52 protein-coding genes, 1 tRNA gene and 1 pseudogene (2 of these 54 running past the window's edge) are annotated in these 57,671 nt (G+C 37.4%); 31 read left to right on the top strand and 23 right to left on the bottom strand.

From position 1 onward, the window contains the following. Positions 1-169: the 5' portion of an ATP-dependent helicase gene (locus ACMAYL_RS03515; RefSeq protein WP_412470747.1), read on the bottom strand. It extends 1,877 nt beyond the left edge of the window; only the first 169 of its 2,046 coding nucleotides appear in the window; the start codon lies at positions 167-169; its stop codon lies off the left edge, out of view. Between the two features lie 202 nt (positions 170-371). Between ACMAYL_RS03515 and ACMAYL_RS03510 the strand changes: the two genes are divergently transcribed. The 6 genes and pseudogenes from ACMAYL_RS03510 (at position 372) to ACMAYL_RS03485 (ending at position 9,056) form a co-directional block, all read left to right on the top strand. After that, positions 372-1,394, top strand: a complete 1,023-nt coding sequence (locus tag ACMAYL_RS03510; protein WP_412470746.1) for a C1 family peptidase — start codon at positions 372-374, stop codon at positions 1,392-1,394. A 337-nt stretch (positions 1,395-1,731) separates the two neighbouring features. After that, positions 1,732-3,161: pseudogene (locus ACMAYL_RS03505) on the top strand (FumA C-terminus/TtdB family hydratase beta subunit). A gap of 31 nt (positions 3,162-3,192) precedes the next feature. Beyond that, positions 3,193-5,124, top strand: coding sequence for an acetoacetate--CoA ligase (locus tag ACMAYL_RS03500; protein ID WP_412470745.1), 1,932 nt, complete (start codon positions 3,193-3,195; stop codon positions 5,122-5,124). Positions 5,125-5,223: 99 nt separating this feature from the next. Further along, a complete protein-coding gene (locus tag ACMAYL_RS03495) occupies positions 5,224-5,946 on the top strand; it encodes a hypothetical protein (protein WP_103216911.1) in 723 nt (240 codons plus the stop codon). Between the two features lie 249 nt (positions 5,947-6,195). Beyond that, on the top strand, positions 6,196-6,909 hold the full coding sequence (locus ACMAYL_RS03490; protein ID WP_412470744.1) for a hypothetical protein: 714 nt from the start codon (positions 6,196-6,198) through the stop codon (positions 6,907-6,909). An 8-nt stretch (positions 6,910-6,917) separates the two neighbouring features. Beyond that, positions 6,918-9,056, top strand: coding sequence for a hypothetical protein (locus ACMAYL_RS03485; protein ID WP_412470743.1), 2,139 nt, complete (start codon positions 6,918-6,920; stop codon positions 9,054-9,056). Positions 9,057-9,119: 63 nt separating this feature from the next. Here the strand turns inward: ACMAYL_RS03485 and ACMAYL_RS03480 are convergent, their stop codons facing one another. The 3 genes from ACMAYL_RS03480 to ACMAYL_RS03470 all read right to left on the bottom strand — a co-directional run bounded on the left by ACMAYL_RS03480 (position 9,120) and on the right by ACMAYL_RS03470 (position 11,292). After that, positions 9,120-9,701, bottom strand: a complete 582-nt coding sequence (locus ACMAYL_RS03480; RefSeq protein WP_103216915.1) for a hypothetical protein — start codon at positions 9,699-9,701, stop codon at positions 9,120-9,122. Between the two features lie 103 nt (positions 9,702-9,804). Next, a complete protein-coding gene (locus ACMAYL_RS03475) occupies positions 9,805-10,932 on the bottom strand; it encodes a hypothetical protein (RefSeq protein ID WP_103216916.1) in 1,128 nt (375 codons plus the stop codon). Next, on the bottom strand, positions 10,933-11,292 hold the full coding sequence (locus ACMAYL_RS03470; RefSeq protein ID WP_103216917.1) for a response regulator: 360 nt from the start codon (positions 11,290-11,292) through the stop codon (positions 10,933-10,935). 180 nt (positions 11,293-11,472) lie between these two features. On the opposite strand from ACMAYL_RS03470, the gene ACMAYL_RS03465 reads away from it, so the two are divergent. Genes ACMAYL_RS03465 through ACMAYL_RS03455 form a run of 3 tightly spaced genes read left to right on the top strand, consistent with a single transcriptional unit; the run spans position 11,473 to position 16,876 of the window. Next, positions 11,473-15,579, top strand: a complete 4,107-nt coding sequence (locus tag ACMAYL_RS03465; RefSeq protein WP_412470742.1) for a proline dehydrogenase family protein — start codon at positions 11,473-11,475, stop codon at positions 15,577-15,579. Continuing rightward, positions 15,579-16,385, top strand: a complete 807-nt coding sequence (locus ACMAYL_RS03460) for a pyrroline-5-carboxylate reductase family protein (RefSeq protein WP_103216919.1) — start codon at positions 15,579-15,581, stop codon at positions 16,383-16,385. The genes ACMAYL_RS03465 and ACMAYL_RS03460 overlap by 1 nt, the downstream gene beginning before the upstream one ends. Then, positions 16,385-16,876: a PaaI family thioesterase gene (locus ACMAYL_RS03455; protein WP_103216920.1), complete on the top strand. Its 492-nt coding sequence runs from the start codon at positions 16,385-16,387 to the stop codon at positions 16,874-16,876. Before ACMAYL_RS03460 ends, ACMAYL_RS03455 begins: the two co-directional genes overlap by 1 nt. Positions 16,877-16,997: 121 nt before the next feature. Here ACMAYL_RS03455 and ACMAYL_RS03450 read toward each other — a convergent pair whose 3' ends face one another. The 3 genes from ACMAYL_RS03450 to ACMAYL_RS03440 all read right to left on the bottom strand — a co-directional run bounded on the left by ACMAYL_RS03450 (position 16,998) and on the right by ACMAYL_RS03440 (position 21,318). Further along, positions 16,998-17,765, bottom strand: coding sequence for a Nif3-like dinuclear metal center hexameric protein (locus ACMAYL_RS03450; protein WP_412470741.1), 768 nt, complete (start codon positions 17,763-17,765; stop codon positions 16,998-17,000). A 24-nt stretch (positions 17,766-17,789) separates the two neighbouring features. Then, on the bottom strand, positions 17,790-18,989 hold the full coding sequence (locus tag ACMAYL_RS03445; RefSeq protein ID WP_158246787.1) for a tetratricopeptide repeat protein: 1,200 nt from the start codon (positions 18,987-18,989) through the stop codon (positions 17,790-17,792). Positions 18,990-19,230: 241 nt separating this feature from the next. Next, entirely contained in the window at positions 19,231-21,318 is a 2,088-nt protein-coding gene (locus ACMAYL_RS03440; protein WP_103216923.1) for a hypothetical protein, read from the bottom strand. A gap of 238 nt (positions 21,319-21,556) precedes the next feature. Here ACMAYL_RS03440 and ACMAYL_RS03435 point away from each other — a divergent pair, with 238 nt between their 5' ends. After that, positions 21,557-22,009: an acyl-CoA thioesterase gene (locus ACMAYL_RS03435; protein WP_103216924.1), complete on the top strand. Its 453-nt coding sequence runs from the start codon at positions 21,557-21,559 to the stop codon at positions 22,007-22,009. Here the strand turns inward: ACMAYL_RS03435 and ACMAYL_RS03430 are convergent. Further along, positions 21,993-22,688, bottom strand: a complete 696-nt coding sequence (locus tag ACMAYL_RS03430) for a M15 family metallopeptidase (protein ID WP_412469681.1) — start codon at positions 22,686-22,688, stop codon at positions 21,993-21,995. The genes ACMAYL_RS03435 and ACMAYL_RS03430 overlap by 17 nt on opposite strands. A 14-nt stretch (positions 22,689-22,702) precedes the next feature. Then, a complete protein-coding gene (locus ACMAYL_RS03425) occupies positions 22,703-24,646 on the bottom strand; it encodes a hypothetical protein (protein WP_412469680.1) in 1,944 nt (647 codons plus the stop codon). Positions 24,647-24,776: 130 nt separating this feature from the next. On the opposite strand from ACMAYL_RS03425, the gene ACMAYL_RS03420 reads away from it, so the two are divergent. Beyond that, positions 24,777-25,382, top strand: a complete 606-nt coding sequence (locus ACMAYL_RS03420) for a YiiX/YebB-like N1pC/P60 family cysteine hydrolase (RefSeq protein ID WP_158246788.1) — start codon at positions 24,777-24,779, stop codon at positions 25,380-25,382. A gap of 3 nt (positions 25,383-25,385) precedes the next feature. Next, positions 25,386-26,009 (top strand): class I SAM-dependent methyltransferase, encoded by a 624-nt coding sequence (locus tag ACMAYL_RS03415; RefSeq protein ID WP_158246789.1) that lies wholly within the window; start codon positions 25,386-25,388, stop codon positions 26,007-26,009. A gap of 25 nt (positions 26,010-26,034) precedes the next feature. Here ACMAYL_RS03415 and ACMAYL_RS03410 read toward each other — a convergent pair whose 3' ends face one another. The 4 genes from ACMAYL_RS03410 to ACMAYL_RS03395 all read right to left on the bottom strand — a co-directional run bounded on the left by ACMAYL_RS03410 (position 26,035) and on the right by ACMAYL_RS03395 (position 28,288). Continuing rightward, the gene (locus ACMAYL_RS03410) at positions 26,035-26,394 is read right to left on the bottom strand and encodes a hypothetical protein (protein WP_146037773.1); all 360 of its coding nucleotides are present in this window, start codon (positions 26,392-26,394) and stop codon (positions 26,035-26,037) included. Between the two features lie 237 nt (positions 26,395-26,631). Continuing rightward, positions 26,632-26,844: a (Na+)-NQR maturation NqrM gene (gene nqrM, locus ACMAYL_RS03405; RefSeq protein ID WP_103216930.1), complete on the bottom strand. Its 213-nt coding sequence runs from the start codon at positions 26,842-26,844 to the stop codon at positions 26,632-26,634. A 32-nt stretch (positions 26,845-26,876) separates the two neighbouring features. Then, entirely contained in the window at positions 26,877-27,896 is a 1,020-nt protein-coding gene (locus tag ACMAYL_RS03400) for an FAD:protein FMN transferase (RefSeq protein WP_103216931.1), read from the bottom strand. Further along, on the bottom strand, positions 27,896-28,288 hold the full coding sequence (locus ACMAYL_RS03395) for a nucleoside triphosphate pyrophosphohydrolase family protein (RefSeq protein WP_103216932.1): 393 nt from the start codon (positions 28,286-28,288) through the stop codon (positions 27,896-27,898). Before ACMAYL_RS03395 ends, ACMAYL_RS03400 begins: the two co-directional genes overlap by 1 nt. A gap of 163 nt (positions 28,289-28,451) precedes the next feature. Between ACMAYL_RS03395 and ACMAYL_RS03390 the strand changes: the two genes are divergently transcribed. Genes ACMAYL_RS03390 through lpdA form a run of 3 tightly spaced genes read left to right on the top strand, consistent with a single transcriptional unit; the run spans position 28,452 to position 33,878 of the window. Then, positions 28,452-31,196 (top strand): 2-oxoglutarate dehydrogenase E1 component, encoded by a 2,745-nt coding sequence (locus ACMAYL_RS03390; protein ID WP_412470740.1) that lies wholly within the window; start codon positions 28,452-28,454, stop codon positions 31,194-31,196. A gap of 14 nt (positions 31,197-31,210) precedes the next feature. Beyond that, on the top strand, positions 31,211-32,443 hold the full coding sequence (gene odhB / locus ACMAYL_RS03385; RefSeq protein WP_412470739.1) for a 2-oxoglutarate dehydrogenase complex dihydrolipoyllysine-residue succinyltransferase: 1,233 nt from the start codon (positions 31,211-31,213) through the stop codon (positions 32,441-32,443). Between the two features lie 31 nt (positions 32,444-32,474). Further along, a complete protein-coding gene (lpdA, locus tag ACMAYL_RS03380) occupies positions 32,475-33,878 on the top strand; it encodes a dihydrolipoyl dehydrogenase (protein ID WP_103216934.1) in 1,404 nt (467 codons plus the stop codon). A 20-nt stretch (positions 33,879-33,898) separates the two neighbouring features. Here lpdA and ACMAYL_RS03375 read toward each other — a convergent pair whose 3' ends face one another. Further along, positions 33,899-34,813 carry a hypothetical protein gene (locus tag ACMAYL_RS03375; protein WP_412469677.1) on the bottom strand — a complete coding sequence of 305 codons (915 nt, stop codon included), beginning with the start codon at positions 34,811-34,813 and terminating at the stop codon, positions 33,899-33,901. A gap of 166 nt (positions 34,814-34,979) precedes the next feature. Here ACMAYL_RS03375 and ACMAYL_RS03370 point away from each other — a divergent pair, with 166 nt between their 5' ends. Beyond that, the gene (locus tag ACMAYL_RS03370; protein ID WP_412469676.1) at positions 34,980-36,563 is read left to right on the top strand and encodes a PilZ domain-containing protein; all 1,584 of its coding nucleotides are present in this window, start codon (positions 34,980-34,982) and stop codon (positions 36,561-36,563) included. 94 nt (positions 36,564-36,657) lie between these two features. Here ACMAYL_RS03370 and ACMAYL_RS03365 read toward each other — a convergent pair. After that, positions 36,658-36,744: transfer RNA gene (locus ACMAYL_RS03365), tRNA-Leu, on the bottom strand. Positions 36,745-36,776: 32 nt separating this feature from the next. On the opposite strand from ACMAYL_RS03365, the gene ACMAYL_RS03360 reads away from it, so the two are divergent. Continuing rightward, positions 36,777-38,126, top strand: a complete 1,350-nt coding sequence (locus tag ACMAYL_RS03360) for a hypothetical protein (RefSeq protein ID WP_103217555.1) — start codon at positions 36,777-36,779, stop codon at positions 38,124-38,126. 16 nt (positions 38,127-38,142) lie between these two features. After that, entirely contained in the window at positions 38,143-39,675 is a 1,533-nt protein-coding gene (locus ACMAYL_RS03355; RefSeq protein ID WP_412470738.1) for a hypothetical protein, read from the top strand. A 74-nt stretch (positions 39,676-39,749) separates the two neighbouring features. On the opposite strand, the gene aat is transcribed toward ACMAYL_RS03355, so the two are convergent. From aat to ACMAYL_RS03335, 4 genes are read right to left on the bottom strand one after another with little or no spacing between them, the layout of a single operon-like run. Beyond that, complete coding sequence (gene aat / locus ACMAYL_RS03350) at positions 39,750-40,448, bottom strand: leucyl/phenylalanyl-tRNA--protein transferase (RefSeq protein WP_412470737.1); 699 nt, start codon at positions 40,446-40,448, stop codon at positions 39,750-39,752. Beyond that, entirely contained in the window at positions 40,435-41,538 is a 1,104-nt protein-coding gene (locus ACMAYL_RS03345) for an arginase family protein (RefSeq protein WP_392991567.1), read from the bottom strand. The genes aat and ACMAYL_RS03345 overlap by 14 nt, the downstream gene beginning before the upstream one ends. 16 nt (positions 41,539-41,554) lie before the next feature. Further along, complete coding sequence (locus ACMAYL_RS03340) at positions 41,555-42,508, bottom strand: NAD(P)-dependent oxidoreductase (RefSeq protein ID WP_412462732.1); 954 nt, start codon at positions 42,506-42,508, stop codon at positions 41,555-41,557. A gap of 32 nt (positions 42,509-42,540) precedes the next feature. Further along, positions 42,541-44,169, bottom strand: coding sequence for a YiiX/YebB-like N1pC/P60 family cysteine hydrolase (locus ACMAYL_RS03335; RefSeq protein ID WP_412470736.1), 1,629 nt, complete (start codon positions 44,167-44,169; stop codon positions 42,541-42,543). 162 nt (positions 44,170-44,331) lie between these two features. Here ACMAYL_RS03335 and map point away from each other — a divergent pair, with 162 nt between their 5' ends. Continuing rightward, the gene (gene map / locus ACMAYL_RS03330; protein WP_103217549.1) at positions 44,332-45,099 is read left to right on the top strand and encodes a type I methionyl aminopeptidase; all 768 of its coding nucleotides are present in this window, start codon (positions 44,332-44,334) and stop codon (positions 45,097-45,099) included. 2 nt (positions 45,100-45,101) lie between these two features. After that, positions 45,102-45,800 (top strand): (2Fe-2S)-binding protein, encoded by a 699-nt coding sequence (locus tag ACMAYL_RS03325; RefSeq protein ID WP_412470735.1) that lies wholly within the window; start codon positions 45,102-45,104, stop codon positions 45,798-45,800. Here ACMAYL_RS03325 and ACMAYL_RS03320 read toward each other — a convergent pair. After that, positions 45,793-46,392 (bottom strand): hypothetical protein, encoded by a 600-nt coding sequence (locus ACMAYL_RS03320; protein WP_412462731.1) that lies wholly within the window; start codon positions 46,390-46,392, stop codon positions 45,793-45,795. The two genes, ACMAYL_RS03325 and ACMAYL_RS03320, sit on opposite strands and share 8 nt — an antisense overlap. Before the next feature lie 82 nt (positions 46,393-46,474). On the opposite strand from ACMAYL_RS03320, the gene tatC reads away from it, so the two are divergent. The 5 genes from tatC (at position 46,475) to ACMAYL_RS03295 (ending at position 49,879) form a co-directional block, all read left to right on the top strand. After that, a complete protein-coding gene (gene tatC, locus ACMAYL_RS03315) occupies positions 46,475-47,206 on the top strand; it encodes a twin-arginine translocase subunit TatC (RefSeq protein WP_233189707.1) in 732 nt (243 codons plus the stop codon). A gap of 16 nt (positions 47,207-47,222) precedes the next feature. After that, positions 47,223-47,735 carry a DUF4149 domain-containing protein gene (locus tag ACMAYL_RS03310; protein WP_392991576.1) on the top strand — a complete coding sequence of 171 codons (513 nt, stop codon included), beginning with the start codon at positions 47,223-47,225 and terminating at the stop codon, positions 47,733-47,735. Next, positions 47,732-48,718 carry an ADP-glyceromanno-heptose 6-epimerase gene (rfaD, locus tag ACMAYL_RS03305; RefSeq protein ID WP_103217544.1) on the top strand — a complete coding sequence of 329 codons (987 nt, stop codon included), beginning with the start codon at positions 47,732-47,734 and terminating at the stop codon, positions 48,716-48,718. The genes ACMAYL_RS03310 and rfaD overlap by 4 nt, the downstream gene beginning before the upstream one ends. Then, the gene (locus tag ACMAYL_RS03300) at positions 48,702-49,130 is read left to right on the top strand and encodes a FliG C-terminal domain-containing protein (protein ID WP_412462730.1); all 429 of its coding nucleotides are present in this window, start codon (positions 48,702-48,704) and stop codon (positions 49,128-49,130) included. The genes rfaD and ACMAYL_RS03300 overlap by 17 nt, the downstream gene beginning before the upstream one ends. A gap of 245 nt (positions 49,131-49,375) precedes the next feature. Continuing rightward, the gene (locus ACMAYL_RS03295) at positions 49,376-49,879 is read left to right on the top strand and encodes a TraR/DksA family transcriptional regulator (protein ID WP_103217542.1); all 504 of its coding nucleotides are present in this window, start codon (positions 49,376-49,378) and stop codon (positions 49,877-49,879) included. 70 nt (positions 49,880-49,949) lie between these two features. On the opposite strand, the gene ACMAYL_RS03290 is transcribed toward ACMAYL_RS03295, so the two are convergent. From ACMAYL_RS03290 to htpG, 3 genes are all read right to left on the bottom strand, one after another. After that, entirely contained in the window at positions 49,950-50,342 is a 393-nt protein-coding gene (locus ACMAYL_RS03290) for a hypothetical protein (protein ID WP_103217541.1), read from the bottom strand. A 13-nt stretch (positions 50,343-50,355) separates the two neighbouring features. Further along, positions 50,356-50,784, bottom strand: coding sequence for a hypothetical protein (locus ACMAYL_RS03285; protein WP_103217540.1), 429 nt, complete (start codon positions 50,782-50,784; stop codon positions 50,356-50,358). A gap of 152 nt (positions 50,785-50,936) precedes the next feature. Further along, positions 50,937-52,832 carry a molecular chaperone HtpG gene (gene htpG, locus ACMAYL_RS03280; protein ID WP_103217539.1) on the bottom strand — a complete coding sequence of 632 codons (1,896 nt, stop codon included), beginning with the start codon at positions 52,830-52,832 and terminating at the stop codon, positions 50,937-50,939. Positions 52,833-52,999: 167 nt separating this feature from the next. On the opposite strand from htpG, the gene ACMAYL_RS03275 reads away from it, so the two are divergent. From ACMAYL_RS03275 to ACMAYL_RS03250, 6 genes are all read left to right on the top strand, one after another. Beyond that, positions 53,000-53,533, top strand: coding sequence for an asparaginase domain-containing protein (locus ACMAYL_RS03275; protein WP_392991584.1), 534 nt, complete (start codon positions 53,000-53,002; stop codon positions 53,531-53,533). A gap of 18 nt (positions 53,534-53,551) precedes the next feature. Further along, positions 53,552-54,220, top strand: coding sequence for a hypothetical protein (locus tag ACMAYL_RS03270; protein WP_103217537.1), 669 nt, complete (start codon positions 53,552-53,554; stop codon positions 54,218-54,220). Positions 54,221-54,409: 189 nt separating this feature from the next. Further along, positions 54,410-56,290 carry a hypothetical protein gene (locus ACMAYL_RS03265; protein WP_103217536.1) on the top strand — a complete coding sequence of 627 codons (1,881 nt, stop codon included), beginning with the start codon at positions 54,410-54,412 and terminating at the stop codon, positions 56,288-56,290. A gap of 87 nt (positions 56,291-56,377) precedes the next feature. Beyond that, positions 56,378-56,788 carry a methylmalonyl-CoA epimerase gene (mce, locus tag ACMAYL_RS03260; RefSeq protein WP_103217535.1) on the top strand — a complete coding sequence of 137 codons (411 nt, stop codon included), beginning with the start codon at positions 56,378-56,380 and terminating at the stop codon, positions 56,786-56,788. A 9-nt stretch (positions 56,789-56,797) separates the two neighbouring features. Continuing rightward, the gene (locus ACMAYL_RS03255; RefSeq protein ID WP_103217534.1) at positions 56,798-57,541 is read left to right on the top strand and encodes a rhomboid family intramembrane serine protease; all 744 of its coding nucleotides are present in this window, start codon (positions 56,798-56,800) and stop codon (positions 57,539-57,541) included. Between the two features lie 110 nt (positions 57,542-57,651). Continuing rightward, positions 57,652-57,671 carry the beginning of a hypothetical protein gene (locus tag ACMAYL_RS03250; RefSeq protein WP_158246841.1) on the top strand. It continues 157 nt past the right edge of the window, so 20 of the gene's 177 nt are visible here — the first part of the coding sequence; its start codon is at positions 57,652-57,654; its stop codon lies off the right edge, out of view.

The raw sequence follows: 57,671 nt of genomic DNA, 5'->3' as shown, positions 1-57,671 counted from the left end.
CGGCCAGAATCTGTTTTCCAGGAATATGCAGGTTATCAACCATATGCGCAATTCGGTAGGTGATTGTACGTGTTTTACCACTTCCAGCACCTGCTAAAATCAGTACTGGGCCTTCGATGGTCTCAGCCGCCGCGCGTTGTTTGTCGTTTAATCCTGCCAATGAAATCATGCGTATAATGTGCCTTTAGAAAGGCGATTAGGCAATCTGTTTGTTGGTATGGGTTCCTGGATACTTTTCGGGATGCTTAGCATAATTACTTCATGCCACGCATCCCGAAAAGTATCCAGGAACCTTGCATTGCATCTTGATAAAGCCGAGCTAAAGAGTCAGAATTTCATACATGAACACAACACACCTTAGATCGATTTTATTGAATTTAATAATTCTACTTGGTGCACTATACACCCAAGCATCTGAGCTTCCATCGCGAAGTGATATCCATGCATTAATTGGCCAACAGACTTCCGTTAAGTCTCAAGGCTCCCGTGGTACATGCACTATGTTTAGTGCAATTGGAATTGTTGAGCACTTACTAATTCGTAAGCATGGGGTTCTACCGGTTGAGCTCGATTTGTCTGAGCAGTGGATGGAATATCTCATAATGAAGGATAAGAGTTGGGAAGGTTCAACAACATCTAAAAATATGCGTGCCATTCTTGATTGGGGAGTTGTTTACGAAAAAACTTGGCCTTACTCTCGCAAGAAATGGCCATCTCTTGAAGATGACTATCCTGAAATCACTATGGCCAAACAAACTTGTGGCCATTTAGTAGAGCTTCCAAAGTATCTACAGTCTTGTTTACTTGGGCAGCGTGATCCTCGTTTATTTGAAATGACTGATTATGATATTGCTCAAATTGATCCTGATTTTATTCCAATTAGAAAAGAGGCAATTTATTTAAGAGACACTTTAGTGAATGATCTTTATTCAAGAAAGAAGTCTTACATGTCGAAAGACTTATCCAAAATTAAGAAATGGTTAAGTCAAGGAAAGTCAGTTATTCTAGGAACTAAGTTGTACTATGGATCTTGGAATGCAAAAAAGACTCAGACTCTTGAGATTCAAGAACGTGATAAGAGCAAATGGTATGCAGGCATTGTTGGCTATCCTGAAGTTGGAACACGTGATCGTCGAATTTCGGGAGAAAAAGGCGGGGGCCATTCGATGATTCTTGTTGGTTATGACGATGATGTTGTTGTGAAGACTAGAATGCAGATGGAAGATGGCTCTTGGCAGGAATTCGAATATAAGGGTGTTTATTACTTTAAGAATTCTTGGGGAGTTAAAGGCTTTGGGAAGAAGTTTAAGTTAGATGAAGTAAACTATCCAGGTTATGGAATGATTACTCAAAAATATGCACATGATTTTGGAAATTTTTTCTATATAGATTAAGGAGATGGCCATGGCCAAGAAGAAAGTAGCAAAGAAGAAAGTTGCTAAAAAAGCAACTAAGAAAGTAGCAAAGAAAAAAGCAACTAAGAAAGTAGCAAAGAAAGCAACTAAGAAAGTCGCAAAGAAAAAAGCAACTAAGAAAGTAGCAAAGAAAGCAACTAAGAAAGTAGCAAAGAAAGCAACTAAGAAAGTAGCAAAGAAAGCGACTAAGAAAGTAGCAAAGAAAGCGACTAAGAAAGTAGCAAAGAAAGCGACTAAGAAAGTAGCAAAGAAGGCAACTAAGAAAGTAGCAAAAAAAGCAAACCCAACTAAGGACCTTTTTAACTCACTACTTGAACTGATTAGAGTTACTTCAACTGTTCTTCCTGACGACATTCAACGTGTTGTTCTTGATGCTCTTCATAGAGAAGAAAAGAATACTACGGCCGAATATGCAATGAATATCATTCAAGCAAATATTAAAATGGCAGAGCAAAAATCTCAGCCACTATGCCAAGATACTGGAACAATTGTATTCAAAGTTTATCATCCAAGAGACTTTGATCAGGATGCATTCAGAAAGGTATGTGAAAAAGCCGTTCTTGAAGCAACTAAGATTGGATACCTAAGACAAAACTCTGTTGATTCACTAACTGGTAAGAACGATTGTATGAATGTTGGTGGTGGACACCCAGTAATTAAGTTTGAGCAACACAAGTCAAAGAATCTTGACGTTAAGCTTATGCTTAAAGGTGGGGGTTGTGAGAACGTTGGTGCACAATACTCACTTCCAAATACTGAATTAAATGCAGGCCGTGACCTTGATGGTGTAAGAAAAGCAATCCTTGATTGTGTTCAAAAAGCACAAGGTAAGGGATGTGGACCAGGTGTTCTAGGTGTATGTATCGGTGGAGATAGAGGAACTGGACATGTGGCCGCTAAGGATCAATTCCTAAGAAAGCTAGATGATAAAAACTCTAAGCCTGAGCTTGCTGCACTTGAAGCAGACATCGTTGAAACAGCAAATAAACTTGGTATTGGGCCAATGGGATTTGGTGGAAAAACAACTCTTCTAGGATGTAAAGTAACAGACCTTAACCGTCTTCCTGCTTCATTCTTTGTTTCAGTTTCTTATATGTGCTGGGCATTTAGAAGACAGGGCGTTTCGCTTAAAGCAAATAATACAATCAATAAATGGTTATACTAGGAAGAGGTTAGAACATGAAACGTTTAGACTATCCATTTACAAAAGAACAAATTAGAGAACTTAAAGTAGGAGATATGGTTTTAATCTCAGGAAAGATGTTTACTGGACGCGATGCTGTTCACAAACGTCTTCACGAAGGAACAAAGCCACCAGTAGATTTAAATAACCAAATTATCTATCACTGTGGTCCAGTTGTACTAGAAAACAAAGATGGTACATATGAAGTTAAGGCCGCAGGACCAACGACTTCAATCCGTGAGGAACCATACCAGTGGGAAGTAATGCGTGACCACGGAATCCTTGGTGTTATTGGTAAAGGTGGAATGGGGCAGAAGACTCTTGACGGTTGTCGCGAGTACGGATGTGTATACTTCCATGGTATTGGTGGAGCAGCACAGGTTTTAGCTGAAAAAATCAAATCAGTAGACAATGTTTACTGGCGTGACCTTGGTTCTCCTGAAGCGATTTGGGAATTAACAGTAGAAGAGTTTCCTGTTGTTGTAACAATGGATGCTCACGGTAATTCTCTACACGCAAAAGTTGAAGCAGAGAGTGCTGAAATCCTTAAGGGACTAGTTTAGTTTATTTAAAAACTTTTTGAGGTTTTAAGAAGTGAATAAGATTTTATATACGCCAAGTAGTGAACGTATCCAATCATCAAATATGATGGAGTTTATTAGACAAATTAATAAGTCCCAAGGCTTGGACTGTAAGTCTTATTACTCACTTCACAAATATTCTGTCGAAAACCCAAAGAGTTTTTGGAAAGAACTCGTTAAGTTTTTTGATATCGACTATACGGGAGATCTCGAACCAGTATGTACTGATTTGAGTTTCGAAAGTTACGGTTGGTTTCCAAAAGTTAAACTTAACTTCGCTAAAAATCTTTTAAAAAATGGCCGTGATATTTCAATTGCTTTAAGTAGCGTGAGAGAAAGCGGCCAAACTCAAAAAACTTCTTATAAAGATTTAAAAAATACAGTGGCGGGTTTGCAAGATGTGATTAAACCACATATTGCAAAAGGTGATGTCTTGGCCTGCTATATGCCAAATATTGCCGAAACTGTTGTTTCAATGCTTGCGACGACTTCACTGGGTGGTGTTTTTACATCGACTTCATGTGACTTTGGTGTTGAAGGTGTGATTGACCGCTTCGGACAATCAAAACCAAAAGTTCTTGTTACTGTTAATGGTTACGAATATGGTGGAAAGTATTTTGACTTAACAGATAAGATTAATGCTGTTGTTAAAGCTGTCGACTCAATTGAAAAAGTAATCGTTGTCGACTTCAAGGGGAAAGGCCTTGATGCAAGTTCAATACACAAAGGCGTTAGCTGGTCTGATGTGGTTAGACCAATTGAAGAAGAGATAGAGTATACTGAGTGTGACTTTTCCGACCCTCTCTATATTATGTACTCTTCTGGGACTACAGGTAAGCCGAAGTGTATCGTTCATAGTGTCGGTGGAACTCTCGTTAATCATATTAAGGAGCTTGGCCTTCACTCGGATCTTAAGGAAGACAAATCAATTTTCTTCTTCACCACTTGTGGTTGGATGATGTGGAACTGGCTTGTTTCTTCTCTTTACTTTGGATCTACTGTTGTTCTTTATGAAGGCTCGCCGGGATATCCAACTTTTGGTGATTTTATTTCAATTATTGAAAAAGAGCAGCTAAATATTTTTGGAACAAGCCCAAAATTCTTAAAGGCCCTTGAAGATACTGGAATTGATCTTTCACAATATGATATGTCATCTCTTGAAACGATTCTTTCTACAGGTGCACCACTTCTTCCTGAACAATTCGATTATGTTTATACGAAGTTTAAAAAAGACATTCAACTTTCAAGTATTTCTGGTGGTACAGATATTATAGGTTGTTTCTTCTTAGGAAACCCAATCCTTCCTGTCTTTAGAGGGGAGCTACAATGTGCTGGTCTAGGAATGGATGTTACTTGTTTTGATAGTCGCGGAAAGGAAGTCCCTGCTGGTGAAGAAGGTGAGTTAGTTTGTCTACAAAGTTTTCCTTCACGCCCAATCTACTTCCTAAACGATGATGATGGTCAGCGTATCAACAAAGCATACTTCTCGGAGTTTAAGGGAGTGTGGCATCACGGTGACTTTATTAAGATCACTGAGGGTGGTGGTGCGATGGTTCTTGGCCGCTCTGATGCGACTCTTAATCCAGGAGGTGTCCGCATTGGTACTGCTGAGATTTACCGTCAAACGGAGACGATTGACTTTATTGAAGATTCAGTTTGTGTTGGAAAGAATGTCGACGGCGATGTTGAGGTATGGCTCTTTGTCGTAACGAAAGATGGACATGAACTTACTAAGGAAGATTGTAAATTTATTAAAACTCGCATACGAGAAAATACAACACCGAGGCATATGCCAAGACGTGTAATCCAAGTAAAGGGAATTCCATATACTCGCTCTGGAAAGAAGATGGAGATGGCCGTAAGTCGTCTTATCAATGGCCGTGCTCTTGATAATGTTCAGGCCGTGGCAAATCCTGAGACTTTGGATTTTTTCACAAATCTCTAAGCTTTCTAGGCAATTGATTTTATTTGATTCTGTAAATTTCCTCTTTGGCCATTGGCGTAACACCCGATGAGCATAGATAGTACAAAGAGGGGACATATCATGCGAAATTTTATCTATCTATTTCTTGCGCTTAATTGCGCAATCATTCAAGCTGAAAGTCCAAATTCAATTGAATGCTTAGGTGGAAGTTTCGAAACACTTGATGCTCTAAATGTTAAGAATGTACGAAAGCTTGCCTCATCAAATTCTCAATCGATTGGGCCTATTATCAATTATGATTATAACTATCCAAAGCTACCTAAAAATATAAAAGAGATTTTAAGTCCTGACTTAAGAACTGTTTGCGATTTCTATGCTAAGGCCAATCCTACGGATCCATTTTTTCAAGACATTCGTGACAATATTACAAAGAAATATAAAGATGGTGATGATACTGATTTCTTCTTTAAGTATCTTTTAGTTCTACCTTGCTGGCACTATTCTAAAAATATGTTTGATTACTTTACGTCTGGTAATGAAGCTAATACTAGGGCAGGTATCGGACTCTTGTTTGGTGATATGATGCATCCATTATTTGGTGGAGCTGATCCAAATACTTTTATACGTATCTGGCGTGAGGGGAAGATGTTTGAAGGGCCAATGTATATTGTCTATGATCATCTTCTAAAAAATTATTCAAAATCTGAGCGCTTTAAAATTGAATATCTGCCAATTGTGAAACGACTTAAACATCCTAGGTATATTGCAAAGTTTCCGAAAAAATCTCTAGAGCAAATTAAAAAGGAAGAACCTGATATGCCAATAACATTACCAATGCCGTAGAAGCTAATCGAGTTGCCAAATTTTATTGGGGCCCAATTTATGAGCAATCAAGTGCTTAGGCCCTCTCTTTGTTCTTAATTTCTAGTTCATTTATAATAATAGCTGAGGCGTTATCTCTAGTAATGACGTGTTTTCAATTACTTAGTGAATAGGTTCACTCAAGTAAGTTATTGAAATTATGCAAGATTTTGTGAACTAAACCCTAAAGTCAAATATTTTGCTTCCGATTAGTTCACAAAGGATTAGTTTATGAGGAAGTTGATTTTATTTTCTATTTTAGCACTTTCAACGCAGTTAAGTATATTTGCTGCAAGTGGAAAGGACTCTGCAAATGAGGCAACACCTGATTGTTTAGAGAATGCTATTCCAAATACTCTTGATTCTAAAAATACGAATAATATTGAACAAATTGTCGAATTACAAAATGTAAGAAGTCATGGAGCAAATCCTAATTATCCTATATTCCCTGATAATATCGATGAAATTTTAAAGCCTGATAAACGAACGGTTTGCGATGCCTATGCAGTTCCGAACGAAATCGATCCATCGTATCGTTCAGTTATGAAACATATTGATAAGACTTATAAAGATGGTGATCATAAAGATTTCTTTTTTAGATACGTTTTATCTATGAACTGTTGGCCATTTCGTGAGAACTTCTTCGCCTATATGATTAAAGGTGGAAATGTTGGTCATGCGATGGGAAATATTATGAAGTCTCCATATGGTGGGCTTGATCCAAATGCATTTATTCGAATTGAAAGAGAAGGTCGAGTTTTTGAGGGGCCAATGTATCATGTTTATGAATATTTAGAGAAGAATTATAAAAATAAATCTGAGTCTTCGAATGAATATATAGCTGCAATGAAAAGACTAAAGTCTTCTCGCTATCAATTATATCCAGTTAAATCACTTAATCAGATAAAGAAAGAAGAACCAAATATGCCGATATCAATAAGGTGATTTAGACATTGAAAATATTTAGAATTCTTTTAATATTCTTATTTACTCTTAATGCTCACAGTGAGTGTAGAAGTGGAATTGTCGCAATTTTTAAATCAAGCACTATTGAGGAAATTTCACAAAGCATTGGCGGAGTGAAGGCAAAGGTAGGTGAGTCTTGTAAGAGCTCAATTGGATTAGAATTAAACTCTGATTCGTATTGTGAATGTATTTCAAAAAATAAAGACACTGACTTTGATGTTAGTCGTAAGATGTTTCGCCAAAAAAATGGGAAAGCTTTAAAAAGTATTATTTTTGATCTTGCTGAAACTATCGCGGTAAATGATAATCCAGATCTTACTCTTAATTGTAAACTTCATGACACCTTAGTCAATAATTGTGATGCGCAAATGATTAGTGAAATGTTTCCTGAATATGAGGGAACAAATTTTTCACAAGAAATGTTTGCAGATTATTTAGAAATCTTTAATACAAACTCAGGTGGTGGAAAGAAAACAATTGATCACTTCCGCTCAAATTCATGTTCGTCTACTTTTGTTCGAAAGAGCTCAATTGAAGGTAATACAGCAAGTGTTCAGGCCGAACTAGATAAATCGTGTGAACAGTTTACGAGCCAAGTTATTGGCCTATGTCAAAATGAATCATTAACTGGTGTTGAATATGATAATTTTGATTTCGATTTACCAACATTAGAAAATGTCGATTCTTTTAATTACTTTTGTAAAATAAAAGATCGTCCAATAAAAGATATCAATACCGATAATAATACATTATCAAATCTATTCTTAGCATATGAGAAGAAAGACGAAGAAGTGTCTCCTTTATGTAAAGAAGTCTGTATTGATGAAGCACCATACTCTGTTAGAGGCTGTCAAGTTGATACTCAAAAAGCGATTGTGGCCCTTAAAAGATTGATCGCTAGTGAAAATGTTAATAATGAGGAAATAACTTTTTTAAAAGAAATTATTGGAAACCAAGTTTCCAATGATGTTATTGAAGGTAAAATCAATGACGATGATCTAGCGTATTTTAAGAAAAATCTTGATGACGATGATTACAATAATATCGTTCAAATTGTAAAAACGGGAAGAAATCAGGCATCTGTGAATCAACAAGACTCACTAGTTTCTCAATTCTTTGCAACTGAAAAATCCGAAGCTGTGTCAACAAGTCTTGCCTCTAATGACAAGTCAAAACCAGCTCCTGCTCAACCTACAGCTGCTCCACAAGAGCAGTCAGTGCAGCAAATTCAACAACAAATGATGGATGCCGTACCTGAACAACAGGCGGCCATGAATAGCTCAACTCAGCCCATAGGGCCGAGTCAAAATCGTGCTCTAACTTTTGGACGTCGTGGAAAGTCTAATAATGCTTCAAAGGCAACAAAAGATATCGTTGCTTCAGTTAAGGCGTTAAGAGAAGCGGGGAGCTCTCTTGCAAGTGCTCTAGAAGCACAAAAGAAAAGACTAAAAAGAGAGAGAGAAAAGATAGCGCGTGAAAATCAAGATAAGTACCAACGTTATGATGCTGAAACTCTAGAGCCAATTGAAAGAAGTAGAAGAGGAAGAGGTACAAACGGAGCAGCTAATTATCCGATCGCAAATGTTGCAAGTGCCGGATCTGGTGGTGGATCAAACTTTGCCACAGGTGGCGCAGGAACTTCTTCAACAGGTAGTTCTACTTTTACACAACCTGAAGCAAAAGCAACAGTTGTTGATATCACTGGACGTTCAGCGCCTAATATTGATTTAAATAATCTTCAAAGTTCTGGAGCAACTCTGCCGGCTTCGATTACAAATCACCCAGATGCATCTGAGATTTCAAAAATGTTCAATGGCCTTGCCTATGAGAAAGATGAAAAGGGTAGAAGTATTGCAAGTGAAAAAGGAGAGGTTAAAAAGATCAAGGTTTCTTGGGGTGCTGAGAGTATCGATCTCGGATCACTTCTTATCAATGCCAAGGACCTAAAGCCTGGTGAAGAATTTATTGTCTACAAAGGTGATATGGATAAGTTTGTAAGGCTTACTCCAGCTTATCGCTTTCAAGCTGGAAAGCGTGTCTTTATCGGCTACCGAGTTGAAAATCGAAATCGTAATAATGCAGACTTGGCCGCAAGTCTCTATGCCAAGAAATTTTTAATTCTATAATTCTATTTAAATTTATATTATGAAATTTTGCGCCCTTGAAAATGACTTCAAGGGCCTTTTGATTTATTGAACTTCTTCAGAAGGAAGATCGTCTGATGAACCATCATTTGGTTCAGAAGGCTCTGTCGGCCCTGGCTTAACTGGTGCCTCTGTAAGTCTCTTGTAGATAACAATTAGGCGATCTTTTTCGGCATTAAAAAATAACACTAAGTAAAAGTCGTCAGATTGTTCTTCTCTAAAAGATTCTAGATTTCCAGACTGCTTTAATGAGTCAGCTTTTGTCGAAGAATAGAAATCTTCGATCTTCTTTGTGTCTTCATATGAGAAACGAGTTGAACCAACATGATCTGTGGCAAGTGTGTCCATGATGATATTGATTTTTTCGTCTTTTAAAAGAAGTTGAAGTCTAGTTTCACTATCACCAACAATAGCACTTTGTAGCTTCTCTTTTAGCTCTTTTGAGAAGTCTGCATATGAACATTTATTAGAGATAAACACTAGTTCATTTCCTGGCTTACTCTCTAGCCCAATAAGCTTTTCTTGAGTTAACTCAAGGCATGGCTGAGGAGCAGGTTGTTGGTCTTGCTCACCAGTATTTGCAAATATCGGCAATGCAAGTAGTAGTGCTAGTATTGTTTTTTTCATTTCCCTAATTCCCTAATATTATTTGTTGATATGGGCATCCTCCCATAATTGGCCTTATCAGGCAAGTCTTTGTGCGGCGAGTTGTAGAATGTACTGGATATAACTACTTGATTTTCTTCGCACCAGAGTATTGAAGTCGGACTTCATCGCTTAGCCACTGGCCTGCAACGTCCTCATTCATGAAGTCATCACAGTATCTAGCAGGATTTCCACGAGGAAATTTCTTTTTACCGTCGTAAAAACTGAGGCAGATCTGAGCATAGTTTTCAATGTATTCTGGAAAATTCTTTGCGAATCTCTTGATGATAACTTTCGTTTTGGTGCTGGCCTTCCCATTTCTGCGATGAAAAATTTCACCTCTTAGGGGGTGGTATTTTAGAAGATCTGTTAAAACCTTCTTTCTGCTGTCGTAATTGGCCGATAGCTCTTCCATTTTGTTCCAGGCCATATTCATCACCGGGCCAGGAATTGGATTTGTTAGAAGATAGTTTGTTAGAAAAACAGATTTTAGCTGCTCATCAATTTTGTCGAATGCATTGAATGTAAGAAATATGATTTCACTATTGTAGTCACTAGGTTTAAGTAGAGATTCTAAATCACTCTTTGCGAATCCATTCAAGCAGTCCGGATTAAAGATATCCTTTGCCTTCTCAATAATTGAAGCCTTTGTATCTGTTCGTGAAATCTCTTTAACAATAATTTGTAAGAATGCCTTTTGACCTTGCTCCTCTCGACAGTAATAAATTGAATCGTTACTTTTTAAGGGTGCCTTAACGAGGTTATCGTATTTACTCTGTAAAGAGTTTGAGAGTGTTTTATAGATATCAAAATCAATATCAGGATAACGTGCAGAGTGAGATATATATGTATCTAAATCCTTTTGGCAGTCATTACACTTTTGAAAATAAAGTCTGGCATACTTTGAATAGGCCAGAGTGAAAAAGGCATAGGCCTTTAAGTTTTTATTCTCGATATATTTAGTAATAATTTTGAACTGAGTACTATTAACTTCATTCTTTGTTATTAAGTCTTCAACGTAAGAAGTTGCCATTTCACGGGTCATCTTCTTCCACTCAAAATCTCTTTGAGACGGCCTTACGTCTAAGAAGTGCTTCATGTATTCACGGTGAGACTTGTCTTTATAAAGCACACGTAGGTCATCCATCGTATAAGTGACGGCAGATACCTTTACAGAAAGAAGTGTGATTAATAAACAAATCAAATTGCGCATTTAAATAATGTCCTCGATTACTGAGAATAGAGTTTCTTTTTTAAAGGGCTTTTTTATGAAGTGAACCTTACCTTGAAGCTCGTCATTATCCAGTTCTTCATCACCAGAGATGATAATATACTTTAAAGTACCGGCCTTCGGACTGCTTTCAAAACGACGCACAACTTCTGCACCGTTAATTACTGGCATATTCTTGTCTGCAATGACGATTTTAAGATTGTCGCTAATATTTTCAAAGTAGTGCTCTACGTCAACTTCGCCGCTAAGTGCTAAAGTTTCATGGCCACCTTGGCTTAGGGTAAGAGCAAAGAGCTCAGCAATATTCTCATCGTCATCGATAAATAAGATCTCTTCATTCATATATTTATTTTCCCAAATTTAAGGTCATTTCAAAAGTAATTTTTAGTAATTTATTGCTATGGGTTAAATGTGTGAATTTTGTTTTTTAAACCTTTACTTTAGTTTATTATACCCGCTGATAATTAAATGACAAAAGAAATCAACTTTTCGTTAAGAAACACACTTTAATTTGGAGTTAATGTGAAGCTACCTGTGGTTAAAAGCACACAATTAAATGATACATTTCGCTTAGACTATTATGATCATTTTGGGCCTCTTATACTGGATGGCCAACAAATCAAAGAATCGATTAAGAAAGATTTACTATTTTGGACAGAGTTTGATTCTTCATTCAAGTTTCAAATTGGTCTTGAAGGAGTTCAATTCTTATTGGGAATTGATAAGGACGAAAAAGTACTTCGTCTATGTAATATTAAATTAGCAAATGAGATATTTTTACTCGATAACTTTGTTGGTGAAGAGAGTGAGGAGTATAAAAAGTTTAAAGAACACGTTACAAAAGTGATGAGTGTTAAAATTGCTGATTTTCCAGGTGTAAGTAATATTATAACTCACCGTTATGGACTAACTAAACTAAGTGAAATTGAAGATAAGCCTGTTTCTGAAATGTCAGATACGATCACTAAGAAGCTTCTTTCTTTTCTTAATGATTACAAACCCGTTTTCTTTGAAAAGATCTCTGACTTCGCTCTTGGTCTTACTGCAAATTATGCACTTCTTAGAATTCACCTGCTTAAGTTCTTAGCAATTCTTCCTTCTCTAGATCATGATAAAGAAGGAAAAGAGGTAAAGCGAATTCTAAGAGAGTCTCTGAGAAGACTTATTCTTGATTCTAAGAAAGCAAAAAGATTAGACTTGAAGGGGGATCGCCAACCTCTTCCTCCACAGTTAGTGGTTCTATTTTATTTTGTTCTTCTGGCCGTTCGCATTTTTCCGGCCAAGGCGCTGGCCAATATTGTACGTTTCAAAGTTCGCTTTATGGCAAAGAGATTTATTGCTGGTGAGACAATTGAAAGCGCACAAAAGAATTTTGCAGCAATCTTTAATACGGGAAGAGATGTAACTCTAGACCAACTCGGAGAGTTAGTTGTTTCTGAATCAGAAGCTGATAACTATATGAATGAGGTTTTAAATCTTGTTAATGGTTTTAGCATGCACATTACTCCAGGTAGTCGCAATAAAGCAGGTATCCTAAGAGCACACGTTTCAATTAAGGTTTCTGCCCTTTGCTCAGACTTCAAACCTGAAGCTTTTGATTACACTTATAACTTAGTTGCCCCAAGGCTTATTAAAATTTTAAAGACGGCTAAAGAGCAACAGGTATTTATTAATATCGATGCTGAACATTATCACTATCGTGATATCGTTTTTGAAATTTATAAGAAAGCTCTTCTTGAGACTGAAAAGCTTAAAGATTATGCAGATACAGGGATTGTTGTTCAAGCGTATCTTCGTGATTGTTATGACCATCTTCAAGACGTTGTTGAGCTTGCAAAAGAGCGTGGCATGATTATGCCAATCCGCCTTGTTAAGGGTGCATACTGGGATGCTGAAACTGTAGAGGCCGAGGCCCATGGACATAATGCTCCAGAGTTCTTAAACAAAGAAGAAACAGATATTAATTTTAGACAGATGATTTATGAGATTTACAAAGCTTTCCCACATATCAAGCTTTGTATTGCTTCTCACAACTTTGCGGATCACTCATACGCTGAAGCTTTAAGAGAAATTAAGTTTAAAGAAATTGATGAAATTGAGCACCAATGTCTTCACATGACTTATGAAGCACTTTCGACAGCTATGGCAAAGATGGGATGGGCCGTAAGAAATTATGTTCCAATTGGTTCACTTATCGTAGGGATGGCCTACCTTGTTCGTCGTATTATGGAAAACTCTTCACAAGTAGGAGTTTTAACAATCATGAGAAGTCATAAGAAGAATGCAAAGCTTATGGCGCCAAATGATATCTTTAAAAAGCACCAGAATGAAGGTCTTCTAAACTTAGACTCAACTCTAACTCAGGTTCATGGGCAATTTAGTAACTGTCCACCTCTAAAAACTTACCTTGAAAAAGAACTGAAGTATTTTAGAAGTGAATTTGAAAAGTTTGAACTAGGTAAAGACTATGCAACAGACTTTGCTCTAAGTGGAGAGTCTGAATCTGTTCTTTCTCCATCTGATGGAAAGAGTGTCGTTGGTAAAATTACTTTTGCCAATTTAGACGATACTGAAAGAGCAATCGATACAATTGATAATTCTTTCTACGAAGGTGAGTGGTCAAAGGCCTCTTGGCAAGAAAGAGCGGCCGTCATGGCAAGAGCTGCAGAGATGATGTATCTGCGTCGCAATTACTATTCTGCACTAATTATGTACGAATCAGGCAAGGCCATCGGTGAAGCATTAGCTGACGTTGATGAAGCAATCGACTTCTTAAACTTCTATATTAGAAGGCTAGCTGAAGTAGGAGATAATGAAGAGTTTAAGGCCCGTGGCCCATTTGCCATTATTGCTCCATGGAACTTCCCTCTAGCAATTCCGTGTGGGATGACAGCTTCGGCCTTGCTTACTGGATCAACTGTTATCCTAAAACCAGCAGAGCAAACTCCTCTTATCACTTGTGAGCTTGTGGCGCTATTTCATGAAGCGGGTGTTCCTAAAGATGCCCTAATTCATCTTCCTGGAGTTGGTGAGACTGTTGGTCAGAAACTAATTGAGGATAAGCGTATTGCAGGTGTTATCTTTACTGGTTCAAAACCTGTCGGTGTTCATATTGCAAAGACTTGTGCAAAAAGACTTTATGAGAATCGCAACACAGGTAAGAGCTATCCAGTTCGTGTTATCACTGAAATGGGTGGTAAGAACGCTGTTATTGTAACAAATAATGCTGAACTCGATGAGACAGTATCGGGTATTCTTTATTCTGCCTTTGCGCACGCTGGTCAGAAATGTTCTGCAGCTTCACGTGTTCTTGTTCATAAAGAAGTAAAAGACAAATTAGTTGCTCGCCTTAAGCAAGCTGCTAACGATATTTACGTTGGGCCAGCAACGGACTTTGCAAGTTTCATTAATCCACTAGTGAGCCAAGAAGAAAAAGATCGTCTCATTGCTCAAGTCAAAGAAGCAAGTGAAGAGGCAAATAAATACGGTGGAGTTGTCCACGTTAACCGCTCAGAAGAAAATCTTCCAGGTTACTGTGTAGGCCCAACAATTATCGAACTTCCAAAGTCACGTGCTTTAGAAAAAGATAGTTTTGCTTCTCGTGAGTTATTTGCTCCAGTTATCCATGTCGTTGCATACGATGATTACGAAGACGCGTTGAATATCTTTAATAGTGTTGAGTATGGCCTAACAGGTGGTGTTTTCTCTCAATCACAAGATGATATTGATTTCCTAACAAAGCGAATGCTTATCGGAAATAACTATATTAATAGACCTATTACAGGTGCTCGCGTTGCTATTGAGCCTTTTGGTGGTTTCAAGATGTCGGGGACAGGGCCAAAGGCCGGTGGTGTTGATTACCTAAGAAGTCTTTTTGTAAGAAGTAACTCTGAAGAACTTAAGACTTCTACTTTTGATAACGGAAGTGATTACGAACCAGTTGTATCTCGTAGCTCTTCTTCTGACCACTTTGTTAGACGTGAAAAAATGCTTTCAGCACTAGACGAAATCATTAGTAATTTTGGTCCATTATTTCCTGGGACGTTTGGAGAACAGAGACATGCTCTTAAAGATCTTAAGAAATGGCTTGAAGTTGACTATCTTGATTTCTTAAATAAGGGACGCGATAACCGTTATATTCCAGGACAAATCAATTACTCTGTATTTGATTGTAATAAAGACCGTGCACTTTATTTGAGTTTAAATGAAGAAATTAATATGCAAACATTCTTTGCTGTTCTTATGTCTTTAACAACTGGTACAGGTGTAACAATTCTTTGTTCAAATGCTGAAGCTTATCGTTGGTGGAATTATCTAATAGATATTCTTAAGAAGAATCGTTTCTCTAAAAAGAATATTGATTGTTATCACGTTAGCAAAGAAAAGATGCACACTCTTCTAAATGAAAATTTTGATGTTGTTATTTGTGACGGTGATCTTGAATCAATTAAAGAGTTTAACTCTGCTGTTGGTGAAAAAAATGGTCAATTTGTTATGACATCTTTTATTTCACCACTTGAGGATTATGTTAATGGATCATATTTTGATCTTTTCCATCTATTCTCATGTGAAAGAAGCTACGCTGTAAATATCATGAGGCATGGAGCACCGATGGAGTTAGACTCGTAATGAAGTATCGTCACTTAATTTTAGGAGCGGGTAATATGGCCCGCGCTCTAATCCCTGGTTTCATCGAGAATTCTGATGATTGTGAATTCCTTGTTTTTACACCAAGTGGTGATAAGGCAAAGAGCTTTGCACTGGATTTTGGTGCTACTTGGATAAAAGACCTAGAGGAGTTACGAAATACTCATATTGATTATCTTTGGGCCTGTTTTAAGCCTCAACAACTTAAGCAAGTGGCCCTTGAAATTGACTTCTTAACACATCCGTATCTAACGATTGTCTCACTCCTAGCGGGAAGTGATTCTCAGGCCCTTACTGAAAATTTGTTATCTGATCAAATTATTCGAATTATGCCAAATACTCCTGCCCAAGTGGGTCTTGGGGTAAATGCTCTTTATAAGTCAAAGAGTGTTCATCAAGATAAGTGGAATGCTTTCTGGCAGGCCTTTAACTCAAGTGGGATTAACACCGTTTTCGACAATGAAGACGATATCGATACGATTACTCCTTTTTCTGGCTCTGGCCCTGCATACTTCTTTGAAATTGCACGTATCTTAATTGAGGATATGAAGGCACGTGGAATTGACGGCGAGCTTGCACATAGAATGATTGCGGGTACAATAGAAGGTGCTGGTCGAATGCTTTCACAAAACAATGATGCGCAAACTCTTCGCAATAATGTCACATCAAAAAATGGTGTGACTTATGAGGCCCTTGAATCTTTTAAAGAATCGGGAATGGAGGAGATGTTTAATCGTGCAATAGAGCGTGCTTACCAGAGAACACTTGAATTAAAAGGAAATAAGTAATGAAAAAGGTTTTAGATAAATTACCTGAAGGTTTAAGAAATACTGCATTTGTTAGACTCTTTGGTTTAACAAAAGTACCAATGATTTTTTGGCTAAGACCAACAGTACTTGAGCTTAGTGATGAAGTTACAGCAATCAAGATTCCTCTTTCTCGTCGCTCTAAGAATCATTTAAATAGTATGTACTTTGGTGCCCTTGCTTGTGGGGCAGACCTTGCTGGCGGTTTTGCAGCAATGAAGAAGACGATGGATAAGGGAAAGAGAGTGTCACTTGCTTTCAAAGAGTTCCATGCAGAGTTCTTAAAAAGAGCAGAAGGGGATACGGTCTTTACTTGTTCTCAGGGAAAAGAAATTGATGCTTTTGTTGAAAAAGTATTAGCAAGTGAAGAGCGTCACAATCTACCACTAGATATTATTGCAACTTGTCCTGATGTTTCAGGTGATGAGCCAGTTGCAAAGTTTACGATTACTCTTTCTTTAAAAAGAAAATAATTGCTCCTGAGGCGAACCGCTCGGGCGTGGACCCTCGCTCTCGATTAGTTTTTCAGCTAAAGAGTGCGGAGCTAGCACCGCGAACTATAGTTTGCCTTTGGGCAAACAATTTCGCGGATGCTTAAGCAGGGTTAGGGGAGTCAATAAAGATACACTCTAGCCCATATGTTTCTTCAATTAATTTCTTAAGAGCAATTACACCAAATCTTTCTGTCGCATTATGGCCTCCAGCGAAGAAGTGAATTCCTTCTTCACGTGATTCGTGCCAGTCGTGCTCGCTCATCTCACCTGTAAGATAAGCATCAAGCCCTTCGCGCACGCAGTAGCGCCAGTCAGAGTTTGCTCCACCTGTAATTATTCCCATTGATGAAATCTCATCATCATTAGGCTCACTGTGAATGATATCGTGATTAAGAACTTTCTTTAATAGTTCTTTTAGTTCGTTTGGTTTTAATGGTTTTTCGAATTTACCTTGAACACCTGTAGGCATGCCTTTGTAGTCACCGTATGGACCTAAGTCTTTAAGTCCGATTGCTTTGGCGATACCTGCTGCATTTCCATCTTCGAGATGAGCATCAAGAGGTAAGTGGTAGCCAAATAGATTGATATCGTTTTGAATAAGAGGCTTTACTCTTTTTGCGAAACTTCCTGTAATAGTTCTGACGCCATGAAATTTCCAAAATAATCCATGGTGAACAATCATTGCATCTGCACCAAATTCACAGGCCTTTGCAATTGAATCTCTTTGGGCCGAAACAGCAAATGCTATTTTGGAAATCTCTGAGCGACCTTCGATTTGTAGGCCATTTGGGCCATAGTCGTTATACTCATAAGTATTAAGGTGTTTTGCTAAGAATTTTCCAAGCTCTTTTGCTGAAACTGTTGCCATAAGTGATATCCATACCGTTAAAAATTATTGTGTTGGTTGGTTATCATTATCCCCTTGGCGGCCAGAGAAATCAACTTTGAACTTTTCAAAACCGTGACTCTTTTCGACATTTTCTTGTTTCGTTACACTAGAGCGAATTTTGCTTACTGTATGACGCAGTTCCTGATTTTCTGGAACTAGCTTTAGAGCAACCTCGAATTCTTCCATTGCTTTATCAAAGTTATTTAGCTGCATGTAAGCACGCCCTGCATTGATATATGGATATTCGCGATTTGTGTACTTTGGTGCTTTTTTTGCTAGTTCATACCATTTGATTGATTCATTGATATGACCTTCATTTAATAGAAGTGTTCCTAGATCGTTATAAGGAGCACCATATTCTGGATCGATTTCAATTGCTTTTAGACAAAGTGATTTCGCATCTTCAATATTTCCCATTTGAGATGTTACCCAACCCATAAGAGTCAGTACTTCCGCAGTTTCTTTGTGACCACGGGCCTTATCGAATAACTCAAGAGCACCAGCGAGATCTTTTTTAGAAACTAAGACATGTGCTTCAGTAATATACTGTTCGTATTTCTCTTCTCTTTTAGCATTCATTCCAAGAATTGGTGCAGTTTTAGAGTGGGCAAGATTTAGAATCTCAAGTGATTCTAGAAAGTATAGTGGTGGAGTGAAGTCTTCTTCAAGCTCCATTTCATCATCATCTTCATCGATTCTTCCACCTTCAATAAGTGTGAAAGGACCTTTTTTAATAATCTCTTTTGCAACAATGATTTCTTTCTTCTCTTTTATATCAATTGCTTTTAAAAGCCCCATACGAGGTGTGGCGACATCAAGTGACGAGCGCTCAATTAAGATAAGGTGTAGTTCTCTAGTGTATTTATATGAAAGATTGATTAGGCGAGTGATCACACCAACAACTTCATCGTCATTTTTTGGAGCGAGAGCAATGAAGCTTTCGATCAAATTATTCATAAGCCTTAGGTTTTCTCGACCTTGGCGAAAATTATTCTGGTGGAGAAGACTAAGGTCTCCAAAGTGAGATGGAATCAGTAATTCGCTTACTAATTTATCGTATTCAGTACTAAACTCTTCAATAATAAGGCGTGCCTTAGCATCGAGGTGTGTTTCACTCAATTCACATACAGCATGTAGAATCCTTTCTAAGTAGCTTCTTGATTGAGTAAGTTCGCTTAATAGAATTTCTTGAATTGTATTCATTTTAGTGGTTTCTTCCCTTGAATAATCATATCTCGTCCCTGAAATATGCACTCTATAATTCATCTTGTCTACGTTGTGACGCATCAACATCTCGTCGACCGGTTACTTTATACATATACACATTTCGTGCCAAATTTATTGTTTCTAAATGACTGAAATCTAATAGAGGAAAATAAGATGGGGCCAAAAAATTGGCCCCAGTGTCTAGAATATGTAACTTTATGAGTTTTCTAAGTGTTCTTTATTCAAGAGTTTTTGTTTCATACTTCAGAAGATTTCCAGCATCGTTGGCCTTGTCGTATGCCGTCGAAATTCTCTGGAAGATATCATCTGTCTTTGCACCAATTGCCGACTTACCTTTAAAGTTTAGTGAACTTAGATTACGGTCTTGGTTCTTCTTAAACATATTACTAAATGGATTACCATTATTCTTTTTCTTAACTGAAGCCGTTCCTCTTCCACCAACAAAGCTTGGTCCACGACCTCCAACATAGCTGATACCTTTAAGCCCGCTTCCGCCAGCTCCAGATAGAGCTTCTGGTTGCGCAGCACCTCCAGCAGATGAACCTCCGCCACCGCCTCCACCGCCTGGTGAACTACCTCCACCACCGGCACCTTGAGCGATTTGACCACCTTCTGATACGGTTGCAACAGGCCCAAAATTACCTTTTAGTCCTCCGCCTGTTTTCGCTTTATTCACAACAGTTGATGTATCCACACCTGCTGATGTTGGGTCATCTGTACTTGCGGCAGTTGCAGCTACCGCTTGATCTTGTTCTGTGTGTTGGTATGCCTGATTTGTACCAAATCCACCTACCGAGTAGTCACCAAATGATGGGACATTAACTGTATTTGCCCAACCTGACTGACATTGTGCATGTGCAGGGTTGGCCTGACAAAACTCCATATAGACATCTTGGTTTTCAAAGAAGTCCTCTGGAAGCTCCATTGTCTCCATTCCTTCAATTTTACCAATAGCACTTGAAATCATTTTTTGTTGTTTACCAAGCTGACTTACGGCCATTTGTTCTTTCGCCACATCAACCCCAGCTTCAGCTGCGATTTGGTTACCAGCTCTTTTCGCTTCACCGTTTCTTAGAATTGAAAACTTCTTACTACCAAAGTTTAGCTTACAAATCTGTTCTGGTGAGCCCATTGATCCTGCACCACCGTCATTAATTATATATTCTGCAATTCCTGAAAGTGCCTGTTCAACTGGTCTCTTACAAAGTTCATTTGTTTCAAAATATGTTTCACTAGTCGGAATACTAGAAGTCATCGTTAAGATCGTTCCTAGTCTTGCAACTTCAATTGTACGACGTGTTTCGGCCATCGTTTGTTGCTTGGCCAGACCATCTTTTTGTGACTTAAGGGCAGTTGTTGTCACGTTTTCCGACGCATCCATATTCATTAGTTTATTTTGCTGTTTTGTACTAAAGTCTTGCGCTTGAAATTGTTGGAAAGTTGCATTTGCAGTCTTTCCAAGTTGTGCAGCATTATGAGCAAGAACTAAGTTAGAACACTCGTCATAGTCAATGGTTTCAAGTCCTGATAGGCGACAAGTGATACGTCCATCAATTGAAGTAAGTTTCTCCGGATTTGAGTATTGATCTTCTGATTGACGATCCTCTTCAAGGTTCTCTCCAAATGCAGCGGCAATTTGGTTACATGCTGTAACATTTTTAACTGCGGCAGAAATAACATTGCCATCAACCTCAGATGAATTATTAGCATAGATGAAAACAGCAACGGCCTTTGTATAGTCAATTGAATTTGCTTTACCACTTCGGTAAACCTCTTGAGCAACATCTTGCCAATTCGCATTTCCATTTGTTCCTGAAACCTTAAAGGCCCTTTGACACTTAATTGCACCACTACTACCAATAAAGTCAGGTTCAACATTTTTAAAATCAAGAGTTGTTACAGATTTAGAACAAGCTTTGAAAGCCTCGATCTTAGATTTATTTTCTTTGGCCATCATTTCTTGTAAACAGCCATTCCAGTCTTTATGTTTTGCGCTATCACTTGCTACGTCACCTTCATCTTGTGGAGGAGAAGTTGGCTGATTTGGTTCAGAACCGTCATTGGCCAAACCATTTGCAAGTTCTTTATCTTTTTGAAACTCTGCTAGCTTTTGGCCACAAAAGTTATCAATCTCTTCCTGTGGTATCTCTTGTCGTCCATCCGATGGCATATCAAATGGCACCATTTGACCAGTGCTTGGATCAGGACAATCAACATTCACAGTGCCTGCGTAGCTCATATTAAGTGGCGCAGCCGCTAGAAGAGTTAAGGTAAAAGTATTTAAAATAGTTGTTTTCTTGCTCATAAGTGACTCGAAAGTTAGGTTTGCCTTACTTAAATTATAAGTTCTAATCGGTTAAATTCTTCGAAAAGTTGAGTATTTAAGCATGATTTAGGGATTTGAGGGGTGTTGCACAAGATAAGTGCTTAAAAATATGTTCATTTTTAGGGGCCGGCCATGTAAAATCATATTTTACGATCGCCCATGATTGTGGCCATTGAAAAGAAATTAACAACTTAGCAGTATATAAGGGGTGTAATAAATGACTTCACAACGAGCACATACAATCGAAGACTTTAATATCGAAGAGGGAATTTACGAATTTCAAGTACAAGAGACGCATCTCGATACTTTTGGTCATATGAATAATGCAACCTATTTGACTATCTTTGAGCAGGCCCGTTGGGACATGATTACAAAGAATGGATGGGGTATGGATCGCATTATGCGTGAAAAAAGAGGTCCTGTCGTTTTAGATATCAACATCACTTTTAAGTCTGAACTTCGTCTAAGACAAAATGTAAAGATTCGCTCAAAGGCCACAAGCTTTGTTAATAGTAAGGTTCTAACTTTCGAGCAAGAGATGTTTGATGATACAGGTAAGGTGTATACAAAATTTAAAATGACCGCAGGACTGTTTGATCTAAAAGAAAGAAAACTTATGGGCCATGATCCTGATTGGTTAAAAGCGGTAGGGCTTAGTTTAAAAGCTTAAAGAAATGATGATAAATTTTTTCAGAGCTTGCTTTTACTTCATCTAAGAAAGTAAGCTCTTTCATTTTTTCATGCTCTAATAATTCGCAAAATAGCTCGTAAGTGTATTCTTGATGATACTCGGATGAAACCTTACTGTAGCTTATATGCCATGCCTCTGGAGCAACTCCACCAAGATCTTCTACATATGGCCTATAATAAGAATAACTCTCGTTATTTTCAATTTTTGTATTTAGCCACTTACTAAAATCAGCAAATGGTCCACCCTGTGTAAACTCTTCTGGAATTAATTGAATGTGATAACCTTCTGGCCAGCTATTGCCATCCACAACATCAAGCTCTGTTCCCCAGTGATGACGAGAAGTTCCTGGAAGTGCCGACCAGTTGATAATAGCGTTTACAATTTCTGAAGGGGAGAGTTTTGTGTGATCTAGTTCATTTCCCGTGCGATCATAGATTGGGCGTTTGCCGGCGCACTTTTCATTCCAGATTCTGAGTTGGTCATCGAAAGATCGAAAAGAGCTTGTGACATAGAAATCGACACCATCTTTTAGCGCATCTTCTTTGAAACGTTTAAAGTCTTCAAATGAATCTTTGTGGAAGTAGCGATTGATGCTCTCATCATAAATGAGATGTTCTTTTGTCATTCCGAATAAGACTTCCTTGTCTACCTTGCTCATATATTTTCCAATTATTATTCAGAGAATAATTTCTTTAGTCCTGACTGAACATAGCGATGTGAGATAACTTTAAAGATTGAAACAGACTTATCTTTGATAATATCGTTATCACCATAGTCATATTTTTTGTTCGATTCTCCGTTACCAGCTCCCGCACCAAAACTTAAAACTTGTGAGCTAGAGTTGTCATCGAACTTCCATCGATTAGTATTATTATTTGTTGTTTTTCTAACAGTTTTCTTTGCTGGTGCTGCAAGTCCCTTGGCAGGAAGCTTGGCCGAGACATTTTCAACTGCGTCTTGAAATGAAGGCTCTGTTGGTCTTAAGCGAGCGAATGCTTCACTTGCACCGTTACCATTAAAGATTGATACATTGTTGTTATCACCATAGCGGCCCGCTTGTTTTGCAAGCTCATCACTAATCTTACTAAGTCCAAGTCCTGTACTTTTCTTAAATGGATTTTCTAGCTTCTTTTTGATTGCATCCATCGCCTTGGCCGCCATGGCAGCTTGTGCATCAGTCGTTGAAGCATTGTAAGTTCCACCATTACCCTGAGTTGTTGCATTGGCCGCTTTGATTGCTTCCGTAACATCAAGTCCACCAAGTGAACTTAAAGCAGTAGGGGATACCGTAATCTTCTTACAAGCATTTTCTCCCTTATTATTTTTTAGCTTACGACAATTACACTCGCGATCAAACTTTCCATCAACATAGAAACAGCCTTGTGGATTCGTACTTTGAGCTGCTCGTGATGAGTCAGCTGATGCTACATATGATCCAGAATACTTATTCCAGTAGTCCTGACATGTCTTAGATTTCTCGCGGTTAGGATTCTTATTTCCTTGTGCTGTATAACAGTAACAAGCAGGGTTGCTTAAGCTATCTCTTCCATCTGGACAAAATGAAGCAACACTCTTTACATACTTCTCTTTTAAAATCTTAATCTGCTCAACATTCGATTTGGCATCTTTATTATTCTTCTTTGCTTGATTTGAAACAGTAAGTGCCGCAGGGACTGTTACTGCTGAGGCCACAATAACTGTACATGGATTATTAGTGATCGAGCGAAAGCCATTTGCCATATCGCTGAAATTCCACTTCGAAGCGCCACCAGCTTCACCTGGGGATTGGTTCATACAGCTTGTCCCAAATGATGAAAATGTCTCATAAACTGCAACAGCTGCTGCCGCTGTATATCCTAGGGCCAGTGTTTTATATTGTTTTGCCTGTTTTGAAGAAACATCTGCTAAATATTCTTGTTCTTTTTCTAGCATATCAAATGCCGCAATTTGAGCATTCTTCATTGTTTCAGGGTCTTTTGAGATTTCTTCGTATTCTTCTTTAAACTCTTTTGTTTTCTTCTTTACGTCTTCTTTGTTGATTTTTGTTTGATAGAAGCTATAGGCCGAGATCGCACCAACCAGCATACAAGACTTACAGCTTGAACGGTTTTCATCTTTTGATACTTCTGATGAATTTGTATCAGCGCCACTTGATTGTTCTACCTTTGCATCTACTTTCGGCTCTACCTTTGGGTCTACTGGAGCCGACTCATTTGTTGTTGATTTGGCAGCATCTTCTCCGTTAAAGAACTTAGGAACTACTAGGGCCGTAACTCCTGTAACGATCCCCCAAGCTTCTGCAAAGCCAGTTATTAAATTACCCTTACCTTTACTTTCAACATCACTATCGGAAACTCGTCCAGCATTTAGCTCATTAATTGTTTTTTGTTGTCTGGCATCGGCCGCTGCTTTCATACAAGCATTGCGTTCACTCTCACTCGATTTAGAGTCACAATCCTGATACTCATCTCGATTCTTTATTGAACCCTCTGTATACATACAACGATTCAAACTAGCGTTGAAAACCTGTCCTGTCGGGCAGTTTGTCGTCGCAAAGACTTCGAAGTGTCCAAGTGCAAAACTTAAAAATATGAGTGTTAAAATAATGCCTTTCATTTTTACTTTTCCTGCTTTTTTAGGCTATCAATCTAGTTACTTACTTAGTATAACAGCAAAGCCTAAGTTTTTAATAGTAGGGCAATTGCTGTTTTATCGTTTAAGTTTCTGTTATTACAGGGGTTTGGTTGTGAATTTTAGACGTTTGTTGGTGTTAATTTCTATTTTTGTAAGCCTTAAAACTGTGGCACTGCCATTAAGTGATCTGCAAACAGGTGATGTGATCTTGTTAGATATGGACTGTTTCAGTTGTGAGCTGATCGAAAATGAAACTGGTGGCCCATTTTCTCACTCAGGAATTGTTCTAAAACTAGGTTCTCAAGTTTATGTTGCTCAATCTCTTGGAAGCGTTCACCACCTGCCACTAAAATCATTTCTAGCATACTCGAATAAGGTCCCACACGTTATTCGTCCAAAGCATATTAATTTCTCAAAGAAAAGAAAATTAATTGAAAATTACAAGTCAATCTTTCTTGGAATGGACTTTGATCACGATTATCTTTGGGATGATGATAAGCTTTATTGTTCGGAGTTCATCTACAAGCTTCTTAAAAGCGTTTATGCTATTGAGAAGTTTAAACCAGCTCCAATGACCTATGATAAGAATCCTAAGGGATGGCAAATCTATTTCGGTGGAAAACTTCCTCCTAGTGGAAAGTTAGGGCTTTCTCCTAATGATTTCTTTTTCTCAACTGGTTTTGATGGTGACTTTAAAGATATGGGGCCGCTATATTAAATTGTGAATCAATTTAATCAGGCCCATAAAGAAAGCGATCACTTTCTCAAATCTCAGACTCTTATTGACTTAGTTCAAAAGGCCCTCACTCTTGTAAAGTTTGAGAGCGATAAAATTGAAGTCCTTGAGGTTGGATGTGGGCAAGGTCTAAATTTGGCCAATTTCAATTTCTCTCAATTATTAGGCATCGATATTTCTGAAGAGGCCATTTATAAGGCCCGCCAAAATTTTAACAATTTCGAATTTCAGTGTTTATCTAGTCTCAAGTTAGATCAGATCGAGCGCTCATTTGATCTTATTTTAGATGCTCACCAAATTCATTACTTACAATCTAAAGATGAAATTTCTCAGTATATAAGAAATGTCTTTAAGCGTTTGAATAGTGGGGGAGTTTTTTGTTTTGAAGCGATGGTTAAGAGCAAAGAGATGCTTCTTACTGACCTATCAGTTACAGTTCTCGACTACCTTGAATATGAGAAGATCGTGACTGAAGCAGGGTTTCGCATTATCTATTTGATGCTGCCAAATGGGCGTAAAATTATTGCAGATAAAAAAAGAAGGGCCGCTCTTTCGAGCGACCCGGATGTCTTACTGGTCATTGCTACTAAGGAAGACGTAGCAAATTAGTTACAGATTCCCAAAATATTTCCGACTATTCTTCGTCGTGTGGAGTACGCCCCACTTCTAATCTTTTCTCCTTTTGTTGCTTGAGTCTTTCTACATATAGAAAACGAATATCTCTTGCAGTTAGTACATCTCCATTTGCTAATTGGATTTGTGCACCATCTTTAAATCCTTCTAGATTCCCAAAAGTCTTTTTAATTTTTGCAACACTTGTGATGTCGAGGAATTCACCATTGAAGGTCTCAATTGCCATAGCGCGATCTAGTTTTTGGATCTGCTCTGGCGTGATTCTCTTCATAGTTCTTGCGTGAACTTTCTCTTGGATTGTTATCGATAACATAACTAATCCTAAAGTGATGTAAAGTGCTCTCCTTAATGTACTTTTCATAATGGCCTCTTTTCCGCTAAGTTCGTTCTTCCTGAAGCCTTCAGCTTTAAACATCCTGTTTAAGAGCTTTGTTGCTATAGTAAAAGCATGAACTGTGCCAAAAATTGAACACGTACAATCAGCTACTTAGAGATTTATGGGTGGTGTCGAATGGGAAAGGGGCGCTTTTTGGCCCTATCTATGAACAACAAAGGCCCCAAAATGGGGCCTTTATGCATATTTGATTTGTATTTTAGATTAAGCTTTTAGACAGTCTTCGGCCTGCTCTGGATTTTCTGTACACTCATCCTTCTTGTCGCAGAATTGGCAATCTTCACCAATCAGCTTTCCAAGTCCACCACATGAGCCTTGTAGCTTACGGTTAGAAATAATTACACCAACGGCCATTCCTGTAATTGATAGAGCAAGAACAGCGAAAGTAATTAGGAATAGTTTAATGTTAGCATCCATAAAATTCTCCAATAGAAAAATATCCGATTAGATTACTCTGTCACCTTATCAAATCCTGGCGTTGATGTCTCTAAATACTTTGCTGAACCATCGTCAGAACGATAGATGAAGAACGCCTTCAAGTTATTTTCTTTAGCGTAAGCAATTGCTTTCTTTGCACCCATGGCCATAAGGGCCGTTGCCCAAGCATCCGCATCCATACAAGTCTCAGAGATAACACTAACCGAAGCAAGTTGAGATTCAACAGGTGAACCTGATTTGAAATTTATTGTATGCTGGTAGCGCTTGCCACCTTCTTTGAAAAAATTTCGATAGTCGCCAGATGTTGCTAAGGCAACATTCTTGATTTTCACAACCTTCACAACTGGATTACCATCTTTATTACTAGGGGACTCAACACCAATACGCCACGGGCGTGTTAGAGATTCGCCCATTGTTCTAACTTCACCGCCAACTTCGACAAGAGCGTTCTTAATTCCTTTGGCCTGTAGAAGTTCAACAAGTGCATCAACACCGTAACCCTTGGCCGAAGCAGATAAATCAAGATACACACCATCAATACTTTTTGTTAAGACGCCATCTTTAAAGATTATCTTTTCGTAACCAACTTTCTTCTTGGCCTCTTCAATATCTTCTTTTGAAGGAATCTTGCGTTTTCCAGTTGGACCAAATCCCCAAAGGTTTACAAGCGTTCCGATTGTTGGATCAAATGTACCATCAGTCTTCTTTGCAACGTCTAGGGCGTGCTTTAGAGTTCTGCTAAAGTCTGGGCCTGGATAGAATTTTTCACTCTTGGCCATTTTATTAAAGAGTGAAATTTCTGAGTCATTGATGTAAGTACTCATGGCCTTGTTGACTTCATCTAATCTTATCTCAATATCTTTTTTTACCGAATCCTCGTCGAATCCATTAGGTGCAAGATACTTGATATGGTATGTCGTACCCATGGTCGGGCCAGTGGCACTATAAATTTGCAGTTTTTCACTTTGACATGAAGTTAACAGGCCTAATAAAAGGCCCATTCCAAATATAAAGATTTTGTTAATTCTCATTAATTAAACGCCTGTTCCTCAAGAATTTTTCTTTCGCTATCTAGGTCTCTATTGTCGGCCTTTTCTTCACTAAATTTTTCGCCGTAGCGCGCCTTAAGCTTTGTGATATTGCGCTCCATTACATCTTCAAATTTAATCCCAAGTTCATCACCAACGATGGCCATGTACCAGAAAAGATCACCAAGCTCTTCTGCTAGATTTACTCGGTCAAGCTCCTTACCATAGAATATATGCTTCTTTAGAGCATCGAGGAATTCTCCAGCTTCCGTCGAAAGACCAATTCCAGCGTGAAGAAGTCTCTTAATTCCATCGTCATTTAGACGTGTGTTCATCGCATCAAAATCTCTTGATTCTGTTCTAATTGCATCACTCATATATTTTTGTGAGTCCATAATTTCTCCTGTGAAAAGTTGGGTAGTTGATCGAACTTTATCACTTTGATTTTTATCTAGTCAAAGCTTGCCTGTGCAAAAAGAAAACTTCACGAACTGTTAAGATATAAGGTATATTAACGTGCCTAAATTATTAATTTTGTAATAGCCGCAAAGCGGTAAAATGGATTTAAATCAAATGGATAAATTCGACTTTTCAACACTATCAAGTTCAGACATTTCTTACATTGACTCTCTCTACGAACAATACGAATCAAACCCGATGGAAGTAGAAGAAAGTTGGCGCAACTTTTTTCTAGGTTTTGAATTCGGTGCCGGTAAAGGTAGCACAAGTGCCGGTGGTGAAGTAAGTGATGAGAAGTTACGTAAAGAATTCAACGTATTCAGACTAATTCAATCTTTTAGATCAAGAGGACATCTTCTTTCGGATACAAATCCAATTCGTCCAAGACTAGATCGTCATGCACGTATCTCTCTTCAAGACTATGATCTAACAGATGCTGATTTAAACGATGTATTCACTTGTGGTGAGTTTGTTGGCCTTGGTGCTACGACTCTAAAAAATATCATGGACCACATGATGAAGCTTTACTGTGGAAAGATCGGTGTTGAGTATATGCACTCAACTGATACTGAGATGAGACGTTGGTTTAGAGAAGAGTTTGAAACAACTTACCTGAACAAAGATTTCGATGTTGATAAGAAAAAAAGAATCCTACACAAATTGAATGAAGCAAATGTTTTTGAAAACTTTCTTCAAACAAAATATACGGGACAAAAAAGATTTTCACTTGAAGGTGGAGAGTCGACAATCCCAGGGCTTGATGCATTTATTAACGAAGGTGCAAGACTAGGTGCTAAAGAATTTATTATTGGTATGGCACACCGTGGACGTCTAAACGTTCTAGCTAATACTCTAGGGAAAACTTATGAGTATATCTTTTCTGAATTTGAAGGAAACTCTCTTGAGCAACTTGCTGGTCAAGGTGATGGTGATGTTAAGTATCACATGGGCTTCACTTCAGTAACTAAGACTGAAGATAATAACGAAGTTTACTTAAAGCTTCTTCCAAACCCATCACACTTAGAAACAGTTTCACCAGTAGCAACTGGTTATGCTCGTGCTCAGATTGATATTGCTTACGATGGAGATGAGAGCAAGATTATCCCAATTGTTATTCACGGTGATGCGGCCGTTGCGGGACAAGGGATTGTTTACGAAACACTTCAAATGTCTGAGCTTCCAGGTTACCGCACTGGTGGATCTCTTCACTTTGTTATTAATAACCAAATTGGTTTTACTACTGACTTTACAGATGCTCGTTCATCACACTACTCAACATCTGTTGCTAAGATGCTAAATATTCCAGTTATTCACGTAAATGGTGATTGTCCAGAAGACGTTGTTTACGCATGTGAGCTTGCAGTTAAGTTCAGACAAAAATTTAAGCGCGATGTTTTCGTTGATATGGTTTGTTACCGTAAGCACGGACACAACGAAGGTGATGAGCCGAAGTATACTCAACCAGAATTATACGGGATGATTTCAAAGCATAAGAATCCTCGTGAAATGTATATTGAAGAGCTTGCTAGTCACGGTGCAGTTGATAAGGCCGTGGCAAAAGAAATGCAAGAAGAATACAAAAACCTTCTTTCGGATCGTTTTAACAATGTTAAGCAAAATGTAATTCCTAAGAAAGTTCCAGGGCCTCACCAGCAGTGGAAGAACGTTCGTTTTTCAACTCTAGAGGATTTTACTAATTCACCTGATACAAGTGTTGATAAGAAGACACTTGAGAATATTATTTCATCAATAACGCAGACTCCTGAAGGATTTAAAACTCTAAGAAAAGCACAAAAGCTTCTTGATCAAAGAAAGGCTTCTTTTGAAAATGGTCAAATTGATTGGGCACTTGCTGAGTTATTTGCGTACGGCTCGATCCTAACTGAAGGTAACGATGTACGCTTCTCTGGTGAAGACGTTATTCGTGGGACATTCTCACACCGTCACGCAAAAGTTTTTGATGAGAAAACAAATAAAGCATACTGTGGCCTTGAGCACCTTACGACAGGTCAAGGAAACTTCTATATCTATAACTCACTTCTTTCTGAGTATGCGGTACTTGCATTTGAATATGGTTACTCGCAAGCAACACCTCACGCTCTTAATATCTGGGAAGCACAATTTGGTGACTTCACTAACGGTGCTCAAATCGTAATTGATCAGTTCATTTCAGCAGCAGAAAGTAAGTGGAGAAGAATGTGTAACTTAGTAATGCTTCTGCCTCACGGTTATGAAGGAGCAGGACCTGAACACTCTTCTTGTCGTCCAGAAAGGTTCTTACAGCAATGTGCTGAAGAGAATATGGTTGTTTGTAATATTACAACTCCAGCAAATATGTTCCATGCTCTTAGACGTCAGCTTAAGTGGGAGTTTAGAAAGCCTCTTGTTGTTTTCACTCCGAAGTCACTTTTAAGACATCCTCTATGTCAGTCAAAAGTTGAAGACTTCACAACTGGTAAGTTTGAAGAAGTATTTGATGATACTTGGGTGAACCCAAAAGACGTTAAGAAGGTCGTTCTTTGTACAGGTAAGATTTACTACGATCTACTTAAGTACCAACAAGAAAATGATCGTAAAGATGTTGCAGTTGTTCGTCTTGAACAATTATATCCTCTTCCAACTGAAAAAATTAAGGCGATCCTTGATAAGTATCCAAACGCAACACATCGTTGGGTACAAGAAGAGCCTTCAAATATGGGAGCATGGATGCACTTAAATCGCTGGCGCGATACTTTTAGAGATATTGATTGTATCTCAAGAAAAGCTTCGGCATCTCCTGCGACAGGATACGCTTCAGTACACATGAAAGAACAAGAAACAATTGTAGAGAATGCATTTAAATAAATAAGGAAAAGAAAATGGCAATCGTAAAAATTACTATTCCACCAATTGGTGAATCAATTACAGAAGTTGCTCTAGGTGAGTGGCTAGTAGCTGACGGTGACTATGTTAGTGAAGGTGATGAACTAGTTGAAGTTGAATCAGATAAAGCAACACTTCCTCTTCCTGCGGAAGAAAGTGGTATCATTAGAATTATCGCAGAAGAAGGTGCTGAACTTGAAATTGGTGCTGTTGTAGCTGAGTTAGATACATCTGCAGCTCCGACACAAGCTTCAAGTGATGATGCTCCTACAACAGTTGAAACTCCAAATACACCGGCAAGTGCTCCTGTTTCGGGTGGGGATAAGAATTATCCATCTCCAGCAGCTGCTAAAATTCTTGCAGAAAAAGGTGTTAGTGCTGGTTCAGTTGCTGGTTCAGGTAAAGATGGCCGTATCACTAAGGCTGATGCAATGAACGCAAGTGCTGCTCCAAAAGCTGCTCCTGTTGCCGCTGCAAAGCCTGCTCCTGCACAGGAAATTGCTGTTCAAGCTCCAATGGGTGGTGCAAGTAGAGCAAAAGAAGAAGTAAAAATGAAGCGTATTCGTAAGACAATTGCTAAGCGTCTTGTGGAAGCAAAGAATACGACTGCAATGCTTACGACTTTCAACGAAGTTGATATGTTCAATGTAATGGAGCTTCGTAAGAAATATAAAGATGCTTTCAAAGACAAGCACGACATCGGACTAGGTTTCATGTCTTTCTTCACAAAAGCATGTACAAAAGCACTTATGGAAATCAAAGGTGTTAATGCACAAATTGATGGTGAAAATATCATCTATCACGACTATGCAGATGTTGGTATCGCGGTATCTACTCCAAAAGGTCTTGTTGTTCCAGTAATTAGAAACGCAGAAAGCTTAAGCCTTGCTCAAATTGAAAAAGAAGTAAGAAGACTTGCTCTTAAAGGGCGTGATGGAAAGCTTACAGTAGATGAAATGACTGGTGGTACATTCACTATCACAAATGGTGGTGTTTTCGGTTCAATGCTTTCAACTCCAATTATTAACGTTCCACAATCAGCGATTCTAGGAATGCACAATATTGTTGAAAGACCAGTAGCTGTAAACGGTCAGGTTGTTATTCACCCTGTAATGTACTTAGCACTTTCTTATGACCACAGAATCATCGATGGTAAGGAATCAGTAACATTCCTTAAGATGGTTAAAGAGATGATTGAGGATCCGGCCAGAATGCTACTGGACATCTAATAAGTATATTAAAGAAGATTAAGGATTATATATGAGTAAAGAATTTGATGTTGTTGTTATTGGTTCAGGCCCTGGTGGATATATCAGTGCCGTACGTTGCGCGCAACTTGGTATGAAGACAGCAATTGTAGAAAAATATAATACACTTGGTGGAACATGCTTAAACGTTGGATGTATTCCATCGAAAGCATGGCTTGATTCAAGTGAGAAATTTCATGAAGCAACTCATGAATTTGAAGCACACGGAATCACAACAGGTAAAGTAAAGGCCGATATTAAGAAGATGGCAGAGCGTGTAGCTGGTGTTGTTGCAGATACTTCTGGTGGTATTACTTACTTAATGGGTAAGAATAAAGTTGAGACTTTCCATGGGTTTGGATCTTTCGTTGATGCTCACACTCTTAAAGTTTCAGGTGAGAAAGAGGAAACTCTTAAGGCCAAACACTTCATTATTGCAACTGGTTCAAAGCCAGCGACAATTCCTGGGATTGAAATTGATAAAGAAAGAATTATCACTTCAACTGAGGCCCTAAAGCTTGAAACACTTCCAAAGCACTTCATCGTAATTGGTGGTGGTGTTATTGGTCTAGAGCTTGGTTCAGTATTTTTAAGACTTGGTTCTAAAGTTTCTGTTGTCGAGTATGCAGATTCAATTCTTGCGACAATGGATAAAGACTGTGCAAAAGAGATGACTAAAGTTCTTAAGAAACAAGGTATGGAATTCTATACTGGTCACGGTGTAACTGAAGTTGTTAGAAAGGGCGAAAAAGTAATCGTAAAAGCTAAGAATAAGAAGAACGATGAAGAAATCAAATTAGACGGTGACTACTGTCTAATGGCAGTTGGGCGTCGTCCATATACTGACAATCTTGGTCTTGAAAATGCTGGTGTAAATCTTGATGAGCGTGGGCGTGTTATCACTGACGATCATTTAAGAACTAACGTTTCTCATATTTATGCAATTGGTGATGTTACAACAGGTGCTATGCTTGCTCACAAAGCTGAGGAAGAAGGTGTTGTTTGTGCTGAAATCATTGCTGGTCAAAAACCACATATTAACTACAATCTAATTCCAGGTGTTGTTTATACTTGGCCAGAGGTTGCTTCAGTTGGTGTAACAGAACAAGAGCTAAAAGCTAATAAGACTCCATATAAAGCAGGGAAGTTTCCATTTAAAGCAAGTGGACGTGCTCGTGCTTCAAACGAATCAGCTGGTTTTGTAAAAGTACTTGCTTGTAAAGAAACAGATGAGATTTTAGGAGTACACATTGTCGGTCCTCGTGCTGCTGACTTAATTGCAGAAGCAGTTGTGGCAATGGAATTTAGAGCTGCTGCTGAGGATATTGGACGTATTTGTCATGCGCACCCAACTTACTCTGAAGCATTCAAAGAAGCTGCCCTTGATGCCTTTGATAAAAAACCACTTAACATCTAAGCAAATATTTAAAAGGCACCTTAGGGTGCCTTTTTTATTTCACCTGAAGACAGCTCAAAACTCCCATCCAAAAATATTTTTCGAATTAAATAACCATCAACTTTTTCATTTGCTCGACGCTTTTGAATGAGAAGTTGTATCGGTTTTGAGAAGTTACAAGAGTTGGCCGTCTCTAAATCTTCATTAAAGAAAATTGTTCGAGGTGGACACTTAAGTTCAAGGGTAATTTTATCTTTCTCATCAAAGTAGTGGGCTAGTCCTTCTGAGTCTGCTAACCATGGCCTTTGATCGTTGATGATGATAACTTCATCTTCTTTTTTTTGAAACGCTTTAAATGCCTTATATAAGCTTGATTCTGATGGCCTTGTAAAAAGATAGCTATGAGGATTGTGACGGGCAAAGTTTAGTTTTGTTAGGACTTCTTTTTGAGAAAAGCTATGTCCTAAACGGTTTAGAAGTTCGCCATGCGACTCAATAGCAACGACAGGAGCATTAAGTTGGGTGATAATATCATCAAGAATTTTACCAACTGGAAAATAGAGAAAGAAGTAATCAATTTTATGGTTTTTAATTAATTCCTCTTTAAAGACATCGTTGATAAAAATATGTTTTGTGTCTTTGAGTTTGTCGAGGCCATATTCGATGCGCTCTTTGACTGGTTCAATACTAATGACTTTAATATTTGGAAAGAAGTGATTGGCCACGAATGCCATCTTTGCATAGGATGCGCCAATATCACATACTGTGAATTCTTTATAATTCTCTAATTCATTTAGCTTTTGTAGAATTTCATAAAAGTCTAAGAGTGAGGTATTAATGGCCTCTTCTTTTAGGCCACATAGGTAGAGTTCTTCGGAAGATTTTAAATTATTTTTATTTAAAAGTTCTTCGATGATTTCAATAACTTCTGTTTGAAAGCCTATTAAATCGGCCAATTTTTCTTCTTTTTTTTGTAAGTGGTTTTTATTGTAATTATCCAAAAATCAATACCTTATTTGGTTTCAAATAGAAGTTTGTAAACAAAAACAGAGTAAATAGCTAATATTATTAAATTTTAGTTTAAATCTTACCGATATACTAGAAAGAATAGTAGAGGAAGTATTGAAGAAACTTTTCATTGCAGACACATTCACAACTTTTAGAGAGATCGATCTTAATGATCTCTATATTGAAGCGCTTTCTGGAATCGTTTTTTCAAACCAATTTGGTTTTGACGTTAAAAAGTCTCAATGGGTTGAGTTGTCTAAGATGAGTTTACCTCGTGTAATTACAGATGCTCTTAAGCAAGCTCCTGAGACATTTGAAAAACCAGCTTCGGCACCAAATGGATACAGTATTAAATTGGAAGAATTAGAAATTAAGAATAATCATAATAATGATCTATTAGATGCAATTTCAAAAATTGTAAAAGAAGAAGTTTCTGCAATTGGTGTACAACTTCGAGAAGAGTTTAGTGAGAAAATTTCCTCTGTAGAAGAGAGAATCGGTGATATCACGCAACTTGTTGGCTCTTCGAGTGGTGATCGTAGTGAGGCCATTCTTACAAAATTAGAGTCTGTGTTAGATGAAACAAGTTTAATTAGCGATGTAAATCGTAAGATTACAAAAGTTCTATCAACAACGCGTGAACTTGAGGATGGAAATACTAATACTCAAGAATATCAATCAAAGTTTAATGCTCTTAAAATAAAATATAAAAATCTTGCAGTTGAAAATAAATTAGCAAGAAAGAATCTTTCAAAGGTTATTGCTAAGGCCAAGGCCTTAAATGCTAAGTTAGAAGTCGCTGAACAAGAGTTAGCAAATTTTAAATCATACACAGATAGCAAGATTGGAATTTCGGCCGTAAATGATTCAGTTGAAATTGAAGAAGTTGTTAGCGAAGATAACACTCCAAGTACTCCAAAGATTAACCTCATTCCTCGTGACTCTCTTGTACTAGAAGACGAAGATCGTACGGTTGAAATTGATCTTAGTGAAGAGGCCACTGGTGAGTTTGATATCTCTAGTGGAGGGCTTGAAATTGCAACACGTGCACAAGCTGATGATGAAGAACTTGATCGCTTGAATATAGAAGGCCTTAAGAACGGTAAGTCGTTTGAAATTTCAAATAAGAAAACATGGCAATACGATACAGGAGCTGGCGTTGTCGGTCCTTTACGTTTTGATGAAATGCTTGTTGATTTTGAAAAGAAGATTGTTACGTCTTCCACTCTTGTTAAAAAGAAGGCAGGTGCACCTTGGGTTGCAGCAAAAGACTGTCTTGAGCTTAATACACAAGCACAACTAATATTTGAAGATAAAGAAAATCCTGAAAATAATAAGTATCAAATCGAAAGAACTGAGTATCGTGTCGAATTACAAGAACTAGTTTCATTCTCGCTTGTTGGTGTTCAAAAAGAGTATAAGGGATACCTTACTAACTTATCACTAAGTGGTGGCTTTGTTGAAGTGACTAAGTTTGAGAAAGAATTTGACAAAAATACTCGTGGAACGATTTATATCTCAGAGGGGATTTTTGGCCGCGCTGTCGCTATTGACTTCACAATCATGAGGGCATCTAAGAATCGTCCAAGAGGCTTTGGTCTTCGTTTTGAGTCTGTTTCAGACGCAATTATGGAAGTTATCGGAGAGTGTATGATTGATATTCTCAACGATAATGAAGAAGCAAAAAAAGCAGCTTAATCAACTATTTCGCAATGCATATTAAAAAAACAGACTAGATCAGTCTAAGTTCTTGAAAAAATAAATGTATCCGTTGATAATTAAGAAAAGGAAATGGTGGTTCGGGCGGGACTTGAACCCGCACGGGGTTGCCCCCACTGGATTTTAAATCCAGATTGTCTACCAATTCCAACACCGAACCGCTATTTGTGTTTAACGATTTTGGACTATAACGTGTATATTTGTCAATTCAAAAAAACTACTAAATTCATTTTTCTTTTACTTGCAATTTTTATTGTAGGTTGTGCAACAAAAAAAATTGTCCTTCCCACATCGCAAGTTAAGCCTACTTGGTTTGCAGGAGAGGGGAATTTTAATTATCTAACTTATGAAGGTAGAGTTGTTCCTCACTTATTCTTCGACTTTGCACCTCGTATGGATATGCGTACTAAACTCGTAGACGTTTTTATTACGACGCCCCGTGATAGTGAAGTTAACTTTGAGCTCGATTTAGTTAGTGGACGAATTTTTAAAGAAAGAAAATTATGTAAAGAAAAAGACATCTGGAATGATTATACTTCTAAAGTTCATACTCCAAATTTTTCTTGGGCCGTGATTCCAAGACTTCTTGGGCGTAATGGAAAACCTCAACGTGTAGCTGTTTTTGGTGATCTAAAATACCTTGTTGATGGAAGTTTTCCACGAGAAGAAACTGTTCAGGTACAAATAATCGGAGGGTATATCTTGAAGTCTTGTTTAACAGGACTATGCGACCTAAATGATGACTGGGAGTCTGAAGTTATTCTTGTTGCAAAAAGTATGCTTGATGAGTCTCTTCAAGAAGTACAGGGCCTAAATACTCTAAAAAAATATGTGGATTGGGGATATGCCAAAGCATTTATTGAAAACTCAATGGGAAGAAATGATGTCGGCCGAAAATTAAAGGGTGCTTATCGTCTTGAGTCTCCAATTCTTCCAAATCGCGCCCTGAAGTATGTTATAAACTCTGGTCATCTATTTTCTAATGATGAACTTCAAACACTAAAAACATCTTGCCGAAAAGTTTATGATGATGCTCTTGATATTTTTCAAAAAGAAGAAGGGCTTTCGAAACGCTTTATCGACTTTTATCGTAATCACCTTGATCGATTCAGTCTATGTCGTAAATATGTTCGACCTTTCAATATACAAAAAGAGAAAGATAAGCATTGGAAACTTGAGTTCTTAACTGCTTTTGAAAATGCTGTTCATACAGGTTACTATTTTGATTGTCGCTTAAAGACATGGGTTCGCAACGTGAGAAATAGTAAAGGTAAATTCGTTGTGGATCAAAGAAAATTAATTGGAGGTTGTCGAGATAATGAAATTGCTGCTTCATTTCCTGCAGCGATAACATTATTATCTAGTGCATCCAATTCGGGAGCACCATATTATCGTTATATTGAATATGATAGTGGGGCAGACACATTCAATCAAAAGATATATAATTGGGTGTGGTCAAATGGAAAGAAACAAAGCTGTGCTCCTAAAGAAGAGAATTCAGCGCCGATTTTTCCTTATGATGTAAGATTCACTTTAGAGTAATTGGAAAACTAAATAGATGAATATTTTTGAAGTAACAGATATAGTTCAAGTTAAGTCAAAGGCCGAGCTTTCAATGTTAATGCTGGCACACTTTGATGATCAGCATATTGTCTTTACTGGCCTATCTTGTATTGATCTTCTAAATGCTAACGACTTAAAGGATAAATATAATCTTTTAAATTCTCGTTTCTTATTAATTTATCAATTTCAAAATCTAAATGATCATAAACGAATTTTTTATGCACTAGCTTTAAGTTATGGGCAAACGGCACAATCTTTTGGACACTTATTTGAGTCAATGACTTGGTTTGAAGCAGAAGTTAGTCGTAACTATGGTGTACATTTTTATCGCAAAACAGATCGCATACAATATGAGATTGTCTCTCCTAAAGCAAAGTACTATTTAGAGAAGGATAATCATCTTCTAGATGAATCTCAGGTCGAACTTTGCTCTGATTACTTTGCGCCTTTAAGTGTTACAGGGGAAGAAATTGAAGTTCCTATTCGAAAATTTGACTCGTCAATTTCAGATTCTAAAATTCGTTTTAATATAGATGAAGATCATATCGATGATGTTGCGTTTGACTTTGATTTTAATAAATCAAAATCAATAGAAAAGAATATCGAAGGTAAGGGAGTTGATGAGGCTATTTCGCTTTTATTAGATTCTGATCTTCCTCTAAAGAATATTACATCTCTTCTTGCTCTCGAACTCAGCGAGTACATTACAAGCAAAGTTAATAGTAGTGCTGTGAAAATTCATCGCATGTTTATTTATGAAATTTTTTGTGCACTTGAAAACTTAAAATGTTTAGAAAGAGTATTTAATCGATCTTCTTTCAATGAAGTTTATCAGATCCTAAATCATCAAGTTGAAACTCTTTCAGGCTTAATTAATATAACTGATATTAAAACGAAAGAAGATCTTGTAAAACTTATTAATACTGAAGATCGCAAATGGGTTTATGATGTTAGAGATCGTATTCATGACTATCAAGATGTCGTTACTGATATTTTAGCGACAGTTGAGGGGAATAAATTCTTTCTCAATTTAGATAATTATTTTAATTCTAATCTTGCTGCTTTAGGCTTCTCTCTTAAGTCTATGCCACTACAAAGTTATGGTTATCAATACAATATCAAAAAGTATGAGCCTTTCTATGAGTACAATGATCTGGCAAAAGCGGAATTCTTGGCCCTAAAGGGAACAACTTACGAATTACTTTTAATTCGATTAAAAGAACTAAAAAATACATATTCAAATATTATAAAAATTTGTGAAGAGTATCCTATTATTAGAAATGAAAGTGATACTGATACAAATATAACTAAATCTGGAATTTTTCTTGCTACAACTCAGGTTTCATCTGGTGAAGTTTCAATCCTATCGTATATTAAAGAAGATGGTATGTTAGATCGATTTCACTTAATGTCACCAACAATGGCAAACTTAAAATACTTCTCTAAAAGATTGAAGAAATTTGCACTTTCACAAATTGCTTGTGAGTGGAATGCTTTAGGAATTAGTGAAGAGGAAATTATAAAATGATTCTTTCAAAAAATATTTATAGAAATAGATGGCGCCTTGCAATTTTTATCAAAAGAGTTGCTCTGTATATAAAGTTAAAAAGACTTCAGTAGGTCACGTACTAAAATTTCATTTTCTGAAAAGACAAGTGGTGTTTGTGCAAATAGCGGAGCTATTTGATTGATAAATAGACTTCGGTCTTGTTCGATTGCACCAAAGGACTTTGTAATTGGAGTCACCATTTGCGTATCTAAGAATGCAATAGTGTATTGTTTGACGACATGAAGAATTGCTAATAATGCGATCTTTGAAGCATTTGATTCCTTGTAGAACATTGATTCACCACTTAAGAAGTGTCCCATGCTTACGCCGTAGAGTCCTCCAATTAGGCCTTTTTCTTGATTCCATACCTCGACACTATAAGCAAGGTTTTGATGAAAAAGATTAAAGTAGCCTTCGACGATTTCATCAGTAATCCAAGTTCCTTCAATGGAGTCTGAGTGAATCTGCTGACAGTTTCTGATCACAGATAGAAAGTCTTTGTTAAAGGTAACAGTCCAGTCACACTTTTTTATAAACTTAATAAGAGAACGACTTATTTGAATGTCTTCAAGGCGAATAACTCCTCTTTGTGGAGGGGAAAACCAAGCTAGGGGATACTCTTGAGATATTGGCCATGGAAAGATTCCATTTTGATACGCCAATAAAAGGGAGTCATGGTGGAGATCTCCACCAATAGCTAGTAGCCCTTGCTCATCTGCGACTTCGACTGGTGGGAATTCAATTATTGGCACTAATCATGGCCTCCATCATAAGAGCACTCATTGCGGCCCCTACTTCAAGTGTTGTTCGAGAGCCTTCTTCGCTTAAGCCTACAAGTGGAGCAATTTCAACCATGTCTGCACCAGTTAGGTTAAAGGCATTAGTAAACTCTTTTATCATTATAGCACATTCGTGTGGCATCAGTCCCTCTGGTTCAGGTGTGCCTGTTGCGCTGGCAACACTTTCATCGAGGGCATCAATATCAAAGCTAATATAAATTTCTTCAATTCCTTGGGCCTTAAGTTCTGCTACTGTTTTAAGTGCTAATTCTTTTGCTCCTATTTCCTTAACGTCTTTTGCCCAATACTGATTGAGTCCAAATTCACTTTCCCAGTGTTCTTTTGATTTTCCAGTTGAACGAATGCCAAATTGATAGCAATGCTTTGGTGTTTCAAGATCATCCAGAACATGAGTTAGCCAAGAACCAAAACAATAATCAATACCAAGTCTTTCTCTTAACAGGTCAGTATGCGCATCAAAGTGAATAAGGCCTACTTTCTTTCCAAGTGATCTTCTATTGTTGATCCATGATTTTACTAGTGGAAAACTTACTGAGTGATCTCCACCGATACTGAAGATTTTTAAATCCTTATTATGTTTAAAGACTTCATCAACACTTGCTTTGGCAATACTTAGTGGAGAGACACTTAAGTTCTTTCCACCGTACAATGCATTTTGTGCACTCTTTATTGTTTCATCATTTAAGTACTTGTCATGCAGAAGGTGAGGAATAACTCTAATATCACCTAGGTCAAAACATTGCTTATAAGTATCTAAATGGTCTTCGATTAATGTGTTTCTTAAGAATAAAGGTCCCCAGTTTGCACCTCTTTGGATCCCTCCTCCACAGTCGGATGCGACACCAAGAATTGCACAACCTTTTACGTTAGAAAGTTTGTTAAGTTCATTACTCCATGCCGATCTGATTGCGGCATCTTCAGTCGTTTTATAAAGCACTTGAGTTAGCTTATCTTTTCTCTCTTTTGCTGTGTTAACTGTGAATACACCAAAGCCTGGAGGGCAAAGGTAGTCATTTAATAATGTTTCATTCTTGTCACTCATATATATTCCCTTAAATTTAAATTAAAAAATCGCCTTTAACACGAGAGCTTAGTAGTGCTGTCTTGTAAAGGTCAAGGTCTTGATCGTGTAGGTAATCACGAATCACACGCTTTTCAAACTTTATAATAGCATCGTTAATTCCCTTGTACACTCCTGCAATATGGGAACTTAGAGTTATATTAGAAAGTTGCTTAAATTGATTAAAGTCTATTGGCTCTTTCTCAAAGACGTCGATAATTGCATGAGCATCTTTATTATTACTTAGAAAGTTTATTAAGGCCTGTTGCTCAATTAATTTTCCTCTGGCCGCATTCATAATGAGAGTGTCTTTTTTTAATAAAGCAAACATCTCTTCATTAAGAATATGGTAAGAAGTCTTATTCAATGAACATGCCATGATGATGATATCTGACTTTGTCAGTTCTTCTTTTAGGTATTTGTTATTTTGCTGCTTATTTTGGTATGGATCGTAATAGCTAACTTTTACATTCAATGTTTCAAGAGCATTGCCAAGTCTTGCACCAATTGGTCCACGTCCGATGATTAGAGTTTTCTTTGTGTGCAAGAGTTCTCGATTATAGCTTCGTGCTTCATCCCATTGGCGTCTGTAAGGAATTTGTCCTTGATGATTGAGTAATGCTTGAAGGTAGAATTGCGCTACTGCATTTGCTCTAATCTCATTTCCTAAAACAATTGGGAATTTTGCTCTTTTCACAAACTCAAGTGAGAAGTTATCATAGCCCGAGTTTGGATGAATCCAGAGGACAATATTGGCGTGCTCTAGTGATTTAACAATACTCTCATTATTCGTATAGCTCGTTGAGATAACAATGACGCTTTCGCCCTCTGGGATCTCAATAGGTGTGTCCACGCACTTGATACCAAGTTGGCCTAGTGACTGCCTTTCTTTAACGCGAAAGGCCTCTCCTTGATAGCTCGAAATTTCTGGTCGATAAAAGTAATAGTTCATACCCTTAATCTATCAACTTTTTCTTTGCTTTGCTAGAATCCGCTGTAAATTAAGTCTTTCTTGATCGTTTTACACTTCTTATAAGTGCGATAACGGCCATTTATCGTTGAGCGCTGATCATGATCAACAACTTTAATTAACTGACATGACTTTATCTTCTTTCTGAACATATCTCTTGATTCATCGTAGATAAAACCAAGATTATCTCCCATTTCTTTTTTAGTAATGCTAAATAGCTGATGTTTCTCATTGGCCTTAATTGAGGCAACAAATTCAATACCCGATCCTTTACGATAAGCATTTTCGATAATTTCATCTGGAGAAATAGTATTTCTTCCTAAGATATAACTTGTTGGCCATCTCTTGTGTCCATAAGCATGGTATGGAACCTCTGAGCATACGACCTTATCAAGAGTTGTGACATCGAAATTAAAATCATACTTCTTATTAAGTTGCTCTAGTGCAACCTTTGACACCATCTCTCTTGCCCACTTATTTTCTAGAATTCCTTTTTCACGAATAATTGTGATTTCATCAATTTCTAAAAAGTCTTCAAGGGAAACAAGGCGACTTCCTGGTCGAATCGACTCAACAATTGTTTTTCCTTTGCGAATATCATTATGATACTTTTTAATAAATGGTGTATTCCATAGTCCTGCTAGTTTAAGCTTTTGTTCTGTACCAAGATAAATGGCAATATGACCAAAGTGTCCTGGAATAAAAAAGTCTGTTGCAGCAAAAGGTGTTTTTTCTGCAATAATATCTAGCGGCTTTAGTACCGTCTCTAGGTAATCAAGTGCTCGTTCGTTAGCATACATATGACCATGGCGAAAACGCAGTTTTCCAACAAGGTTACCAAATAGCCCTGAGATAAAGTTTGTCGTACGATTAAAGATTTCAATAAACCAATCGCCAATACTGCTAAATTCAATTGCAGGGAGTCTCTTTCCAAGTAAATGTTTTTCGATCTCAAACTTCTCTACAAGAACAACACCTCTTGTTAGGTCAGGATTTAAAAGTTTTAGATAGTAGTAGTGATAATCAAGAAAGTTTCTAAGGTCTTCTTGTAACTCCTCATGGAATTTCTCACTCTTTGCAATTTTTGTAAATTGCTTAAGAATCTCAACTTGTTTTTCATTGTCGAGAATCTTAATAATCTCTTTCGTAACTTTTTTGATTGTTTTGATTTCATAAAAAATATTGTGAGTTACTAAGTAGAGGTTCACGTAGTTTAGTTTTGCAAGTAGGTTTGTCACTTTGATCTGTGCATACTCAAGTTCAGAATACGAGCGTTTATTAGAAAGGTCTTTTACAGTATAAAGACTCGATTTCTCCATAATGAGTGCGACTGTATTCATTAGATTACCAATGATTGATAAATCAGAACCTTTTATTGGCTTATGATCAATTGATTGTCGATAAATGAGTTTGCTATAATCGATAGTCACATTTACGAGATCACTACTTGCATTGATTAATTTTTCTAGTTCACGAATATTGTACCCAAGCTTTTGTGGGTCATAGTCAGTATCGTTTATTCTTTCTTGAATCTCATTGATTTGAGTCATTGTAGAATGGAACAACCTATTGTCTTCTTTGCTCTGGGCATGAGCGTAGAATACGTTCACAGTTAAGAGGAAAATGGCGATAATTTGTTTCATTTATTAGTCCTAATTTCTGAATTCTTTCGCGTCATTATGCCATTTTAGGTACTTAGCGTGTTGTAAATTGTAAAATTTTTAACTTTGTCTATTCTTTAGTGGGTCAAACTATGTTAAAAGGTATGTATATTTAAGTACTTAGAATAAGCGAAAGGAAAAACCATGATATCGATCAAGTCGAAACGCGAAATTGAATTAATGAGAGCAACGTCGAAATTAGCGGCTTCTACTCTTGAGTATATTGAACCATTCGTAAAGCCAGGTGTAAGCACTGAAGAGCTTAATAATCTTTGTCACGAGTATATTATTAAAAATGGTGCGTATCCTTCGCCATTAAATTATCACGGTTTTCCAAAGTCGGTATGTACTTCACTTAATGAAGTCGTTTGCCACGGAATTCCAAGTACAAAAGATGTTTTAAAAGACGGTGATATATTAAATATCGACGTGACAACATACTTAAATAAATTCCACGGTGATACTAATAAGACTTTCTTAGTTGGTAATGTTTCTGATGAAGTGAAGAAACTTGTTGATGTAACTTACCAATGTATGATGGAAGGAATTAAGCAAGTTCGTCCAGGTGGCCATATTGGTGATATCGGTGCTTCAATTATGGAGATCGCACACGATCACGGATACGGTATTGTTGAAGATTATTGTGGACACGGTATTGGACGAGAATTCCATGAAGATCCACAAGTTGTTCACGTTGGAAAAAGAGGTAAGGGCGCAGAAATGAAGCCTGGTATGACTTTTACAATTGAGCCAATGATCAACCTTGGAACAAAGGACTGTAAAGTTCTTAAAGATGGTTGGACAGTTCTGACTAGAGATAAGAAATGGTCTGCCCAATTTGAACACACAATCTTAGTTACTGAAGGTGGCTTTGAGATTCTTACTCTTAGAAGTTACGAGGTTCATCCTTAATTGTGAATACAAGCCTAATTGCACCAGATTTAAAAATTAATGATCCTTGTCGAGTTGAGCTTAGGTTTTCTAAGCTCAATGAAGTAAGAGAGTACTTTGTTGAAAGTGATGATAGTGCACTAAAAGATGTCATCATGATGATTCTTGAAAAGACGAAGAATACAAAGTCACAACTAATACTTGAAATCGAAAAAGCTCTAAGTGAAAATTCGAGTCATTCTCTTGAGCTATTTAGCTTCTTCAAAGAAGTTTTAAATTATTTCTCTCCTAATCAACTTATGGCCATTGATACGACAAATACACTTTGTCGCTGTTTTGGTGTTAGTCGCCAAGAAGTCGCAGCTTTAATTGAAAGGGGAGCAAGTGATCCTCTTACGATTACAAACCTGTCAAAGGCCGCTGGTGGCTGTGGTTCGTGCCTGGCCGATATTGTTCCGATGTTTAAATCAAATCGTGAGGAAAAGGTTATTCCTGCAGTTACCTTTAATGGTTTCAAAAAAGATAAGATTGCTGGAAAAAGACCATATCAATTTCTTTTAGAGGATATTTATCCAATGGTTGAAAAACTCGGAAAGATATCTGTCGAAGGCCTAATTGGTCACCACCTCTATGTCATTGGTGATGAACAAACTCCTGAGGCGCAAGATTTCATTAGTAAAGTCTCTTCGCTAGATTCTCAGCTTAGTGTATTCTTTATTTAGTTTGAGTTTGCTTAGGTTTTTGGCATTTTTTTAAGATAGCATCGACATTCTCTAAAGCATCATAAATCTTTAAAAGAGATTCTTTAGATCCTTTTAAAGTCTCTAAGCTTACTTCTCCTTCAAGATAGCGATAGCGAGCATAGAACTCTTTTAGGCCAGGAATATTAGACTCAAGGCAATCGGCACTACTTGCTTGGATTTGAATCTTTGCGAGATAATCCATTAGGATCTTAATCGACTTTAGACGAAACTCATTATAAGTCGACATCGAATACTTAACACCAATTCCACCGTCTTCTTCTTTGAAGTCGAAAATATTTCTTTGGCCAGTTGTCATGGCCTTAAGTAATTTAAGCGTCGGTGATTTACTCGGATCAGAACAAAACTTATTGTAGTAACCTTTAGAAAATTGCGGATTACCAACTGATGAAATCTCATTAATCATAATTTGATTTAAGTGATAGCGGGGCCCTGTCTCAAACCTTTTGGCATAGTAACTTTCTTCTTGTCCAAGACAGAGCAAGATCGTCTTTGCCTGTGTTGGAAGAGCTATCATAAAATTAACAATAAAAATTAATAATGGGTATTTCATTCGTTCTAACTGTGTTAAATTATTAGTATTAATTTATTTTACTTTAAGTATGGATGGAAAACTAGGGTAAGTTTTGAAAGAGATGGGTTTAATTGACCATTTAGAAGAGTTACGCTCTGCACTTATAAAGATATTAATCATAATTTTGATATCTTTCGTGGCCTGCTACGCCTATGGTGACCTCATCCAGGAAGTTCTTTTGAAGCCTCTGCGAGATGCTCTTGGTGATTTTGGAGGGGGAAAGGTTGTCTATCTTGGACTACTTGATAAGGTTCTTTCTCAATTTCAAGTAGCATTTTACTCAAGTGTTATTCTTTCTTGTCCTCTTTGGTTTTATCAGGTTTGGAAATTTATCTCTCCAGGTCTCTATGATCATGAAAAAAAGGCCGTTAGGCCATTTCTTATTATTGGGCTCTTCCTGTTTGCTATTGGCGTAAGCTTTGGTTACTTCATCGTTTTTCCACTAACATTTCAAACCCTCATGGGCTTTGGTGTACAAAATGTTGAAGCAACAATCGGTCTAAAAGATTACCTCGTTCTTTCAAGTAAGGTTCTTGTTTTCCTTGGCCTTATTTTTCAACTACCAAATGTACTTCTTATTTTAGGCTTTATGGGCCTAGTAACAAAGCAGTCCCTAGCTAATATGAGACGTTATGTTTATGTTGGCTTCGCTGTCGTTTCTGCTATGTTAACTCCTCCTGATGTCATTACAATGATGGGACTTTGGCTGCCGTTAGTCGTACTTTTTGAACTGGGTATTTTAGCTGTTGCGTTAATTGTTCACCCATATCTTTCTCGTCATCACATGAAATAGACGGTATGATTTCTTTATGAAATCACTACTAAAGAAACACGTATTATTAAGTTTAATTTTTGGCGTCTGCCTTTCATGGTTTTTTGCAACCGTCTTTATCGACTTCATTGCAGCTCCAAGTATTTTTAGAAATGTTAGCTCTCTAAAAGAAGCAGGAACTCTTGGTGGAATTATCTTCACATCGTTCAATATTATTGAAATGATTTTTGCTATTCTTTTGATCATCGCAGCTTTTCTTTATAAGAAAAAAGGGAAGGCTTCAATGGTGATGAAGTTTATTGCCCTAACAACACTTGTCTTGGCCATCGTTTATACAACTAAACTATCACCAGGTATTCGCGACTCTCAGATTGCAAAATCAAATTACACTCACACTGATGAAGAGTATCAGGTGTTTGAAGAGAAGCTTAGAGGTTATCATAAACTCTATGTACGACTTGATAGTTATAAACTTCTAGCTCTTCTTACAATGTGCGGAATTTCACTAACGAGTCTAATGCGTTTAGAGAGCAAAGAAGGTGAGGCGTGATCTTAGTTACAGGTGGCGCTGGATTTATTGGAAGTGTTCTTGTTGCAAAGCTTAACGAGCTCGGACGTGATGATATCATTATTGTCGACCGCTTTGATCATGATCAGAAGTGGAAGAATTTAAAAGGCGTTAAATATGCTGAATATTTTCATGCTGATGAGTTTATCGACATTCAATTAGAAGAAGTTCATAAGCAGATTTCTTGTATCTATCACATGGGTGCTTGCTCATCCACAACTGAGATGGATATGGATTATCTGATGACTAATAATGTTGGTCATTCAAAGTTCTATTTTGACCTGGCATGTGATTTAAATATTCCATATATCTATGCATCTTCTGCGGCCACTTATGGTGACGGTGAGCTTGGCTATGAAGACAAAGAGGAGGAGCTTGGAAAGCTTCGCCCTCTAAATCCTTATGGTTACTCTAAGCAATTATTTGATGAGTGGGTTCTAAATCAAACTGATCGTCCAAAACATTGGTTTGGCCTTAAATTTTTTAATGTCTATGGCCCTAATGAGTATCATAAGGAAGAGATGCGCTCTCTTGTCCATAAAGCATACGAACAGATAAATGAAGTTGGAAAGGTTAAGCTCTTTAAGTCGCACAAAGAAGGGTATGAGGATGGTAAGCAGCTTCGTGACTTTGTTTATGTTAAAGATGTTGTTAATGCCATGATTGAGCTATCTGAGAAGGAGATGGCGAAGCACTCTGGTATTTATAATATTGGAACAGGTCGAGCCGATAGCTTTCTTAATCTCGTGAATCAAACGTTCATTGCAATGGGACGTGAGCCAAACGTTGAATTTATCGATATGCCTATGCATCTTCGTAATCAATATCAATACTACACTCAAGCAGATATGGATAAGTTTAGAAGAATACTTCCAAACTTCGAATTTCGTATCGTAGATGATGGTGTAGCCGACTATGTAAAGAATCATTTAATGAAGGATAATCCATATGTCGAAAGGTTCTAAAGAGTCGGGCTTTGAAGCAATTCTTGAGGCCATCTCTTTAATGAATAAAGAAGAGAAGGAAACTCTTATTTCTAATATCACAAAGATGGACTTTGAATTAGCAGATAAATTACGTGCGAGTATGTATCGTTTAAAAGATCTGCAATTTATCACACCACAGATGATGAGCGAGTTCTTAAGAGAAGTAAAAGTTGAAAGCTTAGGAAATGCCTTAAAGCTAGAAAGGGAAGAAGACCGACAGGGGATTCTTGCAAAACTTCCTAAAAGCATTCGAGAAGATATTCTTTTCTTTATCCAGAAAAAAGTTCCAAAGTCTCAGGCCCTAGAAGCACACCAGGAAGTCATGATAATCTATTCAAAGATGATCGATGATGAACGCTTGATTATCTCTCGAGACGATAAACTCGTTTAAACTCAACTAAAATTGAGGACTGGTGCGTTCTGACGGTGCCAATACTGGCCTTAAAAAGTCAGTCTGGCCCCAAAATTCATTTTTACACCACGAATTCCATAAAATTTATCCGAATTAAGGCCTTCAAAATTGGCACGCTCATTGCTTTATAATAAGCAGAGAAAGGAATCTCTCTAAAGTTATCAGGAAGAAAACTTTAGGTAAGACGTAATGGACTACTTATTTTTAGATTGAATGGAGATACTATGAACATTGAACAAAAAGAACACTTCAAAAACTTATTCATTAATCTTAAAAATCAGCTGGTCAGTACTACAGGAAGTGTCGAGCAAGTATTAACTAACGAGACTAGCGGTGACATTATCGACCAAACTTCTAATGAGAGAGATGCTCAACTAAAGCTAAAGCTTATGGGAAGAGATAAATTCCTACTTAACAAAGTTAATCGTGCTCTAGAAAAAATTGCAAGTGGTACTTTTGGAGAGTGTGAAGAGTGTGGAGAAGAAATCTCTATCAAAAGATTACATGCTAGACCAATCGCTACTTGTTGTATCTCTTGTAAAGAAGAGCTTGAAAGAGAAGAAAATTCTCGTACATATGAAAAGAGATCACATACAAACGGAAATGCAATGAGTGCACATAATAAGAACGTAGCATTTAAACATGCAGACGGTATGGATGAAAGTACAAATGTTGTTTCAATTGAAACTTTTGCAAGAAGCTTTGATGAGAAGAATGCAGCATTTTAAAAGATAACTTAAAGCAGAGGATAGATAGAAAAAAGGCCAGTTTCGAACTGGCCTTTTTTTATTTGAAATTTTATTTTGTTAAAACAACATAAAGAAGAATGTCTGCTTCTTCATTACTTAGTTCATCTCCAGAAGAGATTTCACCAGCTTCTTCTAATTCATATCTAATTAGATCTCTAATTGAATCAAGCGTATCTTGATCATCTCTTTCAATTGCTCTTTCAACTTCTTCACGATTAAGATTATTAATCGCTCTTGCTGTAACCTGTAGAGAAGATACACTTGCTGCAAAAGAAGTTTGAAAACCTAATGTTGCAGTCATTTCAGTATATAAACCTGCTGCATAAACCCAACCAGTTGTTACCATTGAGCTTGTGTCTAGAAAATCTCTTGTTGTTTCCAGGGCATTGGCCGGATTAGAGATTGTTAATGCCATTAGAATTGATAAAGTTAGTTTCTTCATTGCTTTCCTCAAATTATTCTTCAGATTCGTTTGGTATATATAGTGCTACATTAATAAGTTGATCAACATCTCTATCTGAAAGTTGATCAAGGCTTTCAATTTGTCCACCAGCTTTTAGGTCCTCTCTTACCATCTCTCTCAAAGAGTCGATGATATCAAGGTCATTTCTTTCAATAGCACGCTCGATTTCTTCTCTGTTATAAATTCCTAAAGATTCTTTAGTCATTTGAACTGCTTCTGACGGATTAAAAACCGCAAGTGATGCTAAAAATGTAGCATGAGTTACTGAACCTACTGCTTGAATTGCTAGTCCGATTGGCGCCACTGTGAAAGCTGTCGCAACAGATGTTGATGGCATATCTTCATTCATTAGACTTGGCATTGCTTGTGCACTATTTACAATTGTTGCAAAAGTGATCGTTGTAAGAAGTAATCTCTTCATTTCGTCATCCTCTTTTATTATTTTGTCTGGCCGACTATAAACGAAAAGAGTCTGGATAGGGCAAGTTTTGAAAATTATATAGAGCGAAAGGCCACCTTTTCTAAATATTAAGCTCTTAACTTCTTAATATCTCGAAAAGGTGGCGTGTACTTTTAGTTTATGTGATTTGATAATTCGCTAATAAGATCTTGAGAACGCTTTACGAATAGATCGCGCTCTTCTGGTTTTAGTCCTTCACTTGAGATACCCGCTAGGTCTTCAACATGCTGACAAAGTTTCTTTGCTAGGTCTTCATTCTTACCACTTGTGTGGATCTTGAATGCACTTTGAACTAGTGGATTTGTCGTATTAACGACAAGTGTTTTCTTAATAGGGAATTGGTGATCGCCACCCATTGACTGAGTCATTTGAGCAAAGCGTTTCATCGACTCATCAACTTTAAAATATGCAGGAGTTTGAGCATTTGCCATGCGGCCAATCTCAAGTCCCTTACTTGCCGGTGCTTCACCTTCTTTTTCTTCTAGTTTAATACCAAGGAATTTCGCAAACATCTCTTTGACTTTAATGTCGTTTTCAGAAGTTGCTTCACTTGCAAGTAGGTTTTCTATTTCAGAATCAACACTTACAAATTTGATTTCAACTTCTTCTTCACCCTTTTTGAATTTCTTCATTTCCGAGTGTTGGATGAAGTGTGGATCGATATGATTATCTGTCTCTAAGGCCTTAATTCCAGCTTCTTTAAGTTGAGCTAGAAGAGATTGGTTGGCCGCATCTTTTTCAAAGTAGAGAATTTTTCCGGCCATTTTCTCAGCGTAGTCAGCTGGTACTGATTCAAGGTATTCGTTTAGTGTAACAAATTGTCCTTCATTAGTTTTAAATAGTACTCGCTCACGCATTAAATCATCAAATTTCTCATCAGAAACACAACCGTATTTTACAAATAGCCCAATATCATTCCAGATGCTTTCATACTTTGCTCTATCTTTCTTATTAAGAAGTTTTAGGGCCTCTGCAACTTTCTTAACAATATAATTTGAAATCTTTCTAATATTTGGATCACCTTGTAGAGATGATCTTGATACGTTAAGTGGGATGTCATGAGAGTCAATAGCACCTTTAAGAAGTCCTAAGAACTCTGGAATAATATTTTTTACGTTATCAGAAACGAATACTTGGCGACAGTATAGACGAATATTCTTATCACCAACTGGCTTCATTGGGTTGTATTTTGGGAAGAATAAAATCCCGTTTAATGTAAATGGGTGATCAACATTTAGGTGAATCCAAAATAGGGGCTCTCCGTCCATTGGAAATAATTTACGATAGAGACCTTTGTAGTCCTCATCAGTTAATTCCTTAGGATCACGCTTCCAGATAGGTTTTGTGTCATTTACAATTGTTTCAGTATCTTCTTTATTTGCTTCATCTAATAATGCAATTTCATATGGCATAAAATCACAGTGGTTAGATAGAGTCTCATTTAGTTTCCACTTGTTTAGAAACTCTTCAGAGTCTTCAGCAATGTGAAGTGTAATCGTTGTACCAACTTCTTTTTTATCAGAGTCAGAGAAAGTGTATTCTGTATCACCTTCGCAAGACCATTTTGTTGCTGTTGAGCCTTTAGTCATTGAAAGAGAGTCAACTTCAACTTTTTTTGCAACCATAAATGCTGAATAGAAACCAAGTCCGAATTTACCGATAATATCATTATCTGATTCGCCGCCAACTTCTTCCATTTTCTTTACGAACTCTTCAGCTCCAGAAAAAGCCAGTTGAGCAATGTATTTTTCAACTTCTTCTTCGCTCATTCCAATCCCGTTATCAGTAACCGTGATTGTTTTAGCGTCTTTATTTACTTTTACAGAAATTCTTCCAGTAGGAAGCTCATCTCCCGTTTGACGTGCAAGTGTGGCGCGCTTTGTGATGGCATCACTTGCGTTGGCAATCAGCTCGCGGATGAAGATATCGTGTTCTGAATAAAGCCATTTCTTAATAATTGGAAAAATGTCGCTTGTTGCAACAGAGATTTGTCCTGTGCGATTAGTCATTGATACTCCTTCATATATAATCAAGTAGATAATTGTTCTTACGACCCAAAGATGGGAGCAAAATGATGAGCGTCAAGGGTTAAGAGTAAAAAAATTACTTAAATTCTTAAAATCATTGAAAAAATTAGGTATAAGATAGGAATTCATTTTTATAGCGAGGGAAGTACATGGAAAACCATGTTCAAGATATTCAATTAATTTCAACAGGTGGAACAATAGAGAAGTCCTATAGCGAGAGCGATGGTTCATTAAAGAATCGAGATTCTTTTATTCGCCAGACTATCATTGACCGTCTAAGGCTTCCTTATACGAAGCTTCACATAATGAATATTATCAATAAAGACTCGCTGTATTTCACTGATTATGATCGTCAGGTTTTGCTTAAGACAATAAAGGCGCAGTTGGAGAAAAATATTCCTCTAATCGTGTTGCATGGAACTGATACCATGGCAAAGTCTGCACAATTTGTTTATGACGCTCTTGACGGCGCAAAAGACTTGCAAGTTCCAATCATTTTCACTGGAGCGATGAAGCCTATGGGCTTTGTTGATAGTGATGCCTTTCAAAATGTTACAGAAAGTCTATATGCTGCTAAAATAGTAGAAGCAGGTGTGTATATTTCTTTTCACGGGCAACTTTTTAAAGTTCCTGGTGTGAGAAAGAATCATGCAAAGCGTACGTTTGAATATATTCAAGACTAACTTATAGGGAGGATGCAAATGGATATGCATCATGAAGAAGTCACTAACGAAGATAGTAAGGACCTTTCTTTTATTGATTCAATGTATGAAGCAGTAAGCGCAATGAAGGGGAATCTTCCTCATTATTTACCACTATTCTTTTTATCATTCGCATTAAAGGCCTATGGCCTAGCATATTTTAATGCTCAAGATGACATGACGGTAATTACGGTGGCCGCGGTAAATGTTTTTGGTACAATTATTCAGTCGGTTTTTATTCTTAATTTCTTCTTCTTTGCTTTCGAAAAATTACCTTATCGAGTTTCAAAAGTTCTGTGGGATATTCCTACGTATATGTTCTACGGCTTTCTTACTTCGCTACTGATGATTCTTGGAGTCGCTTTTTTTGTGATCCCATTTTTTTATGTAGCCTATTTCTATAGTTTTGTTGCCATGACATCGATTCTTTTTGATAAAGAAGGTGAATCGAATTTTGCTATCACAAAAAAGAAAGTTTCAACTCTTGGCGGCACTTATTTAGGGTTTCTGGTGATTTCATTTATCATTGCAGGGATTGCTCAAGTCGTTACTAATTACGCGCCAGGGACGGGGATAGCGATTGAATTAATTTATATAATTTGTCTGTTATTAACTCTGATTCAAGACGTGCTAACAGGGGTTCTTGTTTCCTTGTTTAGAAAAGCCTAGATTCTTCATTATCTAATTCCAAATTGCACATATTTAAGGCAGCTGATTTACGAGTTTATTCGTAAATTCAGCTCCTTAGCGCTTTATCGGCAGATTTTTCAAGTTCGAGGTTAATATTTACTTAGGGTTAACTTAATTTTCTCTGATTTCGATAAGTAGAGTGAAGATTATTAACTTAAGGCCAAATTAATGATGAAGAATGTCTTAGTCTACCTATTCACACTTTCACTTTTTGTTTCTTGTATGGAGCAGCCACGTTCTGTGCGTGACATTGTAGAGAATCCATCTGAAGAAGTTGGAAGTGGAGATAACGGAAGTGGTGGATCATCTGGTGGAAATAATGCAACAGATGGAGATAATGAGACTATCACAAGTATTCCTAATACAACTGCCGTTGAAATTACTCAAATCATTGACCCAAATACTGGATCTTTTAAAAAGAAAGTTTCAATTCCTAAAGATTTTAGAGGGAAGCTCCACCTTACTGGTTTAAATATTTCATCCCTTAAGAATCGTGTTGTGAAAGGACGCTTCTATTTTGGACGAGAGAGAACACCAATTGTTTTAGATGGTGTTGTTGGTCAAGTTCCTGGTTCAGGGATTACTGAGTTTTCAACTATTAATGTTATTACATTTGATTTAGCAGATAAGAAGTTTAACGACATCAGACTTCTTTATGATCTATTTGACTACAATGATTATGATAATGATACGGCCGAAGATGTTGAAGGTGATGCAACTAATGCAGGTCTTTACTGTCGTGGTCTACGTTTAGAAGACGATCCAACTTTTACATCTTCTATTAGTCATCCTTACTGTAATCAAGCAGGGGATGTGTGCCTTTACTCATATGCAAAAATTAAGGATCAAACTCTTTGGTACGATGAAATCGTAAATGCTGAAACAGTTTCTAAAACAAATACACCTGTATTTGAGCAAATTGATATTGAAGGTAATCTTCTTGCAAATGAATCTTTAGAGACTAATTTATATAAGTGTCTTCCTGATAAGAAAGACTCAGCGATGTTTCAAAGCCTTTTTGGTGTGAATCATCCTGCGGCCGTAGGCACTGCTCTTGCTTTAGGTGGGGGAGCTTATGATTACCGTGGCCCATATCGTATTCATAACGAAGATGAGTGGGAAATTAAAGGTGCAGCTGTTTATCAGTCGGGAACGACTCCAAGTGCAATTTTTAAAGCACCACTTTCTGGTGCTGCAGATTTTACGAATATTGCTTCAGGAACTCAGGCATACCTGTTCCCACGTGCAGGAAAGATTAATTATCAAACAACTGGGATTCAATACTTAGGTTCTCAATCTCCATTTTCTAACCGTTCTGTTCAAACTCTAAATGCTGCTGGTGATACGTACTATATGGATGGTTGTAATATTAGAGCTAAGAATTATAACGCATCAACTGGTGAGACGGTTTCAAGTTGTAACGTAACAGGGACAATTGAGCTGTTTACAATGGAAGATGGTTTTGAAGTTCAAATTGCTGAAACAAAAGAGATTAAGCTTCAATTACTAAAGACAGGCCTTGGTGCTAAAGATGGTTATGATTTTAATTCTCTAAAGTCATGTAGTGCAAATCGTGAATGTGGTTCAGGAGAGTGTTGTTTTAATAATCGTTGTTTTTCTCGCTCAATTGTAGGGCAGTGTAGTGATGATTTTGATTCAACAGGAAATCTTCCTACTGGAAATAGTTGTAATTCAGATTTTGATTGTGCGTCACTTTGTTGTGATGGAACGACTAATACATGTCGTGATCATATTAATAATGACTTCGAACAAGTTCTTTGTTCAAAGGTTCCAAATCAAAGTTGTGTCTCGAAAGAGTTCTGTCGTATCGAATACGTTAGACAGTGTTACCTCATTCGTGTCAACGACCCGAATAATGCTCTTTCTTGTGAGAAGAGATGTTATTCAGTTCCAACTTTTGGTGATTGTGTAAACGGTCTTTGTAAGCCACCAATTACACCTCAAGAGCCAGCTACTCCAACGACTCCTGCAGACTGTTCAGGTGAGGATGTTCTGGATTCACCACCATTTAACTTGAGCGATCTTTAGTTATTAATAGTAACTTGTAAGGTTGCTCAAGCCTTCGGACTTTTCTATAATGCTTGAAAATTACTAAGTAAGAAAAGTGGAGAAATCATGTTTAATAAAGATTGTTTCCTAGATCACATTGCGATCGCAGTTGAGAATCTAGATAATGCCGAAAAAATTTATCGTGACTTAGGTTTAGAATTTAACCACCGAGAAGTGGTTGAAGATCAGCAAGTGACGACTTCTTTTGCTCATATTGATGAAAATGCTCATATTGAATTACTTGAGCCGATTGATGGTCAAGGCCCAATTGCCAAGTATCTTGAGAAAAAAGGTCCAGGGATTCACCATATGTGTTACCGCGTTCCTGATGTTGCAAAAAAGTCACAAGAGCTTAGGGACTTAGGTTATAATCTTCTCTATGAAGCGCCACGCCCTGGAGCGAATAATTGTTTAGTGAACTTTATTCATCCAAAATCAACTGGTGGAGTTCTCATCGAGATTGCTCAAAAAATGTAAGGAGAAAGAATGCAAAATATTTATCTGCCGCCATTAACAAAGGTAAACAAGTATCTCATCGGGATCATTGTCGCATCCTTTCTTATAAGCGCAGTCTTTGCACAATTTCTTAATATCTCATTAGTTAATACTTTAGGGCTCAACGTTTCAGCGCTAAAGGCCGGTCTCATTTATAAGTTATTTACATATCCTTTTGTGAATACTGGTCTTTTTAATGTTGTCTTTACAGGGCTTCTATTTTGGTTTCTTGGAAGTGATCTTGAGATGCGTTGGGGAGCAAAGAGGTACCTACAGTATCTTGTGATTGCTGCTCTTGTTAACGCTTTTGCATACACTATTTTTGCACTCTTTATGGGTGGTGCAACGATAAATTATCCATTTCATGGAATGGCATTCTTATCATCTGCAATGTGTGTGAGTTACGCCTGTATTTACCCTGATCGTATTTTTCAATTCTTTATGATCATTCCGGTAAAGGCCAAGTACTTCTGTTTAATCCTTGCGGGGATGAATGTGTACCAAGGCTTTTTCACTCCAGGTGGTGCTCAGGCCTTTGCAAATATTGCTTCTATGATTTTCGGTGCTGTATTTGTTTTAGGTTTTAGGGCCCTAGGTCATTACGTACGCTCTCAAGGCTCTCGTATTGCAACTAAGCAAGGTGGGAAATCGACAAGCAAGAAAAAGAAAAGTCACCTAAGATTAGTTGATGATGAGGAGCGTCCAAATCCAGATGAACCAAGGTTTTGGCAATAAGCTTTTTAAGTCCCTGATATTTTTAGGGGTTTCCAAAGCAAATAACACATGATATAAAGCTACATTATTATAAATATATCAATCGTTAATTTTTTAAATAAGGAAATTCAATGAGACTTTCAAGAGCGTT

This window comes from Halobacteriovorax sp. RT-2-4, assembly GCF_047085445.1.
Classification (GTDB): domain Bacteria; phylum Bdellovibrionota; class Bacteriovoracia; order Bacteriovoracales; family Bacteriovoracaceae; genus Halobacteriovorax_A.
The sequence above is the reverse complement of the archived record's forward strand: the minus strand, read 5'-3'. Positions and strand labels throughout refer to the sequence as shown.

What these genes read in the sequence shown, in the direction of transcription:
- ACMAYL_RS03495 (WP_103216911.1), top strand. Translation starts at nt 5,224, where the DNA reads ATGCGAAATTTTATCTATCTATTTCTTGCGCTTAATTGCGCAATCATT.
- ACMAYL_RS03490 (WP_412470744.1), top strand. Translation starts at nt 6,196, where the DNA reads ATGAGGAAGTTGATTTTATTTTCTATTTTAGCACTTTCAACGCAGTTA.
- ACMAYL_RS03480 (WP_103216915.1), bottom strand. Translation starts at nt 9,701, where the DNA reads ATGAAAAAAACAATACTAGCACTACTACTTGCATTGCCGATATTTGCA.
- ACMAYL_RS03475 (WP_103216916.1), bottom strand. Translation starts at nt 10,932, where the DNA reads ATGCGCAATTTGATTTGTTTATTAATCACACTTCTTTCTGTAAAGGTA.
- ACMAYL_RS03470 (WP_103216917.1), bottom strand. Translation starts at nt 11,292, where the DNA reads ATGAATGAAGAGATCTTATTTATCGATGACGATGAGAATATTGCTGAG.
- ACMAYL_RS03460 (WP_103216919.1), top strand. Translation starts at nt 15,579, where the DNA reads ATGAAGTATCGTCACTTAATTTTAGGAGCGGGTAATATGGCCCGCGCT.
- ACMAYL_RS03455 (WP_103216920.1), top strand. Translation starts at nt 16,385, where the DNA reads ATGAAAAAGGTTTTAGATAAATTACCTGAAGGTTTAAGAAATACTGCA.
- ACMAYL_RS03450 (WP_412470741.1), bottom strand. Translation starts at nt 17,765, where the DNA reads ATGGCAACAGTTTCAGCAAAAGAGCTTGGAAAATTCTTAGCAAAACAC.
- ACMAYL_RS03445 (WP_158246787.1), bottom strand. Translation starts at nt 18,989, where the DNA reads ATGAATACAATTCAAGAAATTCTATTAAGCGAACTTACTCAATCAAGA.
- ACMAYL_RS03440 (WP_103216923.1), bottom strand. Translation starts at nt 21,318, where the DNA reads ATGAGCAAGAAAACAACTATTTTAAATACTTTTACCTTAACTCTTCTA.
- ACMAYL_RS03435 (WP_103216924.1), top strand. Translation starts at nt 21,557, where the DNA reads ATGACTTCACAACGAGCACATACAATCGAAGACTTTAATATCGAAGAG.
- ACMAYL_RS03430 (WP_412469681.1), bottom strand. Translation starts at nt 22,688, where the DNA reads ATGAGCAAGGTAGACAAGGAAGTCTTATTCGGAATGACAAAAGAACAT.
- ACMAYL_RS03425 (WP_412469680.1), bottom strand. Translation starts at nt 24,646, where the DNA reads ATGAAAGGCATTATTTTAACACTCATATTTTTAAGTTTTGCACTTGGA.
- ACMAYL_RS03410 (WP_146037773.1), bottom strand. Translation starts at nt 26,394, where the DNA reads ATGAAAAGTACATTAAGGAGAGCACTTTACATCACTTTAGGATTAGTT.
- nqrM (WP_103216930.1), bottom strand. Translation starts at nt 26,844, where the DNA reads ATGGATGCTAACATTAAACTATTCCTAATTACTTTCGCTGTTCTTGCT.
- ACMAYL_RS03400 (WP_103216931.1), bottom strand. Translation starts at nt 27,896, where the DNA reads ATGAGAATTAACAAAATCTTTATATTTGGAATGGGCCTTTTATTAGGC.
- ACMAYL_RS03395 (WP_103216932.1), bottom strand. Translation starts at nt 28,288, where the DNA reads ATGGACTCACAAAAATATATGAGTGATGCAATTAGAACAGAATCAAGA.
- ACMAYL_RS03390 (WP_412470740.1), top strand. Translation starts at nt 28,452, where the DNA reads ATGGATTTAAATCAAATGGATAAATTCGACTTTTCAACACTATCAAGT.
- odhB (WP_412470739.1), top strand. Translation starts at nt 31,211, where the DNA reads ATGGCAATCGTAAAAATTACTATTCCACCAATTGGTGAATCAATTACA.
- lpdA (WP_103216934.1), top strand. Translation starts at nt 32,475, where the DNA reads ATGAGTAAAGAATTTGATGTTGTTGTTATTGGTTCAGGCCCTGGTGGA.
- ACMAYL_RS03355 (WP_412470738.1), top strand. Translation starts at nt 38,143, where the DNA reads ATGAATATTTTTGAAGTAACAGATATAGTTCAAGTTAAGTCAAAGGCC.
- ACMAYL_RS03345 (WP_392991567.1), bottom strand. Translation starts at nt 41,538, where the DNA reads ATGAGTGACAAGAATGAAACATTATTAAATGACTACCTTTGCCCTCCA.
- ACMAYL_RS03340 (WP_412462732.1), bottom strand. Translation starts at nt 42,508, where the DNA reads ATGAACTATTACTTTTATCGACCAGAAATTTCGAGCTATCAAGGAGAG.
- ACMAYL_RS03335 (WP_412470736.1), bottom strand. Translation starts at nt 44,169, where the DNA reads ATGAAACAAATTATCGCCATTTTCCTCTTAACTGTGAACGTATTCTAC.
- map (WP_103217549.1), top strand. Translation starts at nt 44,332, where the DNA reads ATGATATCGATCAAGTCGAAACGCGAAATTGAATTAATGAGAGCAACG.
- ACMAYL_RS03320 (WP_412462731.1), bottom strand. Translation starts at nt 46,392, where the DNA reads ATGAAATACCCATTATTAATTTTTATTGTTAATTTTATGATAGCTCTT.
- tatC (WP_233189707.1), top strand. Translation starts at nt 46,475, where the DNA reads ATGGGTTTAATTGACCATTTAGAAGAGTTACGCTCTGCACTTATAAAG.
- ACMAYL_RS03310 (WP_392991576.1), top strand. Translation starts at nt 47,223, where the DNA reads ATGAAATCACTACTAAAGAAACACGTATTATTAAGTTTAATTTTTGGC.
- ACMAYL_RS03300 (WP_412462730.1), top strand. Translation starts at nt 48,702, where the DNA reads ATGTCGAAAGGTTCTAAAGAGTCGGGCTTTGAAGCAATTCTTGAGGCC.
- ACMAYL_RS03295 (WP_103217542.1), top strand. Translation starts at nt 49,376, where the DNA reads ATGAACATTGAACAAAAAGAACACTTCAAAAACTTATTCATTAATCTT.
- ACMAYL_RS03290 (WP_103217541.1), bottom strand. Translation starts at nt 50,342, where the DNA reads ATGAAGAAACTAACTTTATCAATTCTAATGGCATTAACAATCTCTAAT.
- ACMAYL_RS03285 (WP_103217540.1), bottom strand. Translation starts at nt 50,784, where the DNA reads ATGAAGAGATTACTTCTTACAACGATCACTTTTGCAACAATTGTAAAT.
- htpG (WP_103217539.1), bottom strand. Translation starts at nt 52,832, where the DNA reads ATGACTAATCGCACAGGACAAATCTCTGTTGCAACAAGCGACATTTTT.
- ACMAYL_RS03275 (WP_392991584.1), top strand. Translation starts at nt 53,000, where the DNA reads ATGGAAAACCATGTTCAAGATATTCAATTAATTTCAACAGGTGGAACA.
- ACMAYL_RS03270 (WP_103217537.1), top strand. Translation starts at nt 53,552, where the DNA reads ATGGATATGCATCATGAAGAAGTCACTAACGAAGATAGTAAGGACCTT.
- ACMAYL_RS03265 (WP_103217536.1), top strand. Translation starts at nt 54,410, where the DNA reads ATGATGAAGAATGTCTTAGTCTACCTATTCACACTTTCACTTTTTGTT.
- mce (WP_103217535.1), top strand. Translation starts at nt 56,378, where the DNA reads ATGTTTAATAAAGATTGTTTCCTAGATCACATTGCGATCGCAGTTGAG.
- ACMAYL_RS03255 (WP_103217534.1), top strand. Translation starts at nt 56,798, where the DNA reads ATGCAAAATATTTATCTGCCGCCATTAACAAAGGTAAACAAGTATCTC.